Annotated in this window: 65 protein-coding genes (2 of these 65 only partly in view); 27 read left to right on the top strand and 38 right to left on the bottom strand. The window is 64.8% G+C overall.

What is annotated here, in order from left to right; translation table 11 throughout:
- The 3 genes from EN846_RS10280 to EN846_RS10290 all read right to left on the bottom strand — a co-directional run.
- On the bottom strand, positions 1–98 hold the 5' portion of the coding sequence (locus tag EN846_RS10280) for a DUF2934 domain-containing protein (RefSeq protein WP_127311525.1). 169 nt of this gene lie to the left of the window's left edge; only the first 98 of its 267 coding nucleotides appear in the window; its start codon is at positions 96–98; its stop codon lies off the left edge, out of view.
- A 172-nt stretch (positions 99–270) separates the two neighbouring features.
- The gene (locus EN846_RS10285) at positions 271–480 is read right to left on the bottom strand and encodes a hypothetical protein (protein ID WP_127284203.1); all 210 of its coding nucleotides are present in this window, start codon (positions 478–480) and stop codon (positions 271–273) included.
- A gap of 94 nt (positions 481–574) precedes the next feature.
- On the bottom strand, positions 575–874 hold the full coding sequence (locus tag EN846_RS10290; protein WP_127284202.1) for a DUF1236 domain-containing protein: 300 nt from the start codon (positions 872–874) through the stop codon (positions 575–577).
- 204 nt (positions 875–1,078) lie between these two features.
- Between EN846_RS10290 and EN846_RS10295 the strand changes: the two genes are divergently transcribed.
- Positions 1,079–1,408 (top strand): DUF982 domain-containing protein, encoded by a 330-nt coding sequence (locus tag EN846_RS10295; protein ID WP_245478377.1) that lies wholly within the window; start codon positions 1,079–1,081, stop codon positions 1,406–1,408.
- 17 nt (positions 1,409–1,425) lie between these two features.
- Here the strand turns inward: EN846_RS10295 and EN846_RS10300 are convergent, their stop codons facing one another.
- Positions 1,426–1,722 (bottom strand): hypothetical protein, encoded by a 297-nt coding sequence (locus EN846_RS10300; RefSeq protein ID WP_245509066.1) that lies wholly within the window; start codon positions 1,720–1,722, stop codon positions 1,426–1,428.
- Positions 1,723–1,907: 185 nt separating this feature from the next.
- Here EN846_RS10300 and EN846_RS10305 point away from each other — a divergent pair, with 185 nt between their 5' ends.
- The gene (locus EN846_RS10305; protein WP_127393367.1) at positions 1,908–2,225 is read left to right on the top strand and encodes a hypothetical protein; all 318 of its coding nucleotides are present in this window, start codon (positions 1,908–1,910) and stop codon (positions 2,223–2,225) included.
- A gap of 104 nt (positions 2,226–2,329) precedes the next feature.
- On the opposite strand, the gene EN846_RS10310 is transcribed toward EN846_RS10305, so the two are convergent.
- Positions 2,330–2,551, bottom strand: a complete 222-nt coding sequence (locus EN846_RS10310) for a hypothetical protein (protein ID WP_127284199.1) — start codon at positions 2,549–2,551, stop codon at positions 2,330–2,332.
- Between the two features lie 218 nt (positions 2,552–2,769).
- The gene (locus EN846_RS10315) at positions 2,770–3,069 is read right to left on the bottom strand and encodes a DUF1236 domain-containing protein (protein ID WP_127284198.1); all 300 of its coding nucleotides are present in this window, start codon (positions 3,067–3,069) and stop codon (positions 2,770–2,772) included.
- Positions 3,070–3,294: 225 nt separating this feature from the next.
- Between EN846_RS10315 and EN846_RS10320 the strand changes: the two genes are divergently transcribed.
- From EN846_RS10320 to EN846_RS10335, 4 genes are all read left to right on the top strand, one after another.
- Entirely contained in the window at positions 3,295–3,978 is a 684-nt protein-coding gene (locus EN846_RS10320) for a DUF1236 domain-containing protein (RefSeq protein WP_127393366.1), read from the top strand.
- A 174-nt stretch (positions 3,979–4,152) separates the two neighbouring features.
- Entirely contained in the window at positions 4,153–5,154 is a 1,002-nt protein-coding gene (locus EN846_RS10325; protein WP_127393365.1) for a diguanylate cyclase, read from the top strand.
- 229 nt (positions 5,155–5,383) lie between these two features.
- The gene (locus EN846_RS10330) at positions 5,384–5,680 is read left to right on the top strand and encodes a GYD domain-containing protein (RefSeq protein WP_127393364.1); all 297 of its coding nucleotides are present in this window, start codon (positions 5,384–5,386) and stop codon (positions 5,678–5,680) included.
- Positions 5,681–5,978: 298 nt separating this feature from the next.
- Positions 5,979–6,227, top strand: coding sequence for an exopolysaccharide production repressor protein (locus EN846_RS10335; protein WP_320254380.1), 249 nt, complete (start codon positions 5,979–5,981; stop codon positions 6,225–6,227).
- A gap of 211 nt (positions 6,228–6,438) precedes the next feature.
- Here EN846_RS10335 and EN846_RS10340 read toward each other — a convergent pair whose 3' ends face one another.
- The 6 genes from EN846_RS10340 to EN846_RS10365 all read right to left on the bottom strand — a co-directional run bounded on the left by EN846_RS10340 (position 6,439) and on the right by EN846_RS10365 (position 10,669).
- On the bottom strand, positions 6,439–6,846 hold the full coding sequence (locus tag EN846_RS10340) for a hypothetical protein (protein ID WP_127311071.1): 408 nt from the start codon (positions 6,844–6,846) through the stop codon (positions 6,439–6,441).
- Positions 6,847–7,063: 217 nt separating this feature from the next.
- Positions 7,064–7,900 (bottom strand): hypothetical protein, encoded by an 837-nt coding sequence (locus tag EN846_RS10345; protein ID WP_127394364.1) that lies wholly within the window; start codon positions 7,898–7,900, stop codon positions 7,064–7,066.
- 297 nt (positions 7,901–8,197) lie between these two features.
- Positions 8,198–8,605 (bottom strand): TadE/TadG family type IV pilus assembly protein, encoded by a 408-nt coding sequence (locus EN846_RS10350; RefSeq protein ID WP_127284192.1) that lies wholly within the window; start codon positions 8,603–8,605, stop codon positions 8,198–8,200.
- Positions 8,595–9,035 (bottom strand): TadE/TadG family type IV pilus assembly protein, encoded by a 441-nt coding sequence (locus EN846_RS10355; protein WP_127284191.1) that lies wholly within the window; start codon positions 9,033–9,035, stop codon positions 8,595–8,597. Before EN846_RS10355 ends, EN846_RS10350 begins: the two co-directional genes overlap by 11 nt.
- Positions 9,036–9,040: 5 nt before the next feature.
- A complete protein-coding gene (locus EN846_RS10360) occupies positions 9,041–10,285 on the bottom strand; it encodes a pilus assembly protein TadG-related protein (protein WP_320254381.1) in 1,245 nt (414 codons plus the stop codon).
- A gap of 147 nt (positions 10,286–10,432) precedes the next feature.
- Positions 10,433–10,669 carry a hypothetical protein gene (locus EN846_RS10365; protein WP_127284190.1) on the bottom strand — a complete coding sequence of 79 codons (237 nt, stop codon included), beginning with the start codon at positions 10,667–10,669 and terminating at the stop codon, positions 10,433–10,435.
- A gap of 302 nt (positions 10,670–10,971) precedes the next feature.
- Between EN846_RS10365 and dinB the strand changes: the two genes are divergently transcribed.
- Positions 10,972–12,231 (top strand): DNA polymerase IV, encoded by a 1,260-nt coding sequence (gene dinB / locus EN846_RS10370; protein ID WP_127284189.1) that lies wholly within the window; start codon positions 10,972–10,974, stop codon positions 12,229–12,231.
- A gap of 139 nt (positions 12,232–12,370) precedes the next feature.
- Here dinB and EN846_RS10375 read toward each other — a convergent pair whose 3' ends face one another.
- Both EN846_RS10375 and EN846_RS10380 read right to left on the bottom strand, forming a co-directional pair.
- Positions 12,371–12,814 carry an SRPBCC family protein gene (locus tag EN846_RS10375; RefSeq protein WP_127284187.1) on the bottom strand — a complete coding sequence of 148 codons (444 nt, stop codon included), beginning with the start codon at positions 12,812–12,814 and terminating at the stop codon, positions 12,371–12,373.
- Between the two features lie 154 nt (positions 12,815–12,968).
- On the bottom strand, positions 12,969–13,955 hold the full coding sequence (locus EN846_RS10380; protein ID WP_187331176.1) for an EamA family transporter: 987 nt from the start codon (positions 13,953–13,955) through the stop codon (positions 12,969–12,971).
- 228 nt (positions 13,956–14,183) lie between these two features.
- Here EN846_RS10380 and EN846_RS10385 point away from each other — a divergent pair, with 228 nt between their 5' ends.
- Positions 14,184–14,915: a class I SAM-dependent methyltransferase gene (locus tag EN846_RS10385; RefSeq protein WP_127393158.1), complete on the top strand. Its 732-nt coding sequence runs from the start codon at positions 14,184–14,186 to the stop codon at positions 14,913–14,915.
- Positions 14,916–14,958: 43 nt separating this feature from the next.
- On the opposite strand, the gene EN846_RS10390 is transcribed toward EN846_RS10385, so the two are convergent.
- Entirely contained in the window at positions 14,959–15,240 is a 282-nt protein-coding gene (locus EN846_RS10390) for a hypothetical protein (protein ID WP_127310501.1), read from the bottom strand.
- A gap of 412 nt (positions 15,241–15,652) precedes the next feature.
- Between EN846_RS10390 and EN846_RS10395 the strand changes: the two genes are divergently transcribed.
- Entirely contained in the window at positions 15,653–16,093 is a 441-nt protein-coding gene (locus tag EN846_RS10395) for a hypothetical protein (RefSeq protein ID WP_127286806.1), read from the top strand.
- A gap of 104 nt (positions 16,094–16,197) precedes the next feature.
- Here EN846_RS10395 and EN846_RS10400 read toward each other — a convergent pair whose 3' ends face one another.
- Positions 16,198–17,265: a glycosyltransferase gene (locus EN846_RS10400; RefSeq protein ID WP_127286807.1), complete on the bottom strand. Its 1,068-nt coding sequence runs from the start codon at positions 17,263–17,265 to the stop codon at positions 16,198–16,200.
- Positions 17,266–17,698: 433 nt separating this feature from the next.
- Positions 17,699–17,887 (bottom strand): hypothetical protein, encoded by a 189-nt coding sequence (locus tag EN846_RS10405; protein ID WP_127393157.1) that lies wholly within the window; start codon positions 17,885–17,887, stop codon positions 17,699–17,701.
- A gap of 99 nt (positions 17,888–17,986) precedes the next feature.
- Here EN846_RS10405 and ade point away from each other — a divergent pair, with 99 nt between their 5' ends.
- Positions 17,987–19,696: an adenine deaminase gene (ade, locus tag EN846_RS10410; RefSeq protein ID WP_127393156.1), complete on the top strand. Its 1,710-nt coding sequence runs from the start codon at positions 17,987–17,989 to the stop codon at positions 19,694–19,696.
- A 27-nt stretch (positions 19,697–19,723) separates the two neighbouring features.
- Here ade and EN846_RS10415 read toward each other — a convergent pair whose 3' ends face one another.
- The 4 genes from EN846_RS10415 to EN846_RS10430 all read right to left on the bottom strand — a co-directional run bounded on the left by EN846_RS10415 (position 19,724) and on the right by EN846_RS10430 (position 23,606).
- Complete coding sequence (locus EN846_RS10415) at positions 19,724–21,103, bottom strand: pyridoxal-dependent decarboxylase (protein WP_128346476.1); 1,380 nt, start codon at positions 21,101–21,103, stop codon at positions 19,724–19,726.
- Between the two features lie 75 nt (positions 21,104–21,178).
- On the bottom strand, positions 21,179–21,910 hold the full coding sequence (locus tag EN846_RS10420) for a GNAT family protein (protein WP_127393939.1): 732 nt from the start codon (positions 21,908–21,910) through the stop codon (positions 21,179–21,181).
- 11 nt (positions 21,911–21,921) lie between these two features.
- Positions 21,922–22,656, bottom strand: a complete 735-nt coding sequence (locus EN846_RS10425) for a class I SAM-dependent methyltransferase (protein ID WP_187331177.1) — start codon at positions 22,654–22,656, stop codon at positions 21,922–21,924.
- Positions 22,657–22,688: 32 nt separating this feature from the next.
- The gene (locus EN846_RS10430; protein ID WP_245493406.1) at positions 22,689–23,606 is read right to left on the bottom strand and encodes a 2-dehydropantoate 2-reductase; all 918 of its coding nucleotides are present in this window, start codon (positions 23,604–23,606) and stop codon (positions 22,689–22,691) included.
- Between the two features lie 256 nt (positions 23,607–23,862).
- On the opposite strand from EN846_RS10430, the gene EN846_RS10435 reads away from it, so the two are divergent.
- The 3 genes from EN846_RS10435 to EN846_RS10445 all read left to right on the top strand — a co-directional run bounded on the left by EN846_RS10435 (position 23,863) and on the right by EN846_RS10445 (position 26,513).
- Positions 23,863–24,084, top strand: a complete 222-nt coding sequence (locus tag EN846_RS10435) for a hypothetical protein (protein WP_127393940.1) — start codon at positions 23,863–23,865, stop codon at positions 24,082–24,084.
- A gap of 432 nt (positions 24,085–24,516) precedes the next feature.
- Positions 24,517–25,872: a sensor histidine kinase gene (locus tag EN846_RS10440; RefSeq protein ID WP_135913841.1), complete on the top strand. Its 1,356-nt coding sequence runs from the start codon at positions 24,517–24,519 to the stop codon at positions 25,870–25,872.
- Positions 25,869–26,513: a response regulator transcription factor gene (locus EN846_RS10445; RefSeq protein ID WP_127285197.1), complete on the top strand. Its 645-nt coding sequence runs from the start codon at positions 25,869–25,871 to the stop codon at positions 26,511–26,513. The genes EN846_RS10440 and EN846_RS10445 overlap by 4 nt, the downstream gene beginning before the upstream one ends.
- 129 nt (positions 26,514–26,642) lie before the next feature.
- Here the strand turns inward: EN846_RS10445 and EN846_RS10450 are convergent, their stop codons facing one another.
- The gene (locus EN846_RS10450; RefSeq protein ID WP_127285198.1) at positions 26,643–27,116 is read right to left on the bottom strand and encodes a hypothetical protein; all 474 of its coding nucleotides are present in this window, start codon (positions 27,114–27,116) and stop codon (positions 26,643–26,645) included.
- Between the two features lie 519 nt (positions 27,117–27,635).
- Positions 27,636–28,109 (bottom strand): hypothetical protein, encoded by a 474-nt coding sequence (locus tag EN846_RS10455; protein WP_127285204.1) that lies wholly within the window; start codon positions 28,107–28,109, stop codon positions 27,636–27,638.
- 612 nt (positions 28,110–28,721) lie between these two features.
- On the opposite strand from EN846_RS10455, the gene EN846_RS10460 reads away from it, so the two are divergent.
- Positions 28,722–28,826 carry a putative RiPP precursor gene (locus EN846_RS10460; RefSeq protein ID WP_127285199.1) on the top strand — a complete coding sequence of 35 codons (105 nt, stop codon included), beginning with the start codon at positions 28,722–28,724 and terminating at the stop codon, positions 28,824–28,826.
- Positions 28,827–28,849: 23 nt separating this feature from the next.
- Here the strand turns inward: EN846_RS10460 and EN846_RS10465 are convergent, their stop codons facing one another.
- On the bottom strand, positions 28,850–29,737 hold the full coding sequence (locus tag EN846_RS10465; RefSeq protein ID WP_127392602.1) for a DMT family transporter: 888 nt from the start codon (positions 29,735–29,737) through the stop codon (positions 28,850–28,852).
- A gap of 112 nt (positions 29,738–29,849) precedes the next feature.
- Positions 29,850–30,194: a low affinity iron permease family protein gene (locus tag EN846_RS10470; RefSeq protein WP_127392607.1), complete on the bottom strand. Its 345-nt coding sequence runs from the start codon at positions 30,192–30,194 to the stop codon at positions 29,850–29,852.
- A gap of 126 nt (positions 30,195–30,320) precedes the next feature.
- On the opposite strand from EN846_RS10470, the gene EN846_RS10475 reads away from it, so the two are divergent.
- From EN846_RS10475 to EN846_RS10500, 5 genes are all read left to right on the top strand, one after another.
- Complete coding sequence (locus EN846_RS10475) at positions 30,321–31,316, top strand: YihY/virulence factor BrkB family protein (protein ID WP_348630761.1); 996 nt, start codon at positions 30,321–30,323, stop codon at positions 31,314–31,316.
- A gap of 558 nt (positions 31,317–31,874) precedes the next feature.
- The gene (locus EN846_RS10480) at positions 31,875–33,011 is read left to right on the top strand and encodes an acyltransferase (protein ID WP_127392604.1); all 1,137 of its coding nucleotides are present in this window, start codon (positions 31,875–31,877) and stop codon (positions 33,009–33,011) included.
- Positions 33,008–34,117: a glycosyltransferase gene (locus tag EN846_RS10485; protein ID WP_127392605.1), complete on the top strand. Its 1,110-nt coding sequence runs from the start codon at positions 33,008–33,010 to the stop codon at positions 34,115–34,117. Before EN846_RS10480 ends, EN846_RS10485 begins: the two co-directional genes overlap by 4 nt.
- A gap of 313 nt (positions 34,118–34,430) precedes the next feature.
- The gene (locus EN846_RS10495) at positions 34,431–35,423 is read left to right on the top strand and encodes a glycosyltransferase family 2 protein (RefSeq protein ID WP_127392606.1); all 993 of its coding nucleotides are present in this window, start codon (positions 34,431–34,433) and stop codon (positions 35,421–35,423) included.
- On the top strand, positions 35,420–37,198 hold the full coding sequence (locus tag EN846_RS10500) for an ABC transporter ATP-binding protein (protein WP_187331178.1): 1,779 nt from the start codon (positions 35,420–35,422) through the stop codon (positions 37,196–37,198). Before EN846_RS10495 ends, EN846_RS10500 begins: the two co-directional genes overlap by 4 nt.
- Positions 37,199–37,266: 68 nt before the next feature.
- Here the strand turns inward: EN846_RS10500 and EN846_RS10505 are convergent, their stop codons facing one another.
- From EN846_RS10505 to minC, 4 genes are all read right to left on the bottom strand, one after another.
- Positions 37,267–38,682 (bottom strand): hypothetical protein, encoded by a 1,416-nt coding sequence (locus EN846_RS10505; RefSeq protein WP_127393973.1) that lies wholly within the window; start codon positions 38,680–38,682, stop codon positions 37,267–37,269.
- Between the two features lie 482 nt (positions 38,683–39,164).
- Complete coding sequence (gene minE, locus EN846_RS10510) at positions 39,165–39,437, bottom strand: cell division topological specificity factor MinE (RefSeq protein ID WP_127286476.1); 273 nt, start codon at positions 39,435–39,437, stop codon at positions 39,165–39,167.
- Entirely contained in the window at positions 39,434–40,249 is an 816-nt protein-coding gene (gene minD, locus EN846_RS10515; RefSeq protein WP_127286477.1) for a septum site-determining protein MinD, read from the bottom strand. The genes minE and minD overlap by 4 nt, the downstream gene beginning before the upstream one ends.
- Before the next feature lie 115 nt (positions 40,250–40,364).
- On the bottom strand, positions 40,365–41,123 hold the full coding sequence (gene minC, locus EN846_RS10520) for a septum site-determining protein MinC (protein WP_127393329.1): 759 nt from the start codon (positions 41,121–41,123) through the stop codon (positions 40,365–40,367).
- A gap of 368 nt (positions 41,124–41,491) precedes the next feature.
- Here minC and EN846_RS10525 point away from each other — a divergent pair, with 368 nt between their 5' ends.
- Positions 41,492–41,947, top strand: a complete 456-nt coding sequence (locus tag EN846_RS10525; protein WP_127310579.1) for a hypothetical protein — start codon at positions 41,492–41,494, stop codon at positions 41,945–41,947.
- A gap of 72 nt (positions 41,948–42,019) precedes the next feature.
- Here the strand turns inward: EN846_RS10525 and EN846_RS10540 are convergent, their stop codons facing one another.
- From EN846_RS10540 to EN846_RS10550, 3 genes are all read right to left on the bottom strand, one after another.
- Positions 42,020–43,342, bottom strand: coding sequence for a molybdopterin-dependent oxidoreductase (locus EN846_RS10540; RefSeq protein ID WP_190241164.1), 1,323 nt, complete (start codon positions 43,340–43,342; stop codon positions 42,020–42,022).
- Positions 43,343–43,535: 193 nt separating this feature from the next.
- A complete protein-coding gene (locus tag EN846_RS10545; protein WP_127310582.1) occupies positions 43,536–43,721 on the bottom strand; it encodes a hypothetical protein in 186 nt (61 codons plus the stop codon).
- Between the two features lie 34 nt (positions 43,722–43,755).
- Entirely contained in the window at positions 43,756–44,205 is a 450-nt protein-coding gene (locus tag EN846_RS10550) for a hypothetical protein (protein ID WP_127393330.1), read from the bottom strand.
- A gap of 562 nt (positions 44,206–44,767) precedes the next feature.
- On the opposite strand from EN846_RS10550, the gene EN846_RS10555 reads away from it, so the two are divergent.
- The 4 genes from EN846_RS10555 (at position 44,768) to EN846_RS10570 (ending at position 46,210) form a co-directional block, all read left to right on the top strand.
- Entirely contained in the window at positions 44,768–45,313 is a 546-nt protein-coding gene (locus EN846_RS10555; RefSeq protein ID WP_127393331.1) for a group 1 truncated hemoglobin, read from the top strand.
- Positions 45,314–45,525: 212 nt separating this feature from the next.
- Positions 45,526–45,711 carry a DUF3606 domain-containing protein gene (locus EN846_RS10560; protein ID WP_128346458.1) on the top strand — a complete coding sequence of 62 codons (186 nt, stop codon included), beginning with the start codon at positions 45,526–45,528 and terminating at the stop codon, positions 45,709–45,711.
- A complete protein-coding gene (locus EN846_RS10565) occupies positions 45,708–45,893 on the top strand; it encodes a hypothetical protein (protein WP_127394273.1) in 186 nt (61 codons plus the stop codon). Before EN846_RS10560 ends, EN846_RS10565 begins: the two co-directional genes overlap by 4 nt.
- The gene (locus EN846_RS10570; RefSeq protein ID WP_127394274.1) at positions 45,890–46,210 is read left to right on the top strand and encodes a hypothetical protein; all 321 of its coding nucleotides are present in this window, start codon (positions 45,890–45,892) and stop codon (positions 46,208–46,210) included. Before EN846_RS10565 ends, EN846_RS10570 begins: the two co-directional genes overlap by 4 nt.
- Positions 46,211–46,224: 14 nt before the next feature.
- On the opposite strand, the gene EN846_RS10575 is transcribed toward EN846_RS10570, so the two are convergent.
- From EN846_RS10575 to EN846_RS10595, 5 genes are all read right to left on the bottom strand, one after another.
- Positions 46,225–46,446 (bottom strand): KTSC domain-containing protein, encoded by a 222-nt coding sequence (locus tag EN846_RS10575; RefSeq protein WP_127394276.1) that lies wholly within the window; start codon positions 46,444–46,446, stop codon positions 46,225–46,227.
- A gap of 26 nt (positions 46,447–46,472) precedes the next feature.
- The gene (locus tag EN846_RS10580; RefSeq protein WP_127394275.1) at positions 46,473–46,622 is read right to left on the bottom strand and encodes a hypothetical protein; all 150 of its coding nucleotides are present in this window, start codon (positions 46,620–46,622) and stop codon (positions 46,473–46,475) included.
- A gap of 45 nt (positions 46,623–46,667) precedes the next feature.
- Entirely contained in the window at positions 46,668–46,952 is a 285-nt protein-coding gene (locus tag EN846_RS10585; protein ID WP_127283927.1) for a PRC-barrel domain containing protein, read from the bottom strand.
- 120 nt (positions 46,953–47,072) lie between these two features.
- On the bottom strand, positions 47,073–47,267 hold the full coding sequence (locus EN846_RS10590; protein WP_127310587.1) for a hypothetical protein: 195 nt from the start codon (positions 47,265–47,267) through the stop codon (positions 47,073–47,075).
- A gap of 219 nt (positions 47,268–47,486) precedes the next feature.
- Entirely contained in the window at positions 47,487–47,810 is a 324-nt protein-coding gene (locus EN846_RS10595) for a DUF2934 domain-containing protein (RefSeq protein WP_127283925.1), read from the bottom strand.
- A gap of 395 nt (positions 47,811–48,205) precedes the next feature.
- Between EN846_RS10595 and EN846_RS10600 the strand changes: the two genes are divergently transcribed.
- Together EN846_RS10600 and EN846_RS10605 are read left to right on the top strand one after the other, a co-directional pair.
- Positions 48,206–49,279, top strand: a complete 1,074-nt coding sequence (locus EN846_RS10600) for an acyltransferase (RefSeq protein WP_189523680.1) — start codon at positions 48,206–48,208, stop codon at positions 49,277–49,279.
- A 142-nt stretch (positions 49,280–49,421) separates the two neighbouring features.
- The gene (locus EN846_RS10605) at positions 49,422–50,807 is read left to right on the top strand and encodes an FAD-binding oxidoreductase (RefSeq protein WP_127393545.1); all 1,386 of its coding nucleotides are present in this window, start codon (positions 49,422–49,424) and stop codon (positions 50,805–50,807) included.
- A gap of 66 nt (positions 50,808–50,873) precedes the next feature.
- Here EN846_RS10605 and EN846_RS10610 read toward each other — a convergent pair whose 3' ends face one another.
- Positions 50,874–51,497: a TetR/AcrR family transcriptional regulator gene (locus EN846_RS10610; protein WP_187331180.1), complete on the bottom strand. Its 624-nt coding sequence runs from the start codon at positions 51,495–51,497 to the stop codon at positions 50,874–50,876.
- Positions 51,498–51,713: 216 nt separating this feature from the next.
- Between EN846_RS10610 and EN846_RS10615 the strand changes: the two genes are divergently transcribed.
- Positions 51,714–52,280 carry the 5' portion of an alpha-hydroxy acid oxidase gene (locus tag EN846_RS10615; RefSeq protein WP_245493399.1) on the top strand. It continues 558 nt past the right edge of the window, so 567 of the gene's 1,125 nt are visible here — the first part of the coding sequence; the start codon lies at positions 51,714–51,716; its stop codon lies off the right edge, out of view.

Below are 52,280 nucleotides of genomic sequence, written 5' to 3' on the forward strand. Positions count from 1 at the left end.
TGGTCCCAGTGCTGAATATCCGCGCCCTCGGGCCGGCCGGCCTTTTCCCAGATAGCGTGTGCCCGCTGGCGAATGCGTTCCTGCCTGTCGTCCGTCACTTGTTGCCTCCGTGGTTGGGTTCCATTCCGGTGGTCCACGGTAAACACTAGCGGAAATTTGAGCCGGCGTCTTGAGCGCAGCGGAGGGGACTTGCGGCAATAACGCCCAACGAGAATCCCAGTGCGTCCCTCCCTCCCTCCTGCGAGGCTTGTCCTGCGCAGTGGCGCTGGCCTAGTGCGCCATGACGGCGACGCCCAGCAGGGCTGCCTTCTTGGTTATCAGCCCGGCGAGATCGGCGTCCGAGCGTTCGGTGCCGGTGCGGCGGCGCAGTTCGCCGATTGCCTCCGTCATGGAAAGCAATCCCGTTCCCCGCTCGGCCAACAGCTTGTCGCAACAGGCCGCCACATTCTCGGAGTTGGGGGTCTCGACATGCGGCAACATGGACGTGCTCCTTCCCTGCCCCAAAACCCCTCGCCCCGCCGCTTCGCGCGAAGCGGCGGGGCCGTCATGCATCAGCCGGGTGCCCCGGCCTTATTTACTCTATGACCTCAATGACCCTGCGGGTGCCGGGATCGACCAGCACCGTATGGTCGCCGACGACCGTGTATCTATACTGGGTGTCGGGCACCTCACGCAGTTCCACCGTGTCCGGCAAGGTCGAGCCGACATTGAGCTCGACGCCGAGAAGGTTGATCGAGGCCAGCGGATGTTTGTGGACGTATTCGCGGATGACGGTGCGCTGCTCGGGCGTCACGATCACCTGGTCCGCGGCGGCGGCGCCGATGCCGGCAATCATAGCCAGCCCGGCGACAGCAGTAATAAGGGCAATTTTCATCTCTGCCTCCTGTTGGTTGGTTGCGAGCTTCGCCCCGCCTCCACGGACCGGCGGAAGCGCGAGAGTTCGAATTGGCGGGCTCTCCGGGGCAAACGCCGGCACGGGGCTCTTGTTCCGCGAGCCGGCACTAATTGATCCGCCGTCGGCGTCGGAACCAGGCGGCCGTTCCAGCATTGAAGGCGAAGAGTCCAGCGGAGGTGCCTTATGATTGAAGATCTGCCTTTCGACCCGCCGATCGCCGTCGCCGTTGGCGCCGGCTTCAAACGGGACATTGCATCGCTGGCGGAGATGCAGAACTTCCTAAAAGAATGGCCGCCTGCCGAAGACACACGGCTGCAGAAGATCGCCATCAAGGCGTGCGAGGCGGCGCGGGCCGGACACGTGACCATCGAGCAGACGCGACGCGCCTTCATGGCTTTCGCCAAGGCCGCGGGCATCGTCTGGACCGGCGTCGATCCGGTCACGACGCTGCGCCGCGCCAAGGTGCGGACGATCCGCGCGGCGCGCGCGCCGCACGAGCGTCATACGCGCTGAGCCGAGCCTCCCAATCACTATTGCTTAGGCGGCTGCGGCGGCACTTCCCCGGGCTTGATCACCGGCATGTTGCCTTCCTCGGGCGCCGGCTGGGCCATACCCTGGTCGCCGGTCGGCGGCGGCTGCAATACACCGCCGCAAGGCTTGAGCTTGCCGGTCAGGCCATTGTCGCTGCCGCTGTCGGCGGCCGGTTTCTGCTCAGCGCTGCCCTGCCCCTGCGGCTCGGCCTGGCATGGGCCTGCCGGCGCTTTGGTCTGGTCGGGGTTGTCCTGCGCGGCCCCGGACCGGCCAGCGCCATCACCAGCAGCGCGCATGGCGCAAAGGCGAAAGGTTTCATGGTCTGGCTCCTTTCCTTGTCCGGGAAAGAACGCCGGGGCCGATTGGTTCCCTGGCGGACCGGGGCGCTTGCGCTGCAGCCGGTCGGGCGGGGAACCGGTGGCAAGGCGGCGAGTTCAACCTTCGGAACAGATTTCAGGTGCCAGCGCCAAGGAGGCCAGTCATGGAACCGCGCAAGAGACCGAACGACGAGGTCGAACCGTCAACGGCCGACGACCGGACGCCAAACGACGAGGTGGAGGCGCCTACGCCAAGACAGCAGGATTGGGATGCGGTGAAGGGCGCGAGCATCGTTCCTGACGAAAGCCTGCCGGAAGCGGATGTGCCGGAAAGCGCCGGCATCGAGAAGGAGGGCGAGTTACCGGAAGAGGACGACGACAACCCCTACCAGGAGAGCGACGAGGCATTGCCGGACGATGCCGAGGAAGCCGCCATCAAGCGCGACCCGGCAAGGCGTGGCGGCCCCTTCGACGAGGTATGAGGCTCGCGCCGACAGGCACGAGCGCACGCTCTCGCCCGCGAGGGCGGAACGGATAGGTCGGATGCTGACAGGGTGATGCTGGACCGGCCCGCGGCCGGCGGCGGTCAGTTCGGCGCGCTGTCGCCCACCGTCTCGGCGACAAAAGAAGCGGCGATCAGGTCGTCGGCATCGATGCTTAGGGAGCCGTCGGCGCCCCCCATGATGGCCGCAACCTTCTGGAAGGTCTTCATCTCATGTTCGGTGATGCTCGCACTTCGCATCCTGGCCCGCAGGTCGGCGACACGCATCCCCAATGCCGGGGATGTTCCGATTTCGCGCTTCGACATGGTAGCTGTGCTCCGTTCCCCGACCCGTTTCTGGTTGCCGCCGATTCGTTTGCCCGATCTGCCTCGCACAGCCTGCCTATTATTGAGGCAACACGAAGTCAGACGCGGCAACGCGTGGTGAGAGGGAAAGGTTCCTGCATGTATCGGCATATATTAGTCACGAAATAATACGAGCTGGCCCGCCCGCCGCTCTGGCAAGCGGCGGGCGCCATTTCAGGTCACTGGATGATCTTTACGATCTTGCGGGTGCCCGGATCGACAAGCACGGTCTGATTGTCGACGACCACATAGCGATATTTGACGTTGGGAACTTCGCGGAGTTCAACGGTGTCGGGAAGTGCGGTGCCGACATTGAGCTCCACGCCCGGAAGCTTGACCGAAGCCAGCGGCTGCTTGTGCACATACTCCCGGATGATGGTTTCCTGCTGCGGCTCGATGATGACGTCCTGAGCGGCCGCGGCGCCCATGCCGGCGAGCAGCAGCAGGCCTGCGGCAGCTGTCTTGAGATGCAGTCTCATGATCGTCTCCTGTCTTTACCGACGACCTCCTCCACCACGCGCACAATGCCGTCCGCAGCCGGGCCGCCTCGGTCGTTAACGCCACCGCACAGGCCTTGTTCCTGGATTTTTTTGACTGGGTGGCCGATCCGATTTGGTCATGGAATCCCGCCCAATTTGCTTCGGAACAAAGGCTCCGAGCCGAAGTTACCCCAACGAAGGGACGACACGTCGAGGAGAGTTCTCATGAAACATATTCTGATTACCAGCATGCTCGCGCTCGGTGTCGGCTGTGGCGCCGCGATGGCGCAGGCACAGGCGCCGGCCGAGGTCCAGCCAAGCGGTGACAACAATTGCGCCGCCGGCACCGCCGATTGCCAGAAGGGCGGCAAGGCAGGCGAGCAGGCCCAGGGCAAGGCCAAGATGAAGACCAACGAGCAGGCGCAGGGCAAGGCCAAGGCGAAGACCGACGAACAGGCGCAGGGCAAGGCCGGCGCCACCACAGACGAGCAGGCCCAGGGCAAGGCCAAGGTGAAGACCGACGAACAGGCGCAGGGCAAGGCCGGCGCCACCACAGACCAGCAGGCCCAGGGCAAGGCCACGGTGAAGACCGACGAACAGGCGCAGGGCAAGACATCGACGCAGCCCGATCAGGGCTCGACCGCGTCCATCACCAACGTGACGGTCGAACAGAAGACCGAGATCACCAACGTGATCCGCGAGACGAAGATCACGCCGGTTGACCGGGTTGATTTCGACATCTCCGTCGGCACCGAAGTGCCGCGGCACAAGGTGCGGCTGCATCGCCTGCCGCCGCGCATCGTCAAGATCGTTCCGGCCTACGAGACCTACGAGTATTTCGTGCTGGCCGACGGCAGGATCGTCATCGTCGATCCGGACACGCTGAAGATCGTCATCATCCTGACCTGACGTTCACGAGCGTCGCCAGGCCCGCCGCGCCGTATGGCATGGCGGGCCTCTCTCGTTCGCGATGCAGGAAACCGGCACGAGAGGGCCGCGACCGGCAGCGCGTTAATCCGGCGGCAATCCTTTCATATTAGCGTCACTGAATATTCCGGGGATTGCTGAGGGGGTCAGCGGCCGATGGCGATGGCATCACGTGGCGCGGTGGGCGCATTGGAAGCAAGCGTGCCGGCAAGGCTCGGCACGGCGGGCCTCGCCGAAGCGATCGGCCGGATGGCGCAGCTGGTCGAGCATTCGCGCGAACGGATCCGGTTGCTGGAGGCAGTGATCGAGAATTTCCCTGGCGGCGTCTCGCTGTTCGACCAGGACCTCAACATGGTCATCTGCAACCAACGGCAGCGGACCTTGCTCGACTATCCGGACGACCTCTTCGCCAACGGCTATCCGTCGATGGAGATGCTGTTTCGCTTCAACGCCGAGCGCGGTGAATACGGGCCGGGCGAAGTCGAGTTGCATGTCGCGCGCCGGCTGGCGCTGGTCAGGCAGCGCGAGGCGCATGTCTACGAGCGGACCCGCCCGAACGGGACCATCGTCGAGGTGCGCGGCATGCCGATCGATGGCGGCGGCTTCGTCACCACCTATTTCGACGTTACCGAGCAGCGCCGCGACCAGGCGACGATCGCCCACATGGCACATCACGACGCGCTGACCGACCTGCCCAACCGCATGCTGTTTTCCGACCGGCTGCACAGCGCGGTGGCGCTCGCCAGGCGCGGCGCGCTAATGGCCGTGCACTATCTCGACCTCGACAAGTTCAAGCCGGTCAATGACGGCTTCGGCCACAAGGCCGGCGACAGGCTTCTGATCGACGTCGCCGCACGGCTACGCGGCGCGGTGCGCGACCACGACACGGTGGCGCGGCTTGGCGGCGACGAGTTCGCCATCGTGCAGACAGGCATCGCTGAAAAGACGGATGCGGCCGCTCTTGCATCGCGCATCATCGACCGCTTCCGGGAACCGTTCACGGTCGCCGGCACCCCGTTCGTCCTCGGGCTCAGCGTCGGCATCGCGCTGGCGCCCGGCGATGGCGTGACGAGCGACGACCTGCTGCAGAAGGCGGACATGGCACTCTACCGCAGCAAGTCCGGCGGACGCGGAACATTCCATTTCTTCGAGGCCTAGACCCGCGGACTCCAGGGAAAACGGCTTTCCCAAATATTCGCCGGTGCTAATATGCCGCCGCGCGGGGAGAACACCCAATCTTCGCGTGGAGTGCCGGCAAAGTCTCCGTAAGCTGCCTCGGCCGGCACTCCTTCTCGCGTGCCGCCTGAACGGCACGATCTCGTCGGGAGAAACAACGGCCGCGGCGGAGACGCTTCCGCACGCCCCCCGACCGCGATGGGAGGAAATCATGTCGCATTACGTCATACTTGTGAACTTCACCGAGCAGGGCGCCAAATCCATCAAGGACACGGTGAAACGGGCCGAAGCATTCAAGTCGATGGCCGCCGATAGCGGAGTGAAGGTGAATTCGCTGCTGTGGACCCTTGGCCAGCACGACGTGGTCGCGGCCGTCGAGGCCAATGACGACATCGCGGCTACGGCCCTCAGCCTCTCCGTGGCATCGCTTGGCAATGTGCGCACGCAGACGTTGAAAGCCTTCGACGCCGCAGACATGTCCAAGATCATCGGCAAGATGGCGGTCTGACCGCAAGGGTGCCCGGCGATGCGTCACGCCGGGCACGCCAAAGGCGGCGCGCCTCAAATGCCGGTGCAGTAACCAAGACAACTCTTGCGCCGGGCGGCTCAAGGTCCTAAGTCCTAAGACATAGGTCGCATACAACTGGCCGAAAGGCAGAACAGAGCGCGGCACTGGTGCCAACTTGCGACCATGCGTGAAAGGTGCAACGCTCAAATAGGGTAGAGACATGGGCGGGCATTCCGGACCGCAACAAGATCCGGAGCGTTCGATCGGGCAAATGTATTTTCCGCAGTTTCTTGTGGGAATGTCGGCAACAATTCTCGTGGTCCTTGGCTGGACCTACGCGGACACGGGATCGTTGTGGCAAGCGCTGGGGTGGACATTTGTCGCCGCCCTGGTGCTGCAGGTGGGCTACTTCATCGCCGTGCTGCTGATCATCTACGGCCGCGCCTCGTCGGCGGCCAAGACCACCGACAGTTCGCTGCCGGCCAAGGTGCCCGGACCGTTCGAGCGCGACGGCATCATCCACACCTTCCTGTCGCGACTGCTGTAACCGGCGATTGGCGAAAGCCTGAGACAGGCTCTTCTCCCTTGGGGAGATGGTCGGCAGACCAGAGGGGCGCTGTCCCGCCGGCCTGTCAGCAACTGTCCAGATCATTGAAGCTGATTGTGCAGGGGGCGGATCACGCCGAAGCTGGTGATCGTTCGCCCCTCTGTCCTGCCGGACATCTCCCCCACAAGGGGGGAGATTGGCAGTTTCGCCCTCAGCGAGGCGCCGACTGCAGGCCGGAGGCCGACGGCACCGGCTCGGGCGAGAACACCACAACGGCGAAGAGCAGGATGGCCGCGGCGACGATCAACGAGCCGCCGGCGACGATCGGCTCCAGTGCCGGGTTGCCGTGCAGCAGCAGGTAGAGCGCAGGCAGCATGATCACTAGGCCGAGCGTATAGAGACCGTAGTGGATCATCGCGATGCGCCGCGCCGCCTTGGCTGGATTGAGCGCGTAGTAGCCGCCGAATATCGCCGAGGTGACCCAGCCCAGCAGATTGATGTGGGCATGCGCGGGGAACGCGCCATGGTCACCCGATATGGCCATTTCCAGGCCGGCGGCGACGCCCAGAATGAGAAACACGATGGCTGTCTTGAAGAAGAGCTCCGAAACCCGTGGCATGTTCTTGTCCTCCCAATGCCTTTGAACCCCTAGACGCAGGAGATTACATTGGGAAGCGAAGATTTGCCATGCCGAACATGGGGTTAGCGGTGGTTTTCCCCGTCGGGATGAACGGAAGCGGGTAGTGAATAGGGAATTGGGTAGCAAGCGGTATACGGACGGGGCTGGCGGCATGCCGCCAGCCCCTACTATTTGCTACTCACTCGTCCCTACTCACTCATTCCGCCGTCTCGGTTTCCGTTTCCTCATCGGCCGGGTCGGTGGTCGTGTCGTCGGTCGTCGCCGCGGCGGCGTCCTGCTCCGCCAGCTTGGCGGCTACCTGGTCGATCTTGTCGTCGAGCACGCCCGTGGCCCATTCTGTGACCTCGTCGTCGACCGGCTTGTTAGCCATCTCGGCAAGCGCATCGTCGAGCGATGGGACGTCGGCAACGGCTTCGTCGGCCTTGGCCTGGGCATCGATGACCGCCTGGTTGGCGTCGTCGAGCGCGGCCTGCGCTGCATCGAGTTCGTCCTGGGTCGGGACCTCGTCGGGCGGAGTGGTCGGGTCGGCCGCCTTTGCATTCAGCGCGTCGAGTGCGGCCTGGGCGTCGATGACTGCCTGATTGGCGGCTTCGACCGCGGCCTGGGCGTTCTGGGCATTCGCGGAGGCCATCACATAGGCCTGCACTGCGGCGAAGTTCTTGCTCTTGGAGTTCATGTAAGCGTTGCTGTTGCGCTGCAGAGAGTTGAGCCGGCCGAGCTTGGCGTGGAGGTTCTTCTCCTTGGGCGTGGCCGCGACTTCGACGTCATCGACGGTGACCGTCGCTGACTTCTTGCCCGACTTCGCCGACGCCGACTTGCCATGCGTGCTCTTGCCGGATTTGCTCTGGCCGGAATTGCCGTGCGTGCCGCTCTTGCCGGAATTGCCGCCGCCACTATTGCCATGGCTGCCGCCGCTATTGCCATGGCTGCCGCCATTGCCGTTGCCGCCGCCATTGCCGTTGCCGGCCAACGCGGGAGTGGCCAGGAGAGCGAACGCGGCCACCGCCGCCAACAGGGTTTTTCGGGTTGTCATAGTACCTCCTCGGGGATTCGCCACCTCGCCTACCCGCTATAACGCCGTCGTATGCAAATTTGCTAATTCGAAGAAGTAAACTTTAGACAAATATAGTAGCGATGCGCGACCGACGCGCCGGGTGACACAGATAAGATACTGAAATCAAAGACGATTATCGCGGACAGATGCCGGCTGAGCCCTTTGGGCCGCAGAAGCCCTATACTGATCAGACCTTAGTCCTAACTGATCGGGAGACGCAGTTACGCCAGCAACATCTTGCAGAACATCAAGTGAAACCTTTTGGCGGCAAGATGCTCAGCTTGCAACCAAGGGTACAGTGACTGTCGTTGCGTAACTGATCGGATACTGGTCGAAATACGGGAACTCGATGACGAAGGCATAGCTGGCGGTCAGATGCGCCATCTTGAAGCCGCCGCTGGCCGGATCGGTCGCTATCGTCACGACGACGTTCTTCAGGCCCAGCGCCAGCAGTTTCTGCGTGGCGATCGCCTGTATCTGGCTCTGCGTTAGCGTGTTGTTGAGCTGCAAGGCACGGGCCGAGGTTTCCAGCGTGTAGCGGACGGTCGAAGTGGCATTGAACGACCAGCCGAACGCGAAGATCCCGAACAGCAGCATCACCAGGAACGGCGCGATCAGCGCAAATTCCAGCCCGGCGCCGCCGGACCGGTCGCGGCGCCATCTGGCGATCCGTTCAGCGGACACGGATGACCTCCTGATGGGTCATCACGCGCGGATCCGGAAAGACGCCGAAATTGAACGGCGGCACCCAGGTGCCGGTGGCCGAGATCTGGACGAAGACATTCGGCAGCTTGGTACCGCCGCAGATCGTGGTCTCATCCACCACCGTGGTGCCGCATTTGTAGGATCTGACCAGCACGACCGCCGCATCTTCAGGCTTGTTGTTCCAGCTCGACAGCGCGACCGCCTGCGTTCCCGTGTCGTTGGTCGCGCCGGCCATCACCAGATTGGCCGCGGTTTTGACGCCAGCGCGCATCTGCAGGTAACTCGACACGTAGGACCAGCCGTCGGCGATGCCGAGGCAGACGAAGCACAGGATGGGCAGCACCATGGCAAATTCCACGGCGGCTATCCCGGCCTTGTCCCGGAAAATGCGCAGGGTCCGCCCAACCATGCGCGCTACTCGACGAGCTGAACGGACTGCGTCGCCGGAATGTCCTTCATCCCGAGACTGGTGCAGTCCTGCTTGATGGTCGTGCTGCCCGACCATTGGATGGTGTCGGCGACGACCTGGGTGCAGCCGCCGCTGCCGGAGAAGTTGCCGAGGTAGTTGACCTGCTGCTTGGGGAAATAGATGGCGCCGGTCAAGAGCGACGTCGCCGTGCCGTTGAAGGTGCTCTGCGCCGCGGTCCCCGTCCTGTCGCCATAGAACAGCATGCCGGAATAGGTACCTGAGGTCGGCGCGCTCAGCGTCACCGTGGCGGTGCCGTTCATGCTGACGGTGTTGCTGCCCGCCATGAAGATGGTTACCCCGCTGCCGGCGACGACTGCGTTTGCGTTGATCTTCATACCGCCCTGCACGACATAGACGCCGGGCTGCAGCGTTACGTTGCCCTTGAGATCCATGCCGCTGCAATAAGTGCCAGGCTGAAGCGTTTGCGACGTCTTGTTGCCGTTGACGTTCTTGCACGGGTTGCTCGCCGCGGGCGTCGGCAGGCTGGAGAACGGATCGGATGCGGGCAGGGCCTGGGTGAGGTTGGAACTGCAGGTCGTGGTCACCGGATTGTTCAGCACCATGCCGCCGACCGTGATCAGGCAGTCGGCCTTGAGCGTCGCCGATCCCTGCGTCCTGATGGCGTCCGCAGCAACCGAGTCCGACATGACGGAGCAGCCGGTGAGGTTGACGGTGGTGTTGCCGGAAAAGAGCGCAGCCTGGACCGCCGAAGGACTGAGCGCCAGCACGCAGGCCTTCGAGGCGTCGGTGATGCGCGCCACCGCCCTCGCCTGCTGCGGAACCGGGGTGCTGTTGAAAATGGCCGTGAAGTAGCGATCGAGGTTGTGCTTGACGATGACCTCAACCGCCTTCTTGGCGGTGTTCGGGCCGGACAATGGCGGCGTGTTGACCTCTATCGTGCCCGGCGCGACAAAGTCGTTCGAGGTCGCCGACTGCGTGGCGGCGGCGACGATGGTCGGGTTGTCGGAACCCGCGATCTTCTCGAGCGCGCCGGCATAGGCCGCGGCATCGGCCACCGCCTGCAGCTTCAGGCTGCTGTAGTACCAGAGCGAGGTCTCGACACCGAGGCCAGCGCCACCGACGACGACCGGTAAGGCGAATGCGAAGATGACGGCGACGTTGCCGCCCGCGCCGCTGGCTCCCAGCAGGCGGCGAAAGTTCCCCATGAAAAAACGGGTGCGCGATGCCATGCTTCCATATGAGCAAGCATGCATAAACGAATGGCTAAGATTTTCGCTCGACTTGTCACTTGCCGGGCCTGAAAGCCCAATTTTTCAATAAGTTGTGATGGACGCCACCCCCGAGCGGCGCCCAACATATAGCAGCGTATATCGGACTTACGGCGCCCTGAGGATGTCAGCGCCAGGCTGCTCGTCGAACAGCACAGCGCAACCGCGCTCGAGCGCCACGGCCGACAGTTCGTTCGCCGCCACCTCGTCCGGCGAGATGAAATCGCCGGTCAGCACACGCAGTTCCTCCACCGCCCGTGCCATCGACACGAGCCGCCCGGCGGCCCTTCCGGTGGCGCAAGCATCGACGATATAGACGAGGTCCGTGATCTCGAACTGGCCCATGTCAGGCCTCCCGCAAACGGCGTCCCTACCACGCAGTAACGCCGTCGGCCGGACGATGTTCCTGCCTCTCGGCATCGACCTTGGTCGATGCTGCACGTGCGCTCCCGACGCGTGCTCGACGTGGCAAAAAACGAGATTCCGGCTGGATCCCGCATCCTTGTGACAGGTCGCAGATCCCACCGTCGTCGGCGGTCCGATGCCGCTTGACAAGAGACCCCGTTTGTTCTCTTTTTGTTCGAGAACAATTCCTTCGAACAGATGTTGCTAATGCTGCAACGCCGCAAGGTGAATTGGCGCCACGGATGACGCAAAGTCAGGCGACAGCGGCCACCATCCTGCATGCCGATCTCGACGCCTTCTATGCCTCGGTCGAGCAGCTGCTCGACCCGTCGCTCAGGGGCAAGCCTATCGCCGTCGGCGGCGGCGTGGTGCTTGCGGCTTCCTATGAGGCCAAGGTTTTTGGCGTTCGCGGCGGCATGCCCGGCCGCAAGGCGCGCGAACTCTGCCCGCACCTGATCTTCGTCGGCGGCCGCTTCAGCGAGTACCAGCGGCTCGGCGACGCGGCGATCAAGGTGCTCGACGATTTCACGCCGCTGGTCGAACGCATCTCGATCGACGAGGCCTTCGCCGACGTCGCCGGCTGCACGCATCTGTTCGGACCGCCCGACGAGATCGCCCGCGCCATCCGGCGGCGGGTGAAGGCCGAGCTCGGCCTGCCAATCTCGATCGGCGTCGCGCGCACCAAGCACTTGGCCAAGATCGCCTCGCAGGTCGCAAAACCCGACGGGCTGGTGGTGGTCGAGCCCGGCACGGAGATCGCCTTCCTGCACGACCTGCCGGTATCGCTGATGTGGGGCGTCGGCCCGGCGACCCGGGCGCGGCTCGCCGAGATCGGCGTCGAGACCATCGGGCAATTGGCGCGCAGCCATGGCGGCGCGCTGAAACGCCTGCTTGGCCCGGCCGCCGGCGAGAAGCTCGCCGCCCTCGCCTGGAACCGCGACCCGCGCCGGCTGGAGACGCACCGGCGGGCACACTCGGCCGGCGCGCAGTCGGCGCTTGGCCGCAAGCCGGCGGAGGCGCGGGTGTTCGTGCCGACGCTGCTGCATCTCGCCGATCGTGTGGCGAGCCGCCTGCGCGCTAAGGCGCGGCCCGGCCGCACGGTTACGGTGCGAGTGCGCTTCGCCGACATGCGCGCCGTTACCCGCTCCGTGACGCTGGAGCAGCCGATCCAGGCAACAGCGATGCTGGCCGAGATCGCCGAAGAGCTGGTGCGCGGCGTGCTCGCCGCCAACCGGCATGAGCGGGAAATCTCCCTGCTCGCGATCTCCGTCTCGCATCTGGAGGAAAGTGCGGAGCTGCAGCTCGAACTGCCGCTCGGGCTTGCCGACGAGAGACTGAAGCCCGGCAGCCGCAAGGGCCTCGCCCGCTTCGGCGCCGACCGCGCGATAGACAGGATCCGCCAGCGTTTCGGCAAGGAGGCGGTCGGCTACGGCGCAGCGGCGCTGGAGGCGGCGCGCTCGGTGCCGGATGAGTTCCGCGAACTGGCGGAGAAGGAGCTGTAGTGGGTGAAGGCGCCAGGGCTCGCAGGCGACCGCGTCGTGGTCGGCGGCATGCGTCGATCAGTAGCCGAGTTGTCCGCGACCCGCCGGAGCACCGGCGAGTCGATCCGGATGACGACAAAGCCTTGGACGGCGATATACCCTACTGATTGATCTCGGGCTCGACGAGCTTTGCCAGGTTGCGGAGCGACTCCTGCCAGCCGAGATAGCAGGCCTCGACCGGGATGGCGTCCGGGATGCCGGCCTGCGTGATATCGAGATCGGTGCCGCACGATACCTTCTTCAGGATCACGGTGACCTGGATCTCGCCCGGAAGGTTGGGATCGTCGAACCTGTCGGTGTAGCGCAGGCGCTCGCCCGGAACGAGTTCGAGATACTCGCCGCCGAAAGAATGACTGTCGCCCGTCGTGAAGTTGCGGAAGGACATTTTGAACGTGCCGCCGACCTTTGCGTCGAAGCTGTGCACCGTGCAGGTGAAACCGTTCGGCGGAAGCCATTTCGCCAGCGCGTCCGCTTCCGTGAATGCGCGGTAGACCTTCTCCGGCTTGGTCGCCAGAACGCGGTGCAAACGTACGGTGCTCGGCATATCGAATGTCCTTTCTGATTGCTGTCCGATGCCCCAAGGACGGGCGGGGCCCGGCCAGTCCGACACAGGCTATCAGATTTTTTGAGGCGCGGGCCGCAGCCACCCTGCACGGGCGGGATCGGCTTGGTTTTGCGCGATTGCGACGGGAACCGTCTCACGCCTTTCCTGGAATTGCGCCGGTCTTGACCACGGTGGCGAGCACGATCCCGGCTACGATGAAGGCCGCGCCAACGAGATCGTAGTCATGCAGGCCCTCGCCGAGCAGCAGGTAGGCGAGTATGGCGACGAACACGGTTTGCAGGTAGAGCAGCATGCTTGCCCTGCTCGCGCCGAGCGTTTCCACGCTTCGGTTGTAGAGATAGTACATCAAGGCGCCGCCCGGGCCCGCCAGATAGGCAAGCGCCAGCAAGCCGTCGCCATTCATGGCGGAGCGTTCGTCGTTGAACAATTCCCACAAATGGAACGGCAAGGCGACCAGCGCGCCGGCCCCCAACAGGAGCACGACCAGCGGCAGGAGCTCGATGCCGAATTTGGCGCGCCGCACGAGCACGGTGTAGAGGGCCCAGCAGAACGCGCTGCCGACGATCCACAATTCGCCGGGGCTGAAGCTCAGGCGAAGCAACGCCGTCAGGTCGCCATGCGCGACGATGACCAGCATCCCGGCAAGGGCGGCCAGCGCGCCAAGCGACTTCCAAAGCCCGAGCGGCTCGCCAAGCACGAAACGCGCCAGCACCATCGTCATGACTGGCGACAGCGCCATGATGATGCCGGCGGTGCTGGCATCGGTCTCGTTGAGGCCGCGATAGATCATGCCCTGGCAGAGCGTGAGGCCGATGGCGCCGACGGCGACGATCTCCAGCGACCGCGCCCGCAGCAGCGCTATCATCGCGCCGTGGTGGCGATGCACGATCGGCAGCAGGATGGCGCAGGCGAGCGTCAGCCGCCAGAAGCATAGCCCCCAGGGCGGCATTTCCGGCGCCACCCATTTGGCCGCGATATAGACGCCAGCCGACAGAAGCCAGCACAGCACGGCGGCCGGATAGCCGGTAAAGGATGACAAGGTCGGCGAGGATCCGGTCAGGGAGGATATGGTCCCGACCGCAGGTTGCTCCCCCGGATGCAATATCGGCACTGCCTGCATGTCGTGCCCCCTTCCACGAACGTCCGACCAAGGACGCGGCAGCAATATATCTCAATCTTGGGATGTTACATATGTCCGAGCATCGACGGTGATCGCGGAGATGCTTCTCTCACATGATGTCCAGACTTCAAATGCGGGGAAGCACCTGGCGAATTTCCACGGGAACGCGAGGCTTGCCGGAGGCGTTGCACATCCTTGCGGGGTGCGGCGGTTACCGGAGAACACGACATGGAAGGGTTCAGGCCTGAAGACAGCTTTCGCGGCGACGTTGCGAAGCACTACGACGATGATCTGCGCGGCGACGAGGATGAGACTGTTCAATTCCTGAAGGAGATCGCGGGTGGACGCGACTGCCTGGAGCTTGCGGTCGGCACAGGACGGATCGCCCTGCCGCTGGCGGCCGTCGGCCTGCAGGTCGACGGCATCGAACTTTCGCCCGACATGATCGAGGTACTGCGGGAGAAGCCGGGCGGATCGGAGATCGAGGTCGTCAATGGCGACATGACGGCGGTCGACATGGGTCGCCGCTACGGCGTTGTATATCTGGTGTTCAATTCGATCGGCAACGTGATCACCCAGGACGGTCAGGTCAGGTGCTTCGAGAATGCGGCCCGGCACCTTGATGAGGATGGCGTTTTCCTGCTCGAATGCCGGGTCCCCACGGCGCCGAAGCGGGACGACGGCGGCTTCGTCGAAGTCTCACATCCCGGCACCGGATCGGTCCACATCGCGGCCTGCAGATATGATCCGGTCAGTCAGGTGCTCGACCTGTCACACATCGATATCGGCAATGATATGGTCCGCATGGTTCCGCTTAGGCTGCGGCTGGCCCATCCGCCCGAATTCGACCTGATGGCGAGATGCGCCGGGCTGAAGCTCGACCAGCGATATGGCGGCTGGAAGCGCGAACCGTTTGACGCCCGCAGCTGGCGCCACATCAGCGTCTACCGGAAGAGATAGTCCGCAGACTATAGAGCCGGCATCGACGCCGGCCTGGTCGAGATCAGTGCGATGCGCCGCTGGAAGGGTGCAAAAGTTCCCAGGTCAAACCAATCCGGCCATGGAACTGCGATGCAAATCGTTCGGCTTCGACGTTCTCCAGGCCATCGTCGACGAGAGCCTCGATGCTTCGCCGCATCAAGGCGAGCTGCATCGCCCGCGCGTGCGCGGCGTCCGTCTCCCGCATGATTTCCGTGACATGGTAGGCGACGACCGGCTGGCCGAGACAGGACAGAAGCGCGCTGGCGTCGGCTGTCGCTGCACTGACTGCTTCTTCGATCTGCATTTGGCGCTCCTCATCAACGCTGATGATGGCGCCTCCCCGGGAGACAACGGTGTTCCGCTGCTTTTCTAGTTCCTCATCTCGCGCACCGACAAAGTGACAGTCGCGCTTGAGGGGCAATCGCTCTCTTGTTCGCTACCAAAACAGTATGCTCCAACATCCAATTAAAGGCGACCGGATAGTTAATCGATGGTTAACAAGGGCGGTCACATCTTAAGCGTTTCTTAGACGAGACGGCGCGGACCAGCGCCGCGCCTTCCTGTCTGGGCCGGTGAGCCGTGGCCGACCGCTCGCAGCCAGATTTAGGCGGCGTGCCTGGAACCAATGAGGAGCGAGACTGTTCAGCAGTAACCTTGATACGACGCTGACGAGCCCGGTCCGGCCGGGCAAGCGGCGATCATGAGGAGTTCTCATCATGAACATTTCGTCCGGAATTCGTTCAGTCGCGGTTGCCGTCATCGCCGCCGGGGCAGTCAGCGTCGCCAGCGTCGCGCATGCCGACAACGGCACGATCCGCTTCGCCATCTACAAGGCGGCCTTCTTCATCGGCGGTGCCGGAGGCGAAGGCACCCTCACCTTCCATGGTCGCCGTTATCCGATCTCGGTCGGCGCTGTCTCGGGCGGCCTCGCCTTCGGGGCTTCCAAGACCTATTTCCACGGCACCGTGCGCCACATTCGCCGCGCCCGGGACGTGACCGGAGTCTACGGTGCGGCAGGCGGTGGCGGCGCGCTCGGCAAAGGCGCCCAGGTCATCGTCATGACCAATGACAGGGGCGCCCAACTCGAACTCTCGGGCAAGCAGGTCGGCCTGCAAATCAATGCCGATCTCAGCGGCATGAGCATCGCGCTGAAGTAAGGGCCGGCGGCGGCCGCCGTGGGTCTTGCCAGATCAGCGACGGCACGCCATGTGAGCCGCAGAACCGCCGGTGCATGATCTTGCCGCGCCGTTTCTGCCGCCCCCTACCCCATCGCCTGGCGGATGGTTTTCGCGAGGCGCGCCAGGAAGGCCGGCCTCGAGGCAGCGTCGAGCTTCCAGGACAGCACGGCGAGCGCCATCTTTCCGGGCAGCATGCCGACGGACAGGAACCAGGCGGCGAGCATGGCTCGGCGCCTGAGCGAGGCCGTCATTTCAAGGCTGGCGACGGCGCCGTGCGCGGCAAGCGCCAGTTTGGAATCATTGGCCACCGGGTGGCGGTCCCTGTCGGCGCAGAGCGAGGCCAGCCGCTCCTCCAGATGAAGCGTATCGTGCAGGACGGTCTCGGACGGCTCGACCGCCAGGCCGACGCCGGAGACCTGGCCGGACAGCGCCGCCATGCGGTGGAAATCATGCGCCACCCGCCAGCGCGCCCGCTCGGCAAGCTTGGCGCCGAAGACGGAATGGTTGGCGCCGTGGATGCGGTAGGCGCCGACGCATTCCTCGATCGACTGTACCTGGCCGTAGAGCGGGGCCAGCGTCGCCAGATAGCCATCGGCGCCCTGGCGGAAATCGGCTTCGGGAATCGGCATGATGGTCTCCAGCGTCGAGCGGTCGAAGGCGAGCCCGCTGGTCACCGTCGTCTGGTAGCGCCCCTTGTGCAGCAGCTTCGGCACCACGTCGCCGTCGTCGAAGGGAAGTTCCGGCGGCGGGAAGACATCCTTGACGTGCTGTTCTTCGTCGACGATGTGCAGCCGCGACTGCACCTGGGCGGTCGCCGGGTCCCAGGCGTCGACGATCCTGGAGACGGCGTCAGGGTAGAGATAGTCGTCGGCGTCGAGGAAAAGCACGATCCTGCCCGAGCTTGCCGCAAAGCCGGTGTTGAAGGCGGCGGCATGGCCGCCATTCCTTGGCCGCAGGCAGGCGCGAATGGAGTCGCCATAGGATTCTATGACCGCCGCCGAACCGTCGCTCGATCTGTCGTCGACGACGATGACTTCGACATCGTCATGGTCCTGGCCGAGCGCGCTGTCGACGCTGCGTTCCAGGAAGCGCGCGTAGTTGTAGTTTGGGATGATGATGGACACCGGAATCCGGCTGGGCATCGGATGCATCGCGTTTGACCTCGCGTCTTGCTTTGGTTTCAGCGGAACCCGCAGGAACAGGCCTCTAGCCCCACGAGTTTCCCGGGGGCAAAGCTTGCGCTTGCCTCGGGGAGACGGGTTGCGTTGCGACGTCAGCTGAGCGGCCGCGATTGCCTTCGAGGTCATCCGCCGCAGACATCGGCATGCGGCGCGAGGCGGTCGGAGATCCGGTCAGGCCGGCATGGCATGGCGGCCGGCCTCGACGGGAATTGTCCGTCATTCGATTTGAGACGGTCCGTCGCGCGCCCCGAAGGCATGGCCGGAGTGTGACCGCGAAATGCGGCCGCAACAAGCCCCGCGCGTCAATTGCGCCCGCCTTTCCGGCTGGAGCGGCGCGGCTCCAGTATTTGAATTACACAATTCCGGACAGAAAACCGCTACGCACTTTTTCCTGGAATTGCTTCTAGAACTGATAGATGGCCGTCAGTCGCACCGTCTGGTTGGACATGTCGACCTTCGTGCCGGGGCTGACGAAGGAGTTGGTGGTGATGTCGCCGAGGGTGCCGCCGAAGCCGGCGCCGCCGACGGCGATGTCCAGCGACTTGTACTTGTCGTAGAGATATTCGCCGCGCAGTCGCAGGTTCTCGCTCACCTTTTGCTCATCGTCATGTCCGCGTTCTGCTGATCGGCCCTTGACCGCTTCCGCACTTCAGCCGAGCGTGGACGAGCATCCCGCCCGAGCGAGCACCCAATGGATTCGAAGACACAGCTGACCCGCATGATCCGCGCCGGCTCCGGCGAGGTGCCCGCCGATCTGGTGGTCCGCAACGTGCGGCTGCTCGATGTCGTCACCGGCACGGTGAGCGAAACCGATATCGCCATCGTCGCCGACCGCATCGTCGGCACCCATGCGCGCTATCAGGCGGCCGAGGAGATCGACGGCCGCGGCCGTTTCGCCGTGCCGGGCTTCATCGACACGCATCTCCACATCGAATCCTCGCTGGTCAGCCCGCTCGAATTCGACCGCTGCGTGCTGCCGCATGGCGTCACCACCGTGCTTTGCGACCCGCATGAGATCGCCAATGTGCTGGGAGTCGAAGGCATCCGCTATTTCCTCGACTGCGCAGAGCGGACCATCCTCGACGTGCGCGTCAACCTGTCGTCCTGCGTGCCGTCGACGACGTTCGAGACCTCAGGCGCGCGGCTGGAGGCGGAGGACCTCGTACCCTTCCGTTCCCATCCCAAGGTGGTCGGCCTCGCCGAGGTGATGAATTTTCCCGGCGTGCTCGCCGGCGACGAAGGCATGATCGCCAAGCTCGACGCCTTTTCCGACGGCCACATCGACGGCCACGCGCCGCTGCTCAGGGGCCAGCGGCTCAACGGCTATCTGGCGGCGCGCATTCGCACCGACCACGAGACCACGACCGCCGCCGAGGCGCGTGAAAAACTCGCCAAGGGGATGGCGATCCTGATCCGCGAGGGCTCGGCCTCCAAGGACCTTGACGCGCTGGCCGAGATCCTCGACGCCGACACGTCGAGCTTCGTCGCGCTCTGCACCGACGACCGCAATCCGCTCGACATCGCCGAGGAGGGCCATCTCGATTCCTCGATCCGGCGGCTGATCGCCAAGGGCCGGCCGTTGCATCACGTCTACCGCGCCGCCAGCCATTCGGCTGCCCGCATCTTCGGCCTCACCGACCGCGGCCTGGTGGCGCCTGGCTGGCGGGCCGACATCGCGTTGCTCGACGACCTCGAGGACTGCCGCGTCAGCGACGTCATCGCGGGCGGCCGGCTGGTGAGCCCGGCGCTGTTCGAGACGCGGCGGACGGTGGGGCCGGTCGGCCTCGGCTCGGTGAAGGCGAGGCCGGTCACGGCGGACGCCTTCCGTGTCGAGGCCAGGGCCGGCCGCAACCAGACGCCGGTGATCGCGATCAAGCCCGGCCTCATCATCACCTTCCGCGAGGACGCCGCCCTGCCCGTCCTCGACCAGTGCCTGCAGGCCGATCCCGAAGCCGACATCCTCAAGGCCGCCGTGGTCGAGCGTCACGGCAGGAACGGCAATATCGGCAAGGGTTTTGTGCGGGGTATCGGCCTCAAGCGCGGCGCCATCGCCTCCTCGATCGGCCATGACTGCCACAACATCACGGTGGTCGGCGCCACCGACGCCGACATGGCGGTGGCGGTCAACCGGCTTATCGCGATGGGCGGCGGCATGGCGGTGGCCGACAATGGCGTCATCACCGCCGAGCTGGCGCTGCCGCTGGCCGGGCTTATGAGCCTCGACTCCTTCGAGACCGTCACCCATGCACTGCACCAGTTGCGCGAGGCCACACGCGCGATCGGCTGCACGATCCCTGAGCCATTCCTGCAGGTGGCGTTCCTGGCGCTGCCGGTCATCCCGCATCTCAAGCTGACCGACATGGGCCTGTTCGACGTCGACAGGTTCGGCTTCGTCGAGTGACATTTTGGCCGACTGGCGAACCTTACCTCAGTCGTTAACTTCGCCGGCCGCTGCGATGACCTCCGAGACGATTTCGAGCACATTGCCGTCCGTCGTGCGGTGGTTGACGAAGCACGCCCTGAGCGCGAACTGGTCGCGGACCGTCGCGTTCGACAGATAGACGCGACCGCGGGCATTCACGCGTCTCAGGATCGCCCTGTTATCCTTGGCGCGATGGCGAAAACAGACCGCGCTGAGCGGCACCGGCGCCAGAAGCTCCAGCTCCGGATGCGCCTCGACCGCCTCCGCCAGCAGCCTTGCATGGCGCAGGTCCTCGGCGATCGCGTCGCGAAAGGCGCGGCGCCCGTGATATTGCAGCGACAGCCAAAGCTTCAGTGCGCGGAAACGCCGCGACAGCTCGAACGATTCCTCGAAGAAGGCGAAACCTTCCGTCGGATCCTGACTCAGCAGGCCGACATAGTCGTCGCTGTGCGAAAACGTCTTGCGCGCGATGTCCGGGTGGCGATGCAGCAGGCAGCCGCAGTCCAGCGGCTGATAGAGCCATTTGTGCGCGTCGAGCGAAAGCGAATCCGCCAGCGCCAACGAATTGAGCTGTTGCGGCAGGGCCAGGGCGGCCAGTACGCCATATGCGCCGTCGACATGCAGCCATAGGCCCTCGCGCCCGGCGATGTCGGCGATCTCTGGCAGCGGATCGATGGCGCCGGAGACGATGGTGCCGACCGTGGCGACGATGGCGATGGGCATTCGTCCGGCCGCGCGATCGGCGGCGATGGCCGCCTGCAGGGCGTCCGGACGCATCCGGAACTGATCGTCGACGGCAACCAGCCGCAGGTTCGACCTGCCGATGCCGAGCAGCGCCACCGCCTTCGGAATGGACATGTGCACCTGCTCGGACGCATAGATGACACCGCCGCGCACTCCCGTTTCGTTGGCCGGCAGCTTTGCTTCACGCGCCATCGCCAGCGCCATCAGGTTTGCCGCCGAGCCGCCGCCGCAAAGGCTGCCTGTGAACCCGGCGCAGCCGACCGCCTGCGCCAGCCACCCGACGACGGCGTGCTCGATCGACGTCGCCGCCGGAGCCGATCGCCACGAGGTGACGTTCTGATTGAGCACCGCCGCCAGCAATTCCCCTACCGCGCCCACCGGCTCGCCCGAACCGAGCACGTAGGCGAAGAACCTGCCGGTCGATGGTCGCGCATGCGCAGCGATCAGCTTGAAGTCGTGCAGGACATCCCCGCCCCTGCCCTCCTCGGCCCAGGGCCGCGAGAAAAGCTCCGTCGTCTCTTTGCCGCTGGTCGACGGATAGGCCGGTCGATCGTCAAGCGAGGCCCAGTAGCTCCGGGCGAGGTCCATCGCCTCGTCCGCCAGCCGCGACAAGTCCTGATTGGAGATTTCGAGCGCCCTCATAGGCCTGCCCCCTGCATGCGAAACCACTGAGTTGATTAGCACGAAACCGGCATCGCTACCGGTAAGGGTTTTCGGTCAGACCGGCAGCGGCGGATCCGCCGGCTCCCCGGGATCATGGCCGGCAGCCGCACGTATTTCGGTCAGCGACCAGATTTGCCGCCCATCGCGGAAGTTCGCGGGATCGAGCCAGGCCTCGAGGGCGGCGCGGCGGGCCGGCCATTCGCTGGAGAGCATCGAGTACATGCAGATGTCGCGCGCCTTGCCCTTCAGGAACAGGCCCTCGCGCAGCATGCCTTCATAGACGAAGCCGAGACGGTCGGCTGCCTTGCGCGAGCGCTGGTTGGTCGAGGTGCAGGTCCATTCCAGACGCCGGTAGCCGAGATCGTCGAAGACGTGGCGCAGGATGAGATAGAGCGCCTCGGTGGCGAGCCGGGTGCGCTGCAGCGGCGGCGTGTAGAGTACGTAGCCAAGCTCGACGACATGATGCGCGGGCCTTGCCTCCATCAGGCAGAGCCAGCCCAGTGGCCCGCCGTCGGGACCGTCGACGGCGAAGAAGGCGCGCTTCGGATCCGCCACCAGGGCGGCGACATGCTCGGCGAAAACTCGTTCGGTGGCGAACGGCCCCACCTTCATGTCGATCCAGGTGGCCTGCGTGTGCTCGTCATGCGAGAGCGGATAGAGCCCTGCCGCGTCGCGCGCGGCGTCGAGCGGACGCAGCCGTCCCCAGCGGCCGACAAGCTCGATTGCCGAGGGAACCGGCGCATCACCCGGTTCAATGTCGTCCGGCTTCAGTTTGGATGCCATCATCGCGCCCTTGGTCAGTTCCAGTACCGGAACATCCTACCCATTCTGTTCGGCATCACGAATATTTCCTCCGCATGGGAAAAGCCGGCTTCGCGCCCCATGCCGAGCCATCTCGCTGCGGTTTCCGGGAAATCGGCCAGAAGCATGTGCCGTTCCATGGCGGCGAACTCCTCGTCGGAGACGGCCGACCATTCATCGCGCAGCAAGGAAAAGCGCGCGAGCCAGGCAGCGCGATCCTCTCCCTCGAACAAAGCGGGCTCCCAGATGACGAACAGGCCCATCCCTCCCAGGGCCCTGCGGACGTTGCGCATCAGCCGGGCCTTGCCCTCGCTCGACAAGTGGTGCAGCGACATGCCGATCCAGATCACGTCGACGGGTTCCGACCACTTCGCCATCGCATGCACGAAATCGCTGCAGCGCAGCTCAACGGGGCAAGGCAGGACATCGAGCTCTCGGGCCGCAAGCCGCAGCGATGCTTCCGACAAATCGATGCCGACATAGTTGCCGATCGTGGTCGTCCTCAGCGTCGCGGCCGAGGCGCCGGCGTCGCCGCAGGCAATGTCGAGAAACCGGAACGACGCGGGCGCAAGCTCCGTGAGCACGTCGCGCAGCAGGCGATAGACCTCGCGATGGAACATCAGGTTCGCGGCCACGATCCTGCGGTAGGTCTCGAGCTCCTGGTTGAACATATTTTGGGAGCCTGTTGCCTCGCTCCCTGTCGTCACCGGCATGCCTTCGCTCGATGTCATGACGCCCTCCATGGAAGGTCGATGGGATGCCGCTAGGGGACGGCACCGGCTGCGTGGAGATGCAAGGCGCGGAAGACCGCCGTGTGGCCAGGGGTCGCTATGCCGAACTTGATGCCCAGCTCGTGCATCCGCCCGGACAGCCAGGCGACCTCGATCGGTTTCCCTCTTTCGAGATCGTTGGCCATCGACGATTTCACATGCGGGGGGAATGCGGACCATCTGGTCGTGACGCGTCCTTCGAACCCCTCGGCCAGCGGATGGCCGGCCGCCGCGGCAATCGCTATTCCCTCATCGCGCAGCTGTTCGATGAAGATACGCGCCTCGGGGTCGTCGAGGATCGGACCGATGCCCGAGCGCATCAGCGACGTTCCGCCGGAGAAGGCCGCCAATGTCACGAACTTCTCCCACAGCACATTGTCGATGTCGGCAACCGGCTTCAGCTCCAGCCCGATAGCGCGATCGCATAGCGCCTGAAGATCCTTGATGAGAGGATCGCCATGCCCGCCGACGAGAATGTGAGGCAGCCCGCCGGCGTGGACGACTTCTCCGGGCTGCTTGATGAAGCCGGATAGATAGGTGGCGCCACCAATGACGCTGTCGCTGGGAATATGGCGGCGGAGAATGCCGACGCTGTCGATGCCGTTCTGCAGCGTCACGACGCGCGTTTTCCCGCTGACGAGCGGTCCGAGCGCGCCGGCGGCCTTTTCGCTGTCGTAGAGCTTGACGGCGAAGATCACGAGATCGACGGGACCGATATCGGCCGGCGAGTCGCTCGCGCACACATCGGCCAGAAAGACGTTGCCGATGTCGCTTTGAATCCGCAGGCCGCCCTCGCGCATTGCCTGCAAGTGGGCGCCGCGAGCAATGAAGCTGACGTCGCCTCCCGCCTCGGCGAGCCTGGCGCCGACATAGCCGCCGATGCCGCCCGCACCTATCATCGCGATCCGCATGCCGTCCCCTCGACGGCAACCGCCGCCACTGGCCGCGCGAAGCTGCAAATGCTTGCACCGGCGCGATCAATATTAGCATTTCCTTGAATATACACCAGCCGGGCCGGGCGGATGTCCGGCGGCAAGTCACACCGAGCCCTCCGGCTCGGCCAACAGTGAGTGATAGGCCCACGGGACGCAATTGCACCCAAAAGAAGTCAGGACATGCGCTTGAAAGCCCCAACTCGCGAGGCATATGAAAGATATAGAGAAGTATATGACTCGCTTCCGGGGGGTAGCGGTGGCGCGCAATCAGGTATCGGACAACAAGCGGCTTTCGGCCTTCGACCTCGACCTTCTGCGCGAGGCTTTCCAGAAATCGGCCCGTGAGCATGGCGTCACGGCGGCCGATTGGGCCGAACATGCCAAGCTGTTCATCGAGCGAACAGCACAAAGCGAACCCGGCAAGGAATTCACTGGGCGAAGCACCCCGCCATAATGGCCGGCGCAGCTTGGGGCTTGGGCTTCGGGGGGCAAGCCGCACCGGCCACTGCGGGTTCGGGTGTCGCACGCCCGCCGCGCCATGGACCCTACAAACATATTAGCAATCACTCAATTAAGCCTGAGTGCGTAGCCCACGAAGGGATGAGCCGGCATGCCAGCCATCGGCCCGTCTCGTCCATTTGACGGACGTCACCTCCCGGGGCTTCCCGAACCGTTTCGCCAGCGCCCGGTGCGGAAGCTGAAGCGGCCCGGAGTGACCGCATTGCGTCGCACCAAGAGACTGCACAATGCCAACGGTGGCTCCCAGTGGCCCACACCAAGGTCGATGTCGCAAACGCCGGACTAAGTCTATAGTCTTCGCAGCCAGGGGAGAGGTGTGCGATTGTTCGGGACTTTCTTGGGGGGATTTTTGCGGCGATGGGGCAGGTTGTCGCTGGCGCTGCAGTTCTTCATTGCCAGCGGCGTCGGGTTGCTGGCCGCGATGCTGCTGGTCGGGCTTTGGGTGACTTCGCAGATCCGGGACGGCGTCATGCGCAATTCCGCCGCCACCACGGCGCTCTATGTCGACAGCGTGATCGCGCCGCTCTTGCCCGACATGCGCAAGAGCCGCGAGCTCAGCGACACCGTCAAGCGGGCGCTGGACGAGACGCTGGGCCAGGGCGCGCTCGGCAAGCGGCTGGTCTCGTTCAAGCTTTGGCGGCGCGACGGCATGATCCTCTATGCCGACGACGCCGAGCTGATCGGCAAGACCTTCCCGCCCAACCACAACCTGATTTCGGCTTTCGCGGGCAATGTCATGGCCGAATACAACGACCTCGACGACGACCCGGAAGCCGGTGAGGAGAAAACGGTGAACGCGCCGCTGTTCGAGATCTACAATCCGGTGCGCGAACCCTGGTCGGGCGAAGTCGTCGCCGTGTCGGAGTTCTACGAGATCGCCGACGACTTCCAGGAAACGCTGAACGCGGCGCTGTGGTCGACCTGGCTGGTGGTGGCTGGCGCCACGGCGGCGGCATTGGCGCTATTGTCCGGAATCGTCTTTCGCGGCAGCCGCACCATCGAGACGCAACGCACGGCACTCGAGGCGAAGGTGACGGAATTGCAGTCGGCGCTGTCGCAGAACTCATCGCTGCGCCAGCGCGTGCAGCGGGCCTCGCGCCGCGCCACCGCCATCAATGAACGCTATCTCAGGCGCATCGGCGCCGACTTGCATGACGGGCCGGCGCAGCTTGTGGCGCTGGCCGCGCTCAGGATGGACAGCCCTCTGCTGCTCGATCCAGCCGCCTCGAGCGAATTGCGCGAGGCCGAGATATCGGGCATCCACAAGACGCTCGGCGAAGCGATGCGCGAGATACGCGGCATCTGCAACGGCCTGGTTCTGCCGCAGATCGAGACGCAGGCCGTAGTCGACATCCTGACGTTGGCGGTGAAGGAACACGAGCGGCGCACCAGCAGCAAGGTGGCGCTGACGCTTCCCGGCCGCCTGCCGGAACTCGGCACTTCCGAGAAGATCAGCATTTACCGTTTCGTACAGGAAGGGTTGAATAATGCGTGGCGGCATGGAAAGGGCAAGGATCAGGCGGTGCGGGCCGGCATGAAAGGCGGCAGGCTGACGGTGGAGGTGATGGACGGTGGTCCTGGCTTCGATCCCAGCAGGAGCGAGGGGCTCGGGCTCGCGGGCCTGAGGGAACGCATCGAAAGCATCGGCGGACAGTTCGAAACACTGTCCGGCCCGCAAGGCACGCGATTGGTGATCACACTATCTGTCGAGGAGCAGCCGTGACCGCATCCATCCGTATCGCCATTGTCGACGACCATCCGCTGTTTCGCGAGGGCGTGGCGCGCAGCCTCGGCGAGATCGGCGGGTTCGCGGTGGTCGGCGAAGGCGCCAGCGCCGACGACGCCGAAAGGCTGGTGCAGACGACCGCACCCGACATCCTGCTGCTCGACATCAGCATGCCGGGCGGCGGGCTCAACGCCGCGGCCCGGATCCTGTCCGGCCACCCCGGGCAGAAAATCGTCATGCTGACAGTGTCGGAAACCAATGCCGATGTCGCCCAGGCACTCAACACCGGCGTGCGCGGCTATGTGCTGAAGGGCGTCGGCTCCAAGACGCTGGCCGAAATCCTCGGCGAGGTCGCGGCTGGCCAGAGCTATGTCTCGCCGACGCTGTCGGCGAGGCTGCTGTCGGACCTTTTGCAGCCGGCGAGCCGCAAGCCCGACCCGCTCAGCCAGCTCACCGGCCGCGAGGCTGAGATCCTGCGGCTGGTGGCGGAGGGCCTCAGCAACAAGGAGGTCGCCGCCAGGCTGTCGTTGCAGGAAAAGACGGTCAAGCATCACATGACCAGGGTGCTGGCCAAGCTCAACGTGCGCAACCGCACGGAGGCGGCGCTACTGATGCATGAGGCGAAGGAGAAGAATTAGGTTGGTGAATGGTGAATGGATAGGCGCCAACACTATTCACCATTCACCCATTCACTATCTATTCACAAAAGTCACCCCCGCCCTCAGGACGGGGGTGCGTGAGGGACAGAAAGGGGTAGCTCCCTGCCCTCACAAGCCCAGCAGGCGCGCCAGATCCTCGGGCGTCGCCTGGCGCTCGACGATGGTTCGGCCAAGAGCATCCTCCATCTCGAAACGGCCGTTCCGGATTTCTTCCTTCATGCCGTCGGGATGGACGACCTTGATTGTGTCGCCATCGATTTCGACCTTGTCTCCGGTCGCCGCGTTGACGTGGCTGTTGTGGCTGGCGCTGTTGCCGCGGTTGCCGTTGTTGTTGCCTGAGTTGTTGTTACCGCTGTTATTGTTGCTGTTGCCGCCGCCGGAGCTTGAATTGCCGCCGCCGTTGCCGTTGCCGCCACCGTTCCCATTGCCGCCATTGCCGTTGCCGGCATCGGCATAGGCCAATGCAGGAACGATCCTGGCGGCGCCATAGAGCTTGACGTGGCAAGGCGCGATCGTCAGCGCCAGCACCGTCGAAGCCCCCAGGACAAGCCGGCTCAGCCGGTTCAAGGACAGTGTGAGCATCTCCTCTCCCTGCCGGTCTTCTCTCCGGTCTGGCAGACCGCGGCCGGCATGATTGAGAAGAGGAGAGCATCCATGCATGGGCACGCGCGCGAAAGCGGCCCACGACCCTTGCCCTGCCGGTTCGGACCTTTTTTACGCCTCTGCCGGACCTATGTCGCAATGCCGGCGCAATGCGACCCGCGCGACGAACGGCAACGCCAGGACGCGGCAAGGTTGCGGCGCGTTAACCAAACCTCTTGGAAAGCGCAACGCAATTCTCTAAGACTATAGCGCGCGTGAAAAATGCGGGGACCGCGCCAACGAGCCGCGATGCGCCAAGGGTTGCCCTGCGGGAATGCAAGGCGGACCCCAAAAAAATACCCCCGCCAGAAGGCGGGGGCAAGGTGAGCAACGAAAGTCCTGTCAACCGATGATCAAGGACTGAAGAGACGAAGCAAAAGGTGGCAACCTGATTTTGCAGCGCTGACCTTCGGTCCCGAAACGATCACTTCCAGATAGAACCTCGCTCTCACAAACCGTTCAAAAACTCTTCAGCCGCGCCACATCGGCAGCGGTTGCCCTTCTATCGACGATGGTGCGCCCGAGCGCGTCCTCCATCCTGAAGCGGCCGTTTTCGATTTCTTCCGTCATTCCGTTGGGGTGCGTGACCCTGATGCTCTTGCCGTCGACTTCGACCTTGTCGCCGGTTACGGCGTTGACATGATCGACAGTGGCATTCTCGCCGGTGCCTTTGCTGTTACCCTTGCCGTTGCCGCCGGCGTTGCTGTTGCCGCTGTTTCCGTTGCTGCTGCCGCCGCCGCTGTTACCGTTCCCGTTGCCGCCGCTATTGCCGCCGCCGTTGCCGTTGCCGCCGCCATTGCCATTGCCGCCCTTGCCGGCTTGGGCCTTGGAAGCGACGGGACCGTCGATCGAGAGATGAAAAGGTGCGATAGTCAACGCCAGCGCCGCCAGCGCCCGCAAGACCAGCCTGCAGCCCATGCGCGGTACGCGCATCCCATTCTCCCCATGCCGGTCAACCGGCCCGAACCCAGCCGAAACCCCAACGGCATTGTCGATGCGAAAAACATTCACAAATCGCAACGCCTTGCGGAAGTGGCCCACGACCCATGTCTTGGCGATTCGGACTTTTGCACAAACGACGTCAGACCAAAGTCCTAGTTCAACCTCGGGATGTAGTCCTGCGAAGGCTCCCGCAAGCCGCAACGCCGCACCAACCCGGGCCCGGCGATCGACGAGTCAGGGCACTCGTTCGGCAACCATCGACCGTTGCCGGCGCTAGCGACCACCGGGCATCCGGCAACGAATAAAGCCAGGCGACACCGACCTGGCCGAAATCGCCGGACAGCTAGCCGCCGACGGCGTGACCGCCCGAAAGCCATAGAGGCAAGGTTGCATGCCGAGCATTTCGGCCAGAGGCATATCCGCGGCCCGAGCCTTGAACACCCGCAACCTTGACGGCAAAAGTATACATAAAAACAATTGCTTAATTGCAACTGCTGAAGCAGCCTAGGCGCAAGGCTGACTTGGCCAGCCGGGCAAGGCGAGCCGGAAGTTGACAGGCTCGATTGGTCTGGCAAACTCGCTCGACAGTTTTTGGAGTGTGGGATGAGCAAGAAAACCTACGCAAAGCCCGAGCTCGTCAAGAAGGACAAGCTCTCGCAGGTCACCGCGGTCAATGGCGGTTCCGTGATCATCAACGGGGCCGGCTGACAAAGCCAGCAACAAGCCGATATCTAGGCTGGCGACGGCACCGGCGGCCTTGCCGTGATCGCCGTGCCGAAAGCGGCGAGGATTACAGCCGCTATGCCCGCGCATTGCAGTGCCGTCAGCCGTTCGTGCAGGAAAAGGAAGCCGATCAGCGCGCCCAGCGCCGGCTCCAGGCACGCCATCATGCCATAGACCCTGGCCGGTATCCTGGTCAGCGCCATCATCTCCAGCCAGAACGGCAGCGCGCAAGAGAGCAGACCGACGATGACGGCCAGCGCCAGCACATGCGGCTCGGCGATCTTGGGTACGATGTCGGTTAGGCCGAAGGGCAGCGACAGGGCGGCGGCGATCGCCATGCCCCAGGCCGTGGTGCGGCCGCCGAGCTCGGCGCCGGCCTTCTGCGCGAAGACGATGTAAAGCGCCCAGCACCCGCCGGCGGCAAGTGCCAGCAGCACGCCTATCGGATCGAGCGCCTGGCGCACATCGGCGAAGGGTGACAGAAGCACGACGCCGGCCAGCGCCAGCGCCACCCAGGCCAGATCCCTTGCTCGGTGCGACGTCAGCGTCGCGACCAGCAGCGGGCCGGTGAATTCGAGCGCCACGCAGATACCGAGGGGGATCCTGGTGAGCGCGGCATAGAAGAGAAGGTTCATGAAGCTGAGCGTGACGCCATAGGCGACGAGCCAGGGCAGCACCGCGCGCGAGGGCCTTACGCGCCAGGGCCTGAGCACCATCGCCAGCATCAGCGCGCCGGCGACGAGCCTCAGCGTCGTGGTGCCCTGGGCGCCGACGACCGGAAACAGGCCCTTGGCGAAGGCAGCGCCCACCTGAACCGACAGCATGGCCGCCAGCAGCCCGAGGACGGGCAAGGCGCCGGCTTCGGCTCGCGTTTTGGTGATTGGCGCCGACGTCACGGTTCTCCCCTGCCTCTTGAGCGATGTGCCGGAGATAGGGTCAAAAGGCCTGCCTGTCGTGAGGCACGGACGCATGGTTGATGGGGCAGTATGCCAATCCCCGCCAGCGCTGCTAGGCCGCGCCCGATCTGCTCTTGGCGGCGCCTGCTGCCCGTTGCTCGATGGCTTCAAGCTTGGCGGAGATCTCTTCCGGCGAACCGTGCTCGAGGCCGACGACGTCGTTTCTCGCGGCATCCAGCGCCACGATTATCTCGTTGAGCTTGGCCTGCATGGCCGAGGTGTCACGGTAGTTCTGGATCAGCACGACCCCGGTCAAGGCAATGGCCGAAATGGAGAGGATGTAGGTCCCGACCGTCGAACTCGCCACAAGGGCGCATGAAAGGGCGGCGGCGAGCATGACATAGAAGCCCGGCGGCTTCGAAAAGAACTCGGCAAGAAAATAGAGCGGCCGCTCCATGATTGTGTCTCCCATTGTTGCCTTCAATGCCGCAAAGGCAGTTCGGTTGCCTCGGGAACAAAATGGCAGACGGCAGATTGAGGATCAGGCCGGCTGCTTTGCCGGCGTGCCAGGGCGTTCATGTCGATGATCTGGGCTTTGCTGAAAGAGAGCGCGACCGGCTTCGTCAACGACAATGCCTTGAGCCGGGGAGCCGCGCTCGCCTTCTATGCCGCGACCTCGCTGGCGCCGATCCTGCTGATCGTGGTGGCAATCTCAGGGATCGCGATCGGGCACCAGGCGGCGGAACTCGCGCTGTCGGCGCAAATCTCCGGGCTGATGGGCTCACAGAGCGCGGAGCTTTTCCGCGCCACACTGGAGTCGGCGTCGAACCAGACAAGCGGAACATGGGCCGCACTGGCTGGATTGGTGACGCTGATCGCCACCGCATCCGGGGTTTTCGGCGAAATGCAGCTTGCGCTTAACACCATATGGAAAGTCCCGCCGACCGACACGTCCCTGTCGAGGATGGTAAGGGCGCGCGCCGCGAGCCTCGGGCTGGTTGGCGCGTTGGGCTTTCTTTTGCTGGTCTCCCTGATCGCCAGCGCGGCGATCTCGGCGTTGGCGGCGATGCTGAACGCGTATCTTCCATTTGGCGAGACGATAGCCAGCGTGCTCAACACGGTCCTGTCGTTCATTTTGACGGCGGTGCTGTTTGCGGCGATCTACAAGGTCTTGCCGGACAGGTCACTGGCGTGGCGCGATGTCGGCCTGGGCGCACTGGTGACGGCGGCGCTGTTCACGGTCGGCAAATCGGCGATCGGATGGTACCTGGGCGCCAGCACGATCGCCTCATCCTACGGCGCCGCCGGCGGCCTCATCGTCACGCTGCTGTGGGTCTATTATTCCTCGCAGATCTTCCTGTTCGGCGCCGAGCTGACGCGCGCCTATTCGATCCGCCGCGGGACGAGACCGGACCTGGGCCCGGTCGTAGCGCAGGCCGTGGCCGCTGAAAAGGCCGTTGCCGTCGCTGAACCCGAGCAGCCATCTCGCGGCATCACCTGGGTCTCAATCCTGATCTCCGTCTGCGCCGGCTCGATAGTCGCGCTCATGCTCGACCGGGACCGCCGGGCGGATCAATGACCGCGCCGCCAATTCTGTCTCATTGCGAAGGCCGTGCTGAAAGAGGCAAACGGCAGCGGCCGCCTCGCCTCCGGTCCGCGCGACAACATTTGTTATAGCTCGCTCGGCGGCACGCTCGTACCTTCGGTTCGCACCATATCTTGCTGCGTTGCACAACGTCGCACTGCCCTTGACTCATTCGCCAAGGCAACCATCCGGAAATTATGATCAAATATCAAACAAGCACTCGCACAAGTTGCGCGCAACTTACCCAGAACTCAACCTGATGAATACTTATAGACAAAACAGAACAAGCGTCGGATTTCTGCACGACTCCCGACGCACTGGCAGTCGCAATTGGCAAAGAAGGCGAAAAATGGGCGAATCTGTGCCTTTTGTCGGGTCCGAGATCACAGTTTTATTTCAACGCGGTAAACATTTTGTGTTGCGGCGCAGCATTCCGTGCTACATTCGTTAGCAGTTGCGAATGTGCCGTGGAGGAGCTGAGCAGTTGGGCCTTCTGCTGACCGGCATTGATTTCTATCCAGCCTTAGCGGATGACATCGGCGGAAGCCGCTGATGGCGAACGCGCGCGACATACAGCTCGATGCGCTGCGCGCCGTCGCCGTGACGATGGTGCTCTATGCGCATTTCCTGGCGCCCGGCGGGACGTCCTTCCTCGGCCATCTCGGCGTCCGGCTGTTCTTCGTTCTCTCCGGCTTCCTGATCACGCGGCTGCTGCTCGAAGCGCGCAATGACGCCGCGTTCGAGGCCGGGCCGGCGCTGCGGGCCTTCTACATCCGCCGCATGCTTAGAATCTTCCCGCCCTATTTCGCCGTGCTCGGCCTCGTCTGGCTAACCGACCTCGAACAGGCCAGCGGATCGCTCGCCTGGCATGCGCTCTATCTCTCCAATTTCTGGTACGCGCTGCGCAACGAGTGGACGCCCTGGCTGCTCTGCCATTTCTGGAGTCTCAGCATCGAGGAGCAATTCTACGTCGCCTGGCCGCTGATCGTGCTGCTGGCGCCGCGCCGCCGCGTCGAGGCGATCATCGGCGGCGTCATCGTGCTGTCGCTCGCCTACCGCTTCTACTGGCCGGTGACCGCCGTGCCGGCACTGGCGCGCGACCTGCTGCCGCCGGCCTCGATGGACGCGCTGGCCTGCGGCGCGCTGCTTGCGGCGCGGCGCGCCAGGGGCGCCGACGTGCCGCGCTGGATGCGGCTCGGCTGGCCGGGATTCGCGGGCCTGTTCCTGGTTATCCAGTGGTTCATCCCGGCACCGGCGAACCCGATGCTGGAATGGGCGCATTGGCTGCTGCTGCAAGTGCTGCCGCTGGTGCCGCTGATGGCCATCGTCGGCGCCTTCTCGCGCGGCGTCGGCGGCGCCATAGGCCGGTTCGCCGAACTGCCGCCACTGCTCTCGCTTGGCCGCATCAGCTACGGCGTCTATCTCTACCACCCGATCCTGCTGGCCTACGCCGTCAAGGCGCAGCCCTGGATTCCGCTCAACGTCTCCGAACAGGGGCCGGGGCGGTTCCTGGTCGCCGGCACCGCCACCATCGTCGCGGCTTCGATCTCCTGGATGGTTTTCGAAAAGCCGCTCAATGGCCTCAAGCGGCATTTTCCCTACGTCGCGCGCGGACGCAGCGCGGCGTGGTCCGGACGGCCGGCGGGCGGCCCCGTGCCGTCGCTGCAGCGAACGGATGCAAGACAATGACCGCCGCGCCGCTCGTTTCCGTGCTTTTGCCGGTCTACAATGCCGGGCCCTATCTCGCTGCCGCGATCGGCTCCATCCTGCGGCAGGACTATGTGCGCCTCGAAGTGATCGCGATCGACGACGGCTCGAGCGACAATTCGCTGGAAATCCTGGAGCGCCACCGCAAGGCCGACAGCCGTGTCACCCTGATCTCGCGCGAAAACCGCGGCCTCGTCGCCACCCTCAACGAGGGGCTGAAGCTCGCCCAGGGCGAGTTGGTGGCGCGCATGGACGCCGACGACATCGCCTATCCGTGGCGCCTGTCGCGCCAGGTGGCGCTGTTCGCCGACCGGCCGGAGCTCGGCTTCTGCGGCGCCGGCATAGACATGCTTCAGCACGGCCGCATCAAGAGCGGCGAGCTCGATCCGGTGTTCAAGATCGGCCGCATCCCGATCCTGTCGCAGTTCTTCACCATCTTCATGCATCCGACCGTGGTCTACAACCGCGAGGTCATCGGCGAAGACAGCCTGTACTACGACCCCGGCTACCGGCACGCCGAGGATTTCGACCTCTTCCGACGGCTGGCCGCCCGCTATCCGGCGGCGATGATGCCGGAGAACCTACTCGTCTACCGCATCCATCCGGGCAGCGTGACCAGCCGGCATGCCAAGGAGATGCGCCGCACGCATCTCAGGATCGTGGCCGAAAACCTCGAACGCGAAGGCCTGGCAGAAGCGACGCGGGACCTTCGCGACATCGGCGAGGATGTCTCGTTCGACACGGTCGCCGGCGCGGCCCGGTTCATCGTCGCGCTGGAGCAACGGATCGCCACGCTACCGGACGAGACGCGGCCAAGCTTCGCCGCTGGCGCGCTCAACCTGTTCTATTTCCTCTACCAGCTCGTCGGCGACGAGAATAAGCCGCCGCTGACGCATGAACTCTTGACGCGGACGGCGAAGTGGGACGCCATCCGCCGCCGCGAGAAATACGCGCTCAGCCCCGGGCACTGGGCTCCCTGGCTCAGCCTCGCCTCGATCACCGCCGGCAAGAAGGCCGACTGGCTGGCCTACTATCTCAAGACCAGGCCGGAAGCCGAAGTGCTCAAACCGTATCGGGTGGGGGCATGAGCGCGTCACTAAAACCGCCAATCTCTCCGGCGCTGGCGATTGGCGAAAGCCGGTGTGACGGCCAATCTCCCCCCTTGCGGGGGAGTTGCCCGGCAGGGCAGAGGGGGGTGCTGTCCCGCCGGCGTGTCAGCCATGGGCTTTCGCGGCGCAAGCCTGATCTTCGGTTGGAAAAAGCCAACGTCGAAGACCAGCGTTCCTTCCCACCCCCCTCTGGCCTGCCGGCCATCTCCCCCGCAAGGGGGGAGATCGGCGGCTTCGCCGTCGGCGCCCTCTTTACGATCGGCAACCATGACCACCCTGCGGGGGGCGCGGCATGAACGAACGACTGCCCCCGCCCTCACCCGCCCGCCATCGGCCGGAGGTTTCCTTCGTCGTCTGCACGCGCGACCGCGTCGACGTGCTGGAGGCCTGTATCGCCTCGATTCAGGCGGCCTGCCGGACTCATCCTGCCTTTCCGGCCGAGCTGGTGGTGGTCGACAATGGCTCGCGCGACGGCACGCCGGAACGCCTGGCCTCGATCGCCGAGAAATCGAAGGTGCCCATCACCGCCCTCTCCGAGCCACGGCCCGGGCTGGCGGCGGCGCGCAATTCCGGACTGGCGCGGGCGCGCGGCCGCGTGCTGGTGTTCGTCGACGACGACTGCAAGCTCGAGCGGACCTATCTGCGCGACCTGCAGCGGCATTATGCGAGCGGCGAGAAATGGCTGATCCGCGGCGGCCGTGTCGAGCTCGGCGACGCACGCGACCTGCCCTTCACCATCAAGCGCTGCGAGCAGCGCCAGCGGCTGACGCCGGCCGTCCATCCGGGCGGCTTCGTGCTCGGCTGCAACATGACCATGCACCGCGACGTCGCCGCCCGCATCGGGCCCTTCGACGAGCGCTTCGGCACCGGCGGCGCGCTGCGCTCGGCCGAGGACACCGACTATCTGGTGCGGGCAATGCTGCTCGGCATGCCGGTCGAATATGTGCCTGACATGACGATCTTCCACCATCACGGCCGGCGCGACCGCAAGGCGATCGACCGGCTGCACCGCGACTATCATTTCGGCAATGGCGCGCTCTGCCTGAAGCATATCCGCCGCGCGCCCTGGCTGCTCAGGCATTTCTACTGGGCGGTGCGCGCGGCACTGCGCGAGCTTGTCGGCGGCCCAAGGTTCGATCCCGAGCTCAGGCTGTCGCACTGGCCCGTCGTCGCCATGAACCTGGCGGGCGCGGCGAAATTCGCGCTGCTTGTCATCACCAGGCGGCCGGCCCCCGAACCGCTGCGGCGCGCCGAGCCCGGCGAAGCCGAGGCCAGGGCGCGATGATCCGGCCGCTGCCACCGGCGCTCTCGATCCTGCGGCGCGCGCTCGGCGGCGGGCTGCGGCGCCTGCTGCCGATCGTGGTGCTGCTCGGGCTTGCCGGCGCCGCGCTGGAGGGCCTCGGCATCGGCCTGATCATCCCGCTGCTCGGCATCATCATGGGTCATGGCGACGCTTCCGGCATGGGCGGTCTCTCCGCCCTGCTGCAGAAGGTCGGCGCCGGGCTCGGCGAGCGCGAGCGGCTGATCGCCATCTCGGCGGCGATCCTCGGCTCGATCCTGCTCAAGAACCTGCTCGGCTTCGCCAATACGGTGCTGACCGCCCACATCTACGGCAAGGCGAGTTTTTCCATCCGCAGCGCGCTGTCGGAACAGCTCTTGAGGGTCGGCTATCCCTTCTTCCTGCGCGAGAGCCCGGGCCGACTGCTCAACATCATCTCCAATGAATCCTGGCGCGCCTCCGACGCCATCCAGGCGCTGCTCGGCTCGATCGTCAGCGCCTCGGCGGCGATCATCCTGCTCGCCTTCCTGTTGCTTCTGTCCTGGAAGATGACGCTGCTGGTGACGCTGGGGCTGGCCCTTGTCCAGGTGGCGCATGCGATGCTGTCAGCCCATCTCAAGGCGCCGAGCCGCAGCGTTGCCTCGCGCAACAGCGCGCTCGCCTCGCGGATGCTGCATCTGGTGCATGCCGGGCGCCTCATCCGCATCTTCGGCCAGGAGGCGCGCGAGAAGGCGGCGTTCGACAGGGCCTCCGACGGGGTGCGCCATGCCGCCTTCGTGCTTTCGACCCGCCAGGGCGCGCTGCCGCCGCTGACCGAGGTTCTGCATGCCATGCTGTTCCTGGCGACGGTGATCGGCGCGTGGCTGGCCGATGTCAGCTTCCCGCTGACCGCCGCCTTCCTCATCCTGCTCTACCGGCTGCAGCCGCATATGCGGGCGCTGCAGATGTCTTGGAGCCAGCTGCAGGGGCTCTCCGGATCGCTGGAAGAGGTGACCTGGCTGCTCGACCCCACCGGCAAGCCGGCGCCGCCGCAGGGCAGCCTGCCGTTTCCGGGGCTTAAGGAACGCATCGCTTTCGAGGGCGTCAGTTTCACCTATGCCAGCGAGGAGCAGCGCGCGGCGGTGCTGCATGCCGCTACCTTCGACATCCGGGCGGGCCGTTCGACGGCGCTGATCGGCCGCTCCGGCGCCGGCAAGACGACGATCGTCAATCTTCTGTGCCGCTTCGTCGAGCCGGACGGCGGCGAAATCCTCATCGACGGCACGCCGCTTGGCGAGATCGATCCGTCCGACTGGCGGCGCCACATCGCTCTGGCCAGCCAGGAGCTGGAGCTGGTCGACGGCACGATCCTCGACAACATCACCTATGGCCATGACACCGCGTCAGTCGAAGACGCCGAGCGCGCCGCGCGGCTCGCCGAGGCGCATGAGTTCATCGAGCGCCTGCCGCAGGGCTACGCCACCGTCGCCGGCTATCGCGGCGTCAACCTGTCGGCCGGGCAGCGGCAGCGCATCGCGCTGGCGCGCGCGCTGGTGCGCGACCCCGACATACTAATCCTCGACGAGGCCACCAACGCGGTCGACGGGCTGTCGGAAGCGGCGATCGTCGAAACGCTGAAATCGCGCGCCGGACGGCGCACGACGCTGGTCATCAGCCACCATCACTCAACGATCTCGTTCTGCGACGACGTGGTGATCCTCGACCATGGCAGGGTGAAGAAGCAGGCGCCGTTCGCCACGCTGGCCGCGCTCAGCATGGACGAGCTTTACCAGCCGGAGTGAGGGGCGACGCTGAAACTGCCAATCTCTCCCCCGCGGGGAGATCGGCAGCTCTGCGGTTTTCGCCAATCCTAAGACGCGTGCAGCCGGCGGCGCGCGCGGCGGCGGTGGGTGGGGTGCGCGGGGTCGGCGACCACGCCGGCGATCTCGACGACATTGTCCTCGCGTGTCCTGGCGGTGGTCACCCGGTGCAGGCGCTCAAAGGGTAAGAGCTCCTTGATGCGGGCATTGAGCGTCGCGACCTCGGCGCGCAGGTCCTCGCATTCCTGCTTCTGGATATCGAGCTCGATCTGCTCGGAGGCCTGCTGCAGCGACAGCTGCGAGAGATTGGCGTTGACGGCCGAGAGGTTCATCTTGTCGCTTTCGCTCTCGCTCCTCAGCACGGCCAGCTTCTCGTCGGCGATCTGCTTTTCGGCGAGCGCGTCGCTGGCCTGCGCCTTGAGCCTGGCGATCTCGCTTGCCGCCTCGCCGTTCTCGTTCGCGGCACGCTCCAGCCGCGCCTGCAGGTCCTGGATCTCGGAACGCAGGCCGCGCATCTCGGCCTGGCCACGCGCAAGCTCGGCCTCGCGATCGGCCTCGGTGAGGCTGGTCGCCTCTGCCGATTCCTGGAGCCTCGCCTGGGCGCTCTCCAGCGCCTTCTGCAGCCGCGCCTCCTCCTTCTCGCTCCTGCCGAGCGCGGCGGCCAGATCGGTGATCCGCGCCATGTCGGTGGCGTGCATGGCCGCGACCTCGTCCATCTTGTGGCGCGCCTCGGCTTCGCGCTTCTGCGACTGGTCGAGGTCGACCGCCAGGCTGACCTGCTTTTCGCGCAGCATCTTGCTCTCGCTGGCGCTTCGGTTGGCCTCGACGGCTTTCGCCGAAAGCTGCTTGGCGATGTCGCCGAACTCGGCCTCGCGCCTGGCGCCGGCATTGGCCGCCTCGACGAGCTCGAGCCTCGCCGCGGCGAGCGCGGCGCGCAGCGCCTCGCGCTCCTGCACCAGGCTCGCCTCGCGCTGCTGCAGCGCCTCGAACGCGCCGTCGCGCTCGCGCTGCTTGCGCGCCGCCTCGACCAGTTGCTCCGACAGCGCCCGCTGCTCGCCGGAAAGCCCGGCATTGGTAAGTTCCATCTCGTTGGCGCGCAGGATGTCGCCATGCAGGATGCCGAGGAACTCGCGCGTCAAATGCTGCGAGGTGGCGATCTCCGAGAGCTTGCCGCTGATTTCCTCCAGGTGCCCCTGCGCATCGCGGAACAGCCCATCAAGGGCGCCAAGCGCGGCAAGCCTGGTCTGCGTGTGCGGGGTCAGGCGCTGTGGATTCTCGCCCGCTTGCACTTCGGCCTCCGGCCGTGGAGCGTCCTCTTCCGGCACGGAATCCGGCCCCGCGACGCTGACCTCCTCCGATGATTCTTCGTCGAGGCACGCATCGAATGCTTCCGCCAAATCCGTCTGGAGCTCCTCGAAAGCTCTGTCCACCTCATCGGCACGCTTGATAAGTTTCTTGAAGTTCATGACCGAACACCTCCAACTCAAACGCACTTCGGATAATTAACGATTAGCTAATATGGGCTTCTACATCCCTCGCTTCCGCTAGGGAAGTCCCCCGATAGGACTAGCGCGCACGGCAAGAACGGCGCGACAGCGCCCGCCCGTGGCCTGCCGGACATCGCCCTCGAGGGGGAATCCGGCTGTCTTGCCTGCCTGTAGCCAATTCATCGTTTGAGGAGTGAGTTTCTCGAAAAGCTTCGATCTAGGGCGCAGGGGCCGGCCGACCAGAGGGGGGTGCGAAGGATCGCAGGAACCGCCGGGGAGGCTCCGGTTCCTCGCCCCCACGAAGGCGGGGGAGAGGTGGCTCGGCGAAGCCGAGACGGAGAGGGGAGATGCGCCGGCCTTGAAATCGATCAGAGGGAACCCGCCGGCGTCGCAGGCCCCCTCTCCGGCCGCTGCGCGGCCACCTCTCCCCCGCCTCTGGCGGGGGAGAGGTAAAGCACCTGCTACCCCGCCAGCGCCAGCGGCGTGGCGCTCTTGTTGGGGATCTGGATATCGATTTCCAGCGTCGACATGGTCTTGCCGCGCTCCATCGAGACCTGGAGGTAATCCTGATCGATCTGCACATGCTTGGCGATCACCGCCATGATCTCCTCGCGCAGAATGGAGACCAGATCGGGCTGGCCGCGGCTCTGGCGCTCGTAGGCGAGCAGCAGCTGCAGCCGCTCGCGCGCCACCGGCGCGCTGGTGCGCCGCTTGAAGAGGTCGAGAATGTTCATGCCGCCCTCCTTCCGAGCAGACGGTTGAGCAGGCCCTTGCGCTCGAAGGGCACGACCACCGGCAGGTCCTCGCCTTCCAGTCGCCTTGCGGCGTCGATATAGGCCTTGGCGGCGACGTTGGCCGGATCGGCCAACGTCACCGGCGAGCCGAGGTTCGAGGCCCTCAGCACATCCTGGCTTTCGGGGATGATGCCAAGCAGCGGCGTCGACAGGATCTCCAGCACGTCGTTGATCGAGAGCATTTCACCGCGCGCAGCGCGCGCCGCGTCATAGCGCGTCACCAGCACGTGCTTGGCGATCGCCTCGCCCTGCTCGGCCTTCATGGTGCGGGCGTCGAGCAGGCCGATGATGCGGTCGGAATCGCGCACCGAGCTGACCTCCGGGTTGGTGACGATGACCGCCTCGTCGGCAAAGCGCATGGCGAGCTGGGCGCCGCGCTCGATGCCGGCCGGGCTGTCGCAGAAGACATAGTCGAATACCGAGCGCAGCCGCTCGATCACCTCGCCGACGCCTTCCTCGGTCAGCGCATCCTTGTCGCGCGTCTGCGAGGCCGGCAGCAGGAACAGCGTCTCGACCCGCTTGTCGCGGATCAGCGCCTGCGAGAGCTTCGCCGTGCCCTGGATGACGTTGACGAGGTCGAACACGACGCGCCGCTCGGCGCCCATGATCAGGTCGAGGTTTCTCAGGCCCACGTCGAAATCGACCAGCGCCACCTTCTTGCCGGTCTTGGCGACCGCGGCACCCAGCGCCGCTGTCGACGTCGTCTTGCCGACGCCTCCCTTGCCTGAGGTGACCACCACTACCTTGCCCATGAAATGCCTCCGTTTGGCGATTGTTGTTTCGGCCGTGCCAGGCACGGTGTTGCAGGACCATCGCACGCGAAACCGGTCCCAGGCTTACGATTGCGCCGCCCCAGATCGGCCGGGGTCAGCCGAGCGGCACCACACACAGCACGTCGTTCTCGAGGAAGGCCTGCACCGCCTTGCCGCGCGAAACCTTTTCCATCTCCTCGGCGGTGGTGTACCAGCCGTCGACCGAGATCAGCTCGGCCTCGTTCCTGCGGCAGAAGACGCGCGCGGCAATGTTGCCGAGCGCGCCGGCGGAAGCGCGGCCGCGCAGCGTGCCGTAGACATGGATGGAGCCGGCGGCGACGATCTCGGAGCCGGACGCGACCGAGCCGAGAACGATGACATCGCCATGCGCATGGAAGATCGACTGGCCGGAGCGGATCGGCGTGCGCACCATCAACGTGTCGCCGCCGGGCAGCGCGGGCTTCGCCGGCGCCTTGCCTTCCTCGGGCTTTTGCTCGTCAGCCTTGCCCTCTTCCGCCTTCTTGCGGCCGGGATGCAAGAGCAACCCGTCGCTGGTCGCCTCCTTGGCGCCGATCAGCTTCGGCGGCAGGTGCGAGCCAAGCTCGGCGCCGCCATCCATCTCGATGGCATAGACGCGAATGCCGCGCTGGCCGAGCACGCCGACCAGCGAATCGATCGCCGCAACATCGGGCTTCAAGGTGTTGAGATCGAGCACCACCGGCCGCCCGGCAAAATAGCCCGGCGAGTTGCCGATCCAGCGGTCCAGGCTCTCCAGCCAGACATCCAGGGGCGCTTCGGGGGTGAGCGTGAAAGCGACGAAAGAACGGGCGCGAAAACGGATGGATTTGGTCTCGACGGGGGCTGCGAAGGTCACGGGAAGCGATTCCTTACTGATAGGTAAACGCTAGGGGCCGAATGGTTAACGAATGGTTAATTTTGGGGGTAAGGACCGTTAAGAGCCGGCTTGGCTAACCTTTTGTGGCGGGGCGGCCACACGGGCGTCCGCGCGGCGGCGCCTGCTCAAAATCATAAGATCGACGGACGCAAAATTCGGCCCATATGCTGGGCGCCGCGCGAGGGCGCGCGGCCAGGCTCGGCTTGGACACGTCCTGGCAGCTTTCAGCATCTTTGACGCGGCCCGATGAACGGCTGCAGCATGTGAAGTTCCTAATATACGCAGGTATGCCGCACCGGGCACAGTCTGGCCCGGCTGATTTCCACCTTTTCGGAAGGAGACGGGGCATGCGCATCAATCAGGCAGGCAGCAGGCGCGAAGGCAGCAAGTGGGCAGGCAGAGCGAGCGCAACAATTGGCGCGCTGTTGCTGGCATCCCTTGCAGGATGCATGACGTACCGGACGAGCGGCAGAGATACATTCCAGACCAGCGGCATAGATGCATGGTTGACCGCGGCCAATGCCGACGCGGTCATCAATACGATGGCAGCGAAGGGGCTGATGCCGGCTACCATCGACTGCCGCTTCGACCACACCGTTCCGGGTCAGGTGGCTTACGTCTCGAAGTTCACCTGGCAGCGCGCTCCGACAAACACACGCTATCATTGGGAAGTCGGCGATCCGACCTACCTCGCCAGCAAGGAAGTCAAATCCAACCGTGTTGGCCTACACCGCATCGCCGCGAAAACCGTCCGCGACCCCGCCACCGGCCAAAAGGTTGCATGCTCGATCTGGACGAATTAGGCCACTACGAATGGCCGGCGGCTACCAGGCGCCGAGCCGGCGCGAGGCGCCGGCTCGGGTTGCCTCGAGCAATCAGGCCGCCTTGCGTTCCTTCAGGGCCTTCTCAAAGGCATCCTTGATCGGCTTGGATACGTCCTCGGTAGCCTTCAGCATCAATGCCTGGAGCGCCTTGGCCTGCTCGGCGGACTTTTCGATCTGCTTTTGCAGGAAAGCGGTCTGCAGTTCGAGGAACTCGGCCGGCGCCGCCATCACCTTGGCGCCCTGCTTGGTCATGTCGCGCTCCGGAAACAGCGCCCGGAGATCGCCGTCGATGGCGAACAGGCGTCGAGATCGCGCACGGTGGGCAGGATGGTCTCGGCGCGGTCCAGCCCGTGCACGACGAAACCCAGCCCATGTCAGGGACCAGATTTCCCAGGCGTGTTCGGCCTCCTCGCTGTGGTCGATAGTCGCTGGCGCCCAAGGCTCTTGATCGATCTGCACTTCGACCCGGTCGATGGGTGCCCCCCAGGCGGCCCCGATGATCGAGTAGTCCGAGCCTTTCCGGGTGACCTTCGCGGGCGCCGACTTCAGCAGCGCTCGGCCCACCGAGTTCTCGGTCCACACGGTCTCGCCATTGTGGTCTTCCTCCCGGATGGTGACATAGTCGCGGGCCATCAGAAGGCTCATGAACCTGGTGTCGCGAACCTCGATGCGCTTCAGCCACTTGACGTTGGCGATCCCATACCAGCCCGGAGCAATGAGCCGTAGCGGGAAACCGTTGGCCGCCGGCAGCGCGACGCCATTCATTTCATAGCAGAGCAGATTGTTGGGATTCATGGCGTCGGCGAGCGACATGCTGCGCGCGAAGTTCTGCTTCATCTTGACGTCGCGTATCGGGATCTCGCTTTCGTCAGTCCCGAAGAAGACGACCTCGATGCCCTTCTCCAGAACGCCGGCCTCCTCGAGGATCGGCGCGAGCGGCGTCCCTGCCCAGCGTGCATTGCCGATGCCGCCGGTGAAAAAAGGAAACCCGTGGTTGCCTGAGCATTCCACTGTGAACACGACCTCCTGGCGCGGTCGCGCCCTGATGTCGGCGAGCGTCAACTTTAACGGCTTCTTGACCAGCCCTCCGATCTCCATTGACCACGTCTTTTCATCGATCGTTGGTCGATTGAAATGCGAGATGCTGAAGAACTTGTCGTTTGGCGTTATCCAGCTATCCAGATCCTCCCAGACAAGCTGGCTTTGGATACCTACCGGATCGGGATTTTCGGTCGGCTGATCCAGCCACGGAATGGTTTCCTCGCCCGCCTGTGCTGGAAAAGCGTAAGCCCGACGCGAGGCATGGAGAGCAGCGATTGCGACAAGAGCCGCACTTCCTTGAACGAGAAGTTCTCTGCGTTGAAGGCTATGCATGTTGTTACCTCCCAGTTGATTCCGGAGCAGGCTGCAACGGCGTATCTGGTCGGGTGTCATCGGCGTACTCCTGGGATTGGTAAGCGATGACTTTCCCTCCGGGGCGTTTCGCAGGGATGCCGCCGCTGTCGGCGACGTGTTTCAGCGCTGTCTCAATCCGGTATCAGGCAGGCTGCCGCTTTTCGCGGCGGGATCAGATGCCGTTCATGCCCCGCTGCTCCCTGTCGCGTCGGTTGAGGAGGCCCACCAGATCGTCGGCCTCTTCGATGGGCATGTCGATCAGGGGGACGCCGTCCTCGACGACCGGCAAACCGGTGAAGACGTCGACGATGTCCCACGTGCCTTCAGGTGTCTCTTCTATGCCGTAGCGTTGGGGCATGGCGCGGGTATCTAGGGCAGGCGCGAAGGGCTGGCTAGGTGCCCTTTGCCGCCTCCTCGATCAATTCCGCGACCAGGTTGCGGAACTTTGCGTCAGACTTGTCGCCTATGTTTCCGACGTCTTTCGCTACCATCCCGGGGGCCGACACGGACACCGCTCCGCTCACCTCGACACTGACTGTGAACATCCTTCTGACCGCATTTTCCGATTGCCGCTTCCTGTAGATCTCGAACCGCATCGACGGTGTCGATGCTTTGACCAAGCGATCGGATGCGGTGTCTATGTCGAAAGCCACCTCGCCAGCGACCTCGGCATTGGCCGCTTGCAACGATGCAACCACGACGTCATCCAGCCAGGCCCTCGCTTGCGCTTCAAAGTCCGCCACAGGCACATTTCGCTCCGCAGCCCTCGCATTTTCGGCGCCTCTCCCCTTCTGATTACGGGCTTCCTTTCCGCGCTCAAGAGCTTCTTTGAACTTGGACATCCCGATGCCTCCGATCTTTCAGCGCATGAGGCCGGCCCGTCAGATCGGGCACGGTCCTCCCAATAGAACGCATGTGATCAGCGCACGTTGCGTCATCGTTTTTCCAACCCCGCGCCCACCGGCACCCATAAAGCCTTGGGATAGCTTGGGGTGAACGAGAAAGGCAGACTTCCCGTGATCCGTCGCCGGGCCGACTGGACGCATGAACCCAGGGCGGCCTGATGCCATCACGCCGACCGGGTGAGACTGCCGGATACAATGTCGCGATGCCGGCGATCGCCGCGCAATCGGAGCTGCGAAGCCAGCGGTGCGGTTGGTAGGCCGGGACCGTTTCGAGCCCCAACCGCGTCGGCATGGTCAAATGCCGCTTGCAAACATGCCCCTCGCCTTCGCGCTGCAGGTCCTTCGCCCAGCCGGCTCAAAAGGAACAAGTCGGGCGCGGCGCTCGTTAATGCCGCGGACCATGCCGGGTAAGGCAAAGTGGACATATCCGAAAATCAAATCATTGACGCCGCCAGACCAGGCCGCGGCTTGCTCTGGCTCAACGCGAAGGAAACCAGAGATGAAAACGGCTGTTTCGACCTCTCTCACAAGACGAAGCGTCGTCGCGCTGGCGGTCGCCGCCGCATCGACGACTGTAGTGGCCACCAACAACGCGCTCGCGCAGGAGCAGGCCAAGCCTGAGAAAAGCCTGTACGAGCGGCTGGGCGGCGTGTTCGCCATCGCGGCGGTGGTGGATCACTTCAGCGACGCCATCGTGAAGAACCCGATCGTCGGCCAGAAATCCAAGAATGCGCAGCTGCGGAAATGGCACACCAAGAACCTCGAACGGCTGCCCGGCCTCAAATTCATGCGCACGCTGTGGGTCTGCGACGTTTCCGGCGGCCCGCTCAAGTTCGTGGCCACCAAGCCCGGCACGACGCCGCTCGGCCTCGAGGAAGCCCATCGCGACCTGCGGATCTCGCCGGCGGAGTTCGATGAGGTCGCGGCCGAACTCGGGCGGACGCTCGATCACTTCAAGGTTCCGAAGGCCGAGAAGACCGAGATGCTTGAAGCCTTTGCCGCACACAAGGGCGAGGTTACCGCCGGCTACGACAAACAGGGCTGAAGCCCGGCCCGCAAGGCGATGCCCAATTATGTTGTCGCCGATGGCTTGCTGAGTGCGTCGCGCGCCGTCGCCAGTTCCGCTGCGGGAAATCGCGGCTGGCTCCGCCGCTCAAGGGGTGCCTGGCCGGCCACTGCCGGCCTACGCATGGAACCCGGGTCCGCGTGCCGGCTTATGTTAGCCAGAGCGCAGCAACGATATCTCGGGAGAAACCAATGGCCGACGACAAAAGCAACCGCGGCTTCCGCGACCAGAGTCTCGTCTCAGCCGACGAGGAGTACGAGGTCAGATATTTCGCCAAGCAGAACCGCATCACGCCTGACGAGGTCCGCGCGCTGATACGCGAGCACGGCAATGACCGGAAAAGGCTGGCGCGGGAGGCCAGGAAGCTGCGCGGATGACGAAACTTTCCGATCTCGGGCCGCCCATCGCCAGCACCCGGCGCGGAAACCCGCCCGGCGGATATCCGGCCTGTCATTTCTATCTCTGCCCCAGATGCGGCCAGCCGGTCGACATGCCTGACCTGCGCCAGGTGATCTGGCATCAGCGGACCGAACATGAGCGGCTGGACGTTGACCGATGACCAGGCGCGGGCCCGCGAGAGGCGTTGGTGTCGGCGATGAGGTTGCCATCCATGCCACCGTTCTGCGGCGGATCGACGAGGAGCGGGTAAGTGTCAGCATTCCGACCTATGGGCATCCGCATTCGATAGCCGACCGCACGGCCAGGAACGGCCAGAACATCGAGCTGATAGGGGAAGTCACGCGCATCGATGAGCAGGCCGGCAAGGTGACGGTGAACCTGCGGCCGGTCGTGACGGTCGATCTGGACCAGGTGAAGCTGGTGACGGGATACGAACCGCCCCGTCCCCCGGTGGCGCGTAACGACAAACCGGACTGAAGCCGGAGCCGCGGTCATTCGGGATCGGCGTTGCCGGCGGGCACGAGACGGTGGCTGAAGCGATTGCGGATGTGGTCGTTGAAATACCGGCCTTTGGCGAAGGCGGCCCGGAATGCCGCGAACGTCTCCGGCGGAACACCCTGAAACTCATAGTGCTTGCCGCTTGCCACGAACCATACCGAGAGGATGCGGCGTTCCGGATCGTAATCGGTCTTGCGAATCGAGGTTGACGGCATGCCTGCCAATTCCTGGTCTTACCCGCTCAATGCCGCTTGAAATACAGCACCTCGCGCTCGTGCTTCTCAGCCGCCTCGCGGCTGTCGAAGGTGCCGAGGTTACGGCGGCGGCCGGTCTTTTCGTCCTTCTTGCGCGAATAGAGCCGGTATTTTCCGGATTTGAGTTTTCGGATCATCGTGTACCTCCCGAAGAGGAAGGCCGGCCGTGCCGGGCCCCTCTTTCAGTCCTGGTGCTCGGGCATGTCCTCGAGCTGATCCTTCGTCCAGAAGGTGACGGCGTGGACGTCGCCGTCTTCGTCGCGCATGAAATCGAGCTGCATGGCGGGAACCGCGACGGGTTTGGCGCCGATGCCAAGGAAGCCGCCGACGTCGATGACGACCTGGCTGCCATGCATGTGGTCGACGGAGCCGATCTTCTCGTCGTCAGGGCCGTAGATGGTCGCGCCTTCGAGGATGGCCGGGGTCAGCTCGGCATTGGTGAGCCTTACGTGGTTGGTGTGATCCATGGCGTGGTCTCCTTCGGGGTTATGAAGGATGAACCTGCGAAGGCGCCAAGAGTTCCGACAGAACAGAGGACGTGGTCAGCACGGGCCAAGGCGGCCCCGCCGGCCACCGGCGAAAGGCGGCTAGCGGCGCGGTTGCGGTCTCGCCACCGTCTCCAAAGGGCTCTCCGAGAGCCGGGCCGAGCGCTGCTCACCAAGCCGGGACGACCTCTTCTTCGGTTTCGGCTCCGCTTTGGGGATCGGCGCCTTGGCGATCAGGTAGTCGGCCCGATTTGTCCGATAGTCTTCCTTGTGCACAGACGTTTTCGGCATAGACATTTTTGATCTCCTTGCAGAGATCAACGCACAGCGACGCCACCCTGTTCCCGGTTTCCTCAGCAACCCGGAGCTATTTGTTCGTGCGTAGTTGCGGGCGGAAGGCTGTCGCTCATTTTTCCTGAGTTGCAAGACGGAAAACCGCCCCGCATTTTCCTGGAATTGCTTTCGCCAAGCGCTACTCCGGACGAAAAACCGCCACGCATCTTTCCTGGAATTGCTTTAGAGCCGCCGTCTCGCCTTGAGGCTGCGGGCGGCGGCCTCGATCGCGGCGCGGTCGCTGCCCAGCCTGTCGATCAGCTCTTGCGCCTCGTCGCCGGTTATGCCGGTGCGCATGGCCAGTTCCTCGACCGTCAGTATGTCGGTGCTGGCGATCTTGCGGGTTTCCGGCAGGGCGTCATCGGCCGTCAGCGGCAAGGCCGCCTCGCGGTCGATTTCCGCCTCGGCCTGGCTCCAGTGCCGGTCGTGATTGCCGAACAAACGGCCCTCGCGTTCCCAGATTTCATAGGCACGCTGCCTGATCTTCTCCAGCCGATCGTCACCCATTGTCGGTTCCTCCATTTCAGCTTTTGCTCAAACGCCCGGCGCGGCCGAACGATCCCAGGAATCTACGCAATCATCGGTTGATGCCCGGATGATCCAGCATCCGAAAGCGGTAGCGCGGCGCATATGGGTATATACCTATGCGCCTGTTCTTTTCCCGGCGCGACACGCCTAGAGTCCGGCCACGGTGTGGCAACCCGGCGGAGCAACACGTGCCGCTGCATAAAGCACGTGACCTGGACTGACCCGATGAGGGCTGTGTTCGCATTCGTCACCCTGGGGCTGGCGGCGCTGGCCGCAAGCATGCTCTTCATGCTTCTTCTGCGGGCCTATCCGGCCCTCCATGTGACCGGGGCCGGCTGCCCGGCTCGCCGCTGCCGGGGACGGCGAGCAATCGAGTGGCGGGGGTCTCGTCACGGATCGGCGAGGAATACGAACTCACCACCAGGCAGATTTCGGCGTCGCGGGAAAAGCTGTTCTGGAACAATATCCAGATCCTCAGGCTCATAGCCGCCTATGGCATCGTCTACGTCCATCTCGAGCCTGTCTTCATCGCCATCGGCGCCGGGTCGACGATCGTCGATATGCTGCGCTTCGGAACCGACCTGTTCCTTGTCGTGTCGGGGTTCCTTTCGGCACATGTGCTCAGCCGTCCGGGCAGGACGGCGCCGGCCTATCTGCGCGACCGGGCCATTCGCATCCTGCCGCTCTACTGGCTGTTTACGCTGCTGGCCTTCTTCGCCAAGGACTGGGTGACGGGCTACGGCACGCCGACCGTGCGCGAGCTGGTGATGTCGATGCTGTTTATCCCGTATGGACCTTATCCGATCCTGCATCCGACGTGGACGCTGGTGATCATCGTCCAGTTCAGCCTGATCATGGCCGCCTGCCTGGCGGTGAGCCGTCGCAATGCCGCCTACCTGGCCTCGGCCTTCGTCGTCCTGCTCGTGCTGCTCGGCAGGATGTTCCAGCCGCAGAACCCGGCGCTGGCGGCCTACACCGATCCGATCCTGATCGACTTCGCCTTCGGCGTCCTGATCTACAAGGCGCTTGGAGGCGAGCAGCACTGGCCGGCGCAGGATCGCGCCGTCGGATGGGCGCTGCTGGCGCTCGGCATCGGCATGGCGGCGGTGGTGCTGAGGCCGATGTTCTGGGCGGACCTGCCCCGGCTCGTCGGGCTTGGCCTGCCGGCAGCGCTGCTGCTCTTCGGTACGGTGATCCTGGAGCGGTCGGGCCATGTCGTGCGGTCGGCGTCGGTCAATTTCGTCGCCAGATGCACCTTTGCCATCTATCTATGCCACCAGTTCGTCAATGGTGCGTCCGAGAAGATCGTGTCGCTCGACCCGACCTCGCGCATCGTTCATGTCCTCGTGCTGGTGGCCACCCCCCTGCTTGTCACCATCGTCGCCGTATTCATCTTCAGCTATGTCGAAGCGCCTGTGACACGCCATCTCAAAGGCCATTTGGGCTAGCCTCGGCCTCAGATGATGATTGTCGTCGGCATTCTACTTGGCTAAGCCACCGGTCAAGCGTGAGCGGCCAGCGCATCACAGCCCAGCGCGGTTGTGAATGTGAGGTCGTTTGCCGTCAGAGCGCCCAAACCCTGGAGCCTGCATGTCCTCCCTCCTGCCTTCCCTCCGCGCCGCCTGCCCCAACGCCACCGTCTGGGACTCCACCGAGCTCGCCTCCCGCGATCCTGGCTTCGATGCCCGCAATTTCGGCGCCACCGCGCTGGTGCGGCCGGCCGACACCGCAGGCGTCGCGGCGCTGGTCAAATTCTGCGCGGCGCGCGGTCTCAGCCTCGTTGCCCAGGGCGGGCGCACCGGCCTGACGGGGGCCGCTGCGACTGTGGAAGGCCAGATCATCTGCGACCTCGGCGGCCTGAACAGGGTGGAAGAGATCGACCCGTTCGGGCGTGTCGCCATCGTCGGAGCCGGCACGCCGCTCTCGGTGCTGCAGGAGGCGGCGGCCGCGCATGCGCTCGACCCCGGCATCGACCTTGCGGCGCGCGGCTCCTGCACCATCGGCGGCATGGTTTCCACCAATGCCGGCGGCATCATGGCCTTTCGCAACGGCACGATGCGCCATCGCGTGCTCGGCCTCGAAGCGGTGCTGCCCGACGGCAGCATATTTTCCGACCTGACGCGGGTGCTGAAGACCAGCGCCGGTTACGATCTTAAGCACCTGTTCATCGGCGCCGAGGGCACGCTCGGCATCGTCACCCGCGTAGCCTTGCGGCTCGATCCGGTGGCGGGCGCCAGCGCCACGGCGCTGGTCGGCGTGCCGGACGCGGCCAGCGCGCAGCGCATCGTGCGGCATTTCCTGGAGCGTACCCAGACGCGGCTCAACGCCGCCGAGATCCTGTGGCAGCGTTTCGCCGCCGCCATGAACCGCATGCTCGGCTTCACGCCCGGCCAGTTGCCGCTCGATGCCCCCTGCCTGCTGGTGCTCGAGCTCGGCGCCGACAGCGTCGAGGCCGCGCGAGAAGCGCTGGAGGATGGGCTGGCGGCGATCTGGGAGGAAGCCGGCATCGTCGACGGGCTGGTCGCCAGTTCGGTCGCGCAGGCGGAGGCGATCTGGCGGCTGCGCGAGGAGACCGAGATGATCGAGCGCATGCACCATCTGCCGCCTTCCTTCGACGTGTCGGTGCCGGCGGGCGGGCTCGATACCTATGTGGCGCGCATCGAGGCCGGGTTGAAGGCAATCGACGCGACTTACGCGCCCTATGTGTTCGGCCATCTCGCCGACGGCAATCTGCACATCTCGATCAACACAGACGGGCCGGTCCCGCACGCGCTGCACGAGGCGATCGAGGACGTGCTCTATGAAGGCTTGCAGGCAAGCGGCGGCTCGTTCTCGGCCGAGCACGGCGTCGGCCTCGACAAGCGCGACGCCTATGAGCGCCACGTCGACCCGGTCAAGCAGGCGCTGGCCAGGGCGATCAAGGAGATGATCGATCCGGCTAATGTGATGAATCCGGGGAAGATTATCGCCGGCTGAGGTGGTGGGCGTTGCTCTGAGGAGCCGGCGCGAGGCACCCCCTCTGGTCTGCCGACCATCTCCCCCTCAAGGGGGGAGATTACTCGCTCCATCGATTTCGCCAGTCGCCAAGGAACCTGCCGGCTGTCCCATCACCAGCCGCTTCGCGGCCTCCGCTGCCGCCGTGCAGTAGTCGCGGTCGCCGTGTACGAGGATCATCACCATGGCGCCCTCGACCAGCAGGAACAGCTCTCGCGCCCGCTCGCCGGGCGACGGCACCTTCGCCTCGGCAAGCAGGCTCGCCAGCTGCCGTTCCATCAGCGCCTTGTGCTCGCGCGCCATAGAGCGCGCGGGATGGCCGTTAAGGTCGGCGAGCTCGATCGCGAGGCGAGTGAAGCCCGATCCCGCCCAGCGCGGCTTGGCCGACCATGTGGCCAGTCCCTTGAACAGCTTGTCGATCAGCTGCTCGGCGCCGCCCGACAGGTCGATGCCGTAGGTCTGGAACTCGGCGAAGGCGCGCTCGTGCTGCGAGGCGAGCACCGCCGTCAGCAGCGCGTCCTTGCTGTCGAAATGGTAGTAGAGCGTCTTCTTGGTGACGCCGGCGGCGACCGCGATCTCGTCCATGCCGACGCGGAAGAACCCGCGGCGGCGAAACAGCTTGTAGGCCGCCTGCAGTATCGCTGGTCTGGTCTGGTCGGACGATCGGGGCACGGGGCGGGGAGCGCTCCAATGTATACTCGCTAGTGAGTTTACATCGCCGGCGACGGCGCATTCAATGGGCCTGCACTATCAGCAATGGCTAATATTCGTTGGGAGACGACGATGGACAGGCTGATCACCGCGGTACCCGAACTCCAACAATCGAGTGAAGCAGCAGTGGTTCGCGACCGGGCCAGGGCGTCACCCGCGCCGGCGCCGCTCAAGGGCATGACCTGCATCGAGGACCTCAGACAGGCTGCCCGCCGGCGCGTGCCAAAGGCCTTTTTCGACTATGTCGAGGCCGGCGCCTATTCCGAGCAGACGCTGCGCGCCAACCGCGCCGATCTCGAGCGGCTCACCTTCCGCCAACGGGTGCTGGTCGATGTCGCGCAACGCGACACCGCGACGACGATGTTGGGCGAAAAAGCCGCGCTGCCGATCGCGCTGGCGCCGATCGGCTTAGGCGGCATGCAGTGGGCCGATGGCGAAATTCTCGCCTGCCGCGCCGCGCAGACCGCCGGCGTGCCTTATACGCTCGGCACGATGTCGATCTGCTCGATCGAAGACGTCGCCGAGGCGGTCGCAAAACCATTCTGGTTCCAGCTCTATGTGATGAAGGATCGCGGCTTCGTGCGCTCGCTGGTCGAGCGCGCCATCGCCGCCCGCTGCGGCGCGCTGGTGCTCACCGTCGACCTGCAGGTGCTGGGCCAACGCCACGCCGACATCAGGAACGGGCTTGCGGTGCCGCCGTCGCTGAAGCTGCGCAACATCCTCGACATGGCGGCGAGGCCGGGC

The organism is Mesorhizobium sp. M4B.F.Ca.ET.203.01.1.1, assembly GCF_004791025.1.
In the GTDB taxonomy this organism is placed as follows: domain Bacteria; phylum Pseudomonadota; class Alphaproteobacteria; order Rhizobiales; family Rhizobiaceae; genus Mesorhizobium; species Mesorhizobium abyssinicae.

What these genes read in the sequence shown, in the direction of transcription:
- EN846_RS10455 (WP_127285204.1), bottom strand. Translation starts at nt 28,109, where the DNA reads ATGCGCGTACCGCGCATGGGCTGCAGGCTGGTCTTGCGGGCGCTGGCG.
- EN846_RS10605 (WP_127393545.1), top strand. Translation starts at nt 49,422, where the DNA reads ATGTCCTCCCTCCTGCCTTCCCTCCGCGCCGCCTGCCCCAACGCCACC.
- EN846_RS10580 (WP_127394275.1), bottom strand. Translation starts at nt 46,622, where the DNA reads ATGATCCGAAAACTCAAATCCGGAAAATACCGGCTCTATTCGCGCAAG.
- EN846_RS10470 (WP_127392607.1), bottom strand. Translation starts at nt 30,194, where the DNA reads ATGGAGCGGCCGCTCTATTTTCTTGCCGAGTTCTTTTCGAAGCCGCCG.
- EN846_RS10495 (WP_127392606.1), top strand. Translation starts at nt 34,431, where the DNA reads ATGAACGAACGACTGCCCCCGCCCTCACCCGCCCGCCATCGGCCGGAG.
- EN846_RS10390 (WP_127310501.1), bottom strand. Translation starts at nt 15,240, where the DNA reads ATGCAGATCGAAGAAGCAGTCAGTGCAGCGACAGCCGACGCCAGCGCG.
- EN846_RS10585 (WP_127283927.1), bottom strand. Translation starts at nt 46,952, where the DNA reads ATGGATCACACCAACCACGTAAGGCTCACCAATGCCGAGCTGACCCCG.
- EN846_RS10305 (WP_127393367.1), top strand. Translation starts at nt 1,908, where the DNA reads ATGGAACCGCGCAAGAGACCGAACGACGAGGTCGAACCGTCAACGGCC.
- EN846_RS10345 (WP_127394364.1), bottom strand. Translation starts at nt 7,900, where the DNA reads ATGACAACCCGAAAAACCCTGTTGGCGGCGGTGGCCGCGTTCGCTCTC.
- EN846_RS10375 (WP_127284187.1), bottom strand. Translation starts at nt 12,814, where the DNA reads ATGCCGAGCACCGTACGTTTGCACCGCGTTCTGGCGACCAAGCCGGAG.
- EN846_RS10565 (WP_127394273.1), top strand. Translation starts at nt 45,708, where the DNA reads ATGACGAAACTTTCCGATCTCGGGCCGCCCATCGCCAGCACCCGGCGC.
- EN846_RS10360 (WP_320254381.1), bottom strand. Translation starts at nt 10,285, where the DNA reads ATGGCATCGCGCACCCGTTTTTTCATGGGGAACTTTCGCCGCCTGCTG.
- EN846_RS10550 (WP_127393330.1), bottom strand. Translation starts at nt 44,205, where the DNA reads ATGTCCAAGTTCAAAGAAGCTCTTGAGCGCGGAAAGGAAGCCCGTAAT.
- EN846_RS10590 (WP_127310587.1), bottom strand. Translation starts at nt 47,267, where the DNA reads ATGTCTATGCCGAAAACGTCTGTGCACAAGGAAGACTATCGGACAAAT.
- EN846_RS10480 (WP_127392604.1), top strand. Translation starts at nt 31,875, where the DNA reads ATGGCGAACGCGCGCGACATACAGCTCGATGCGCTGCGCGCCGTCGCC.
- EN846_RS10505 (WP_127393973.1), bottom strand. Translation starts at nt 38,682, where the DNA reads ATGAACTTCAAGAAACTTATCAAGCGTGCCGATGAGGTGGACAGAGCT.
- EN846_RS10570 (WP_127394274.1), top strand. Translation starts at nt 45,890, where the DNA reads ATGACCAGGCGCGGGCCCGCGAGAGGCGTTGGTGTCGGCGATGAGGTT.
- EN846_RS10355 (WP_127284191.1), bottom strand. Translation starts at nt 9,035, where the DNA reads ATGGTTGGGCGGACCCTGCGCATTTTCCGGGACAAGGCCGGGATAGCC.
- EN846_RS10475 (WP_348630761.1), top strand. Translation starts at nt 30,321, where the DNA reads ATGATCTGGGCTTTGCTGAAAGAGAGCGCGACCGGCTTCGTCAACGAC.
- EN846_RS10595 (WP_127283925.1), bottom strand. Translation starts at nt 47,810, where the DNA reads ATGGGTGACGATCGGCTGGAGAAGATCAGGCAGCGTGCCTATGAAATC.
- EN846_RS10340 (WP_127311071.1), bottom strand. Translation starts at nt 6,846, where the DNA reads ATGCCACGGGTTTCGGAGCTCTTCTTCAAGACAGCCATCGTGTTTCTC.
- minE (WP_127286476.1), bottom strand. Translation starts at nt 39,437, where the DNA reads ATGAACATTCTCGACCTCTTCAAGCGGCGCACCAGCGCGCCGGTGGCG.
- EN846_RS10325 (WP_127393365.1), top strand. Translation starts at nt 4,153, where the DNA reads ATGGCGATGGCATCACGTGGCGCGGTGGGCGCATTGGAAGCAAGCGTG.
- EN846_RS10575 (WP_127394276.1), bottom strand. Translation starts at nt 46,446, where the DNA reads ATGCCGTCAACCTCGATTCGCAAGACCGATTACGATCCGGAACGCCGC.
- EN846_RS10365 (WP_127284190.1), bottom strand. Translation starts at nt 10,669, where the DNA reads ATGGGCCAGTTCGAGATCACGGACCTCGTCTATATCGTCGATGCTTGC.
- EN846_RS10380 (WP_187331176.1), bottom strand. Translation starts at nt 13,955, where the DNA reads ATGCAGGCAGTGCCGATATTGCATCCGGGGGAGCAACCTGCGGTCGGG.
- EN846_RS10315 (WP_127284198.1), bottom strand. Translation starts at nt 3,069, where the DNA reads ATGAGACTGCATCTCAAGACAGCTGCCGCAGGCCTGCTGCTGCTCGCC.
- EN846_RS10330 (WP_127393364.1), top strand. Translation starts at nt 5,384, where the DNA reads ATGTCGCATTACGTCATACTTGTGAACTTCACCGAGCAGGGCGCCAAA.
- EN846_RS10545 (WP_127310582.1), bottom strand. Translation starts at nt 43,721, where the DNA reads ATGCCCCAACGCTACGGCATAGAAGAGACACCTGAAGGCACGTGGGAC.
- EN846_RS10290 (WP_127284202.1), bottom strand. Translation starts at nt 874, where the DNA reads ATGAAAATTGCCCTTATTACTGCTGTCGCCGGGCTGGCTATGATTGCC.
- EN846_RS10335 (WP_320254380.1), top strand. Translation starts at nt 5,979, where the DNA reads ATGTCGGCAACAATTCTCGTGGTCCTTGGCTGGACCTACGCGGACACG.
- EN846_RS10385 (WP_127393158.1), top strand. Translation starts at nt 14,184, where the DNA reads ATGGAAGGGTTCAGGCCTGAAGACAGCTTTCGCGGCGACGTTGCGAAG.
- EN846_RS10460 (WP_127285199.1), top strand. Translation starts at nt 28,722, where the DNA reads ATGAGCAAGAAAACCTACGCAAAGCCCGAGCTCGTCAAGAAGGACAAG.
- EN846_RS10415 (WP_128346476.1), bottom strand. Translation starts at nt 21,103, where the DNA reads ATGAGGGCGCTCGAAATCTCCAATCAGGACTTGTCGCGGCTGGCGGAC.
- EN846_RS10300 (WP_245509066.1), bottom strand. Translation starts at nt 1,722, where the DNA reads ATGCGCGCTGCTGGTGATGGCGCTGGCCGGTCCGGGGCCGCGCAGGAC.
- EN846_RS10425 (WP_187331177.1), bottom strand. Translation starts at nt 22,656, where the DNA reads ATGACATCGAGCGAAGGCATGCCGGTGACGACAGGGAGCGAGGCAACA.
- minD (WP_127286477.1), bottom strand. Translation starts at nt 40,249, where the DNA reads ATGGGCAAGGTAGTGGTGGTCACCTCAGGCAAGGGAGGCGTCGGCAAG.
- EN846_RS10285 (WP_127284203.1), bottom strand. Translation starts at nt 480, where the DNA reads ATGTTGCCGCATGTCGAGACCCCCAACTCCGAGAATGTGGCGGCCTGT.
- EN846_RS10420 (WP_127393939.1), bottom strand. Translation starts at nt 21,910, where the DNA reads ATGATGGCATCCAAACTGAAGCCGGACGACATTGAACCGGGTGATGCG.
- EN846_RS10485 (WP_127392605.1), top strand. Translation starts at nt 33,008, where the DNA reads ATGACCGCCGCGCCGCTCGTTTCCGTGCTTTTGCCGGTCTACAATGCC.
- EN846_RS10320 (WP_127393366.1), top strand. Translation starts at nt 3,295, where the DNA reads ATGAAACATATTCTGATTACCAGCATGCTCGCGCTCGGTGTCGGCTGT.
- ade (WP_127393156.1), top strand. Translation starts at nt 17,987, where the DNA reads ATGGATTCGAAGACACAGCTGACCCGCATGATCCGCGCCGGCTCCGGC.
- EN846_RS10450 (WP_127285198.1), bottom strand. Translation starts at nt 27,116, where the DNA reads ATGCTCACACTGTCCTTGAACCGGCTGAGCCGGCTTGTCCTGGGGGCT.
- EN846_RS10310 (WP_127284199.1), bottom strand. Translation starts at nt 2,551, where the DNA reads ATGTCGAAGCGCGAAATCGGAACATCCCCGGCATTGGGGATGCGTGTC.
- EN846_RS10525 (WP_127310579.1), top strand. Translation starts at nt 41,492, where the DNA reads ATGCGCATCAATCAGGCAGGCAGCAGGCGCGAAGGCAGCAAGTGGGCA.
- EN846_RS10555 (WP_127393331.1), top strand. Translation starts at nt 44,768, where the DNA reads ATGAAAACGGCTGTTTCGACCTCTCTCACAAGACGAAGCGTCGTCGCG.
- EN846_RS10400 (WP_127286807.1), bottom strand. Translation starts at nt 17,265, where the DNA reads ATGCATCCGATGCCCAGCCGGATTCCGGTGTCCATCATCATCCCAAAC.
- EN846_RS10560 (WP_128346458.1), top strand. Translation starts at nt 45,526, where the DNA reads ATGGCCGACGACAAAAGCAACCGCGGCTTCCGCGACCAGAGTCTCGTC.
- EN846_RS10430 (WP_245493406.1), bottom strand. Translation starts at nt 23,606, where the DNA reads ATGCGGATCGCGATGATAGGTGCGGGCGGCATCGGCGGCTATGTCGGC.
- EN846_RS10395 (WP_127286806.1), top strand. Translation starts at nt 15,653, where the DNA reads ATGAACATTTCGTCCGGAATTCGTTCAGTCGCGGTTGCCGTCATCGCC.
- EN846_RS10435 (WP_127393940.1), top strand. Translation starts at nt 23,863, where the DNA reads ATGACTCGCTTCCGGGGGGTAGCGGTGGCGCGCAATCAGGTATCGGAC.
- dinB (WP_127284189.1), top strand. Translation starts at nt 10,972, where the DNA reads ATGACGCAAAGTCAGGCGACAGCGGCCACCATCCTGCATGCCGATCTC.
- EN846_RS10295 (WP_245478377.1), top strand. Translation starts at nt 1,079, where the DNA reads ATGATTGAAGATCTGCCTTTCGACCCGCCGATCGCCGTCGCCGTTGGC.
- EN846_RS10540 (WP_190241164.1), bottom strand. Translation starts at nt 43,342, where the DNA reads ATGCATAGCCTTCAACGCAGAGAACTTCTCGTTCAAGGAAGTGCGGCT.
- EN846_RS10500 (WP_187331178.1), top strand. Translation starts at nt 35,420, where the DNA reads ATGATCCGGCCGCTGCCACCGGCGCTCTCGATCCTGCGGCGCGCGCTC.